Origin of the sequence: Burkholderia sp. AU38729 (genome assembly GCF_020419725.1) — a bacterium.
Taxonomy (GTDB): Bacteria; Pseudomonadota; Gammaproteobacteria; order Burkholderiales; family Burkholderiaceae; genus Burkholderia.
This window is the reverse complement of record NZ_JAIZQO010000002.1, coordinates 803998-860990: the sequence shown is the minus strand read 5'-3', so window position 1 is coordinate 860990 and position 56993 is coordinate 803998. Positions and strand designations below refer to the sequence as shown.

At 68.3% G+C, this 56993-nt stretch carries 51 protein-coding genes, 1 pseudogene and 1 riboswitch; of the genes and pseudogenes, 38 read left to right on the top strand and 14 right to left on the bottom strand.

Going from position 1 to position 56993, the window contains the following annotated elements; all coding sequences use genetic code 11:
* Positions 1-119: 119 nt before the first annotated feature.
* The 8 genes from LGM56_RS08830 (at position 120) to LGM56_RS08795 (ending at position 9970) form a co-directional block, all read left to right on the top strand.
* Positions 120-1796, top strand: a complete 1677-nt coding sequence (locus LGM56_RS08830; protein WP_089497463.1) for a methyl-accepting chemotaxis protein — start codon at positions 120-122, stop codon at positions 1794-1796.
* Between the two features lie 41 nt (positions 1797-1837).
* Positions 1838-2305 carry a chemotaxis protein CheW gene (locus tag LGM56_RS08825; protein WP_264170849.1) on the top strand — a complete coding sequence of 156 codons (468 nt, stop codon included), beginning with the start codon at positions 1838-1840 and terminating at the stop codon, positions 2303-2305.
* Entirely contained in the window at positions 2302-3711 is a 1410-nt protein-coding gene (locus tag LGM56_RS08820) for a CheR family methyltransferase (RefSeq protein ID WP_226204179.1), read from the top strand. The genes LGM56_RS08825 and LGM56_RS08820 overlap by 4 nt, the downstream gene beginning before the upstream one ends.
* 45 nt (positions 3712-3756) lie before the next feature.
* Positions 3757-4464 (top strand): chemotaxis protein CheW, encoded by a 708-nt coding sequence (locus LGM56_RS08815; RefSeq protein WP_226204177.1) that lies wholly within the window; start codon positions 3757-3759, stop codon positions 4462-4464.
* Positions 4461-6770, top strand: a complete 2310-nt coding sequence (locus LGM56_RS08810) for a hybrid sensor histidine kinase/response regulator (protein WP_089497459.1) — start codon at positions 4461-4463, stop codon at positions 6768-6770. Before LGM56_RS08815 ends, LGM56_RS08810 begins: the two co-directional genes overlap by 4 nt.
* Positions 6767-7786 (top strand): chemotaxis response regulator protein-glutamate methylesterase, encoded by a 1020-nt coding sequence (locus tag LGM56_RS08805; RefSeq protein WP_089497458.1) that lies wholly within the window; start codon positions 6767-6769, stop codon positions 7784-7786. The genes LGM56_RS08810 and LGM56_RS08805 overlap by 4 nt, the downstream gene beginning before the upstream one ends.
* Before the next feature lie 74 nt (positions 7787-7860).
* Positions 7861-7967, top strand: a riboswitch (Fluoride riboswitch).
* A 79-nt stretch (positions 7968-8046) separates the two neighbouring features.
* On the top strand, positions 8047-9288 hold the full coding sequence (locus LGM56_RS08800; protein ID WP_226204175.1) for a voltage-gated chloride channel family protein: 1242 nt from the start codon (positions 8047-8049) through the stop codon (positions 9286-9288).
* A 49-nt stretch (positions 9289-9337) separates the two neighbouring features.
* The gene (locus LGM56_RS08795; RefSeq protein WP_226204173.1) at positions 9338-9970 is read left to right on the top strand and encodes a shikimate kinase; all 633 of its coding nucleotides are present in this window, start codon (positions 9338-9340) and stop codon (positions 9968-9970) included.
* A 13-nt stretch (positions 9971-9983) separates the two neighbouring features.
* On the opposite strand, the gene LGM56_RS08790 is transcribed toward LGM56_RS08795, so the two are convergent.
* Positions 9984-10697, bottom strand: a complete 714-nt coding sequence (locus tag LGM56_RS08790) for a riboflavin synthase subunit alpha (RefSeq protein ID WP_089497455.1) — start codon at positions 10695-10697, stop codon at positions 9984-9986.
* Positions 10698-10884: 187 nt separating this feature from the next.
* Here LGM56_RS08790 and LGM56_RS08785 point away from each other — a divergent pair, with 187 nt between their 5' ends.
* Positions 10885-11856: a phosphatase PAP2 family protein gene (locus LGM56_RS08785; protein ID WP_226204171.1), complete on the top strand. Its 972-nt coding sequence runs from the start codon at positions 10885-10887 to the stop codon at positions 11854-11856.
* Between the two features lie 80 nt (positions 11857-11936).
* Here LGM56_RS08785 and LGM56_RS08780 read toward each other — a convergent pair whose 3' ends face one another.
* Positions 11937-13799 (bottom strand): ABC transporter ATP-binding protein, encoded by a 1863-nt coding sequence (locus LGM56_RS08780; RefSeq protein WP_089497453.1) that lies wholly within the window; start codon positions 13797-13799, stop codon positions 11937-11939.
* Positions 13800-14281: 482 nt separating this feature from the next.
* Here LGM56_RS08780 and LGM56_RS08775 point away from each other — a divergent pair, with 482 nt between their 5' ends.
* Positions 14282-15163: a Dyp-type peroxidase gene (locus LGM56_RS08775; RefSeq protein WP_226204169.1), complete on the top strand. Its 882-nt coding sequence runs from the start codon at positions 14282-14284 to the stop codon at positions 15161-15163.
* Positions 15164-15293: 130 nt separating this feature from the next.
* Here LGM56_RS08775 and LGM56_RS08770 read toward each other — a convergent pair whose 3' ends face one another.
* Together LGM56_RS08770 and LGM56_RS08765 are read right to left on the bottom strand one after the other, a co-directional pair.
* A complete protein-coding gene (locus LGM56_RS08770; RefSeq protein WP_011355890.1) occupies positions 15294-15695 on the bottom strand; it encodes an OsmC family protein in 402 nt (133 codons plus the stop codon).
* 104 nt (positions 15696-15799) lie between these two features.
* The gene (locus LGM56_RS08765; RefSeq protein ID WP_226204167.1) at positions 15800-16723 is read right to left on the bottom strand and encodes a LysR family transcriptional regulator; all 924 of its coding nucleotides are present in this window, start codon (positions 16721-16723) and stop codon (positions 15800-15802) included.
* A 497-nt stretch (positions 16724-17220) separates the two neighbouring features.
* Here LGM56_RS08765 and LGM56_RS08760 point away from each other — a divergent pair, with 497 nt between their 5' ends.
* The 7 genes and pseudogenes from LGM56_RS08760 to LGM56_RS08735 all read left to right on the top strand — a co-directional run bounded on the left by LGM56_RS08760 (position 17221) and on the right by LGM56_RS08735 (position 23242).
* Positions 17221-18150: a helix-turn-helix domain-containing protein gene (locus tag LGM56_RS08760; RefSeq protein WP_413226765.1), complete on the top strand. Its 930-nt coding sequence runs from the start codon at positions 17221-17223 to the stop codon at positions 18148-18150.
* 12 nt (positions 18151-18162) lie between these two features.
* Positions 18163-18270: pseudogene (locus tag LGM56_RS37010) on the top strand (AraC family transcriptional regulator); the annotation flags it as partial.
* Entirely contained in the window at positions 18222-19538 is a 1317-nt protein-coding gene (locus LGM56_RS08755; RefSeq protein ID WP_226204165.1) for an Nramp family divalent metal transporter, read from the top strand. The pseudogene LGM56_RS37010 and the gene LGM56_RS08755, both read left to right, overlap by 49 nt.
* A gap of 81 nt (positions 19539-19619) precedes the next feature.
* On the top strand, positions 19620-20210 hold the full coding sequence (locus LGM56_RS08750) for a phosphatase PAP2 family protein (protein ID WP_089497447.1): 591 nt from the start codon (positions 19620-19622) through the stop codon (positions 20208-20210).
* 467 nt (positions 20211-20677) lie between these two features.
* A complete protein-coding gene (locus LGM56_RS08745) occupies positions 20678-21466 on the top strand; it encodes an SDR family oxidoreductase (RefSeq protein ID WP_059521513.1) in 789 nt (262 codons plus the stop codon).
* A gap of 37 nt (positions 21467-21503) precedes the next feature.
* Positions 21504-22520 (top strand): NADP-dependent oxidoreductase, encoded by a 1017-nt coding sequence (locus tag LGM56_RS08740; protein ID WP_089432337.1) that lies wholly within the window; start codon positions 21504-21506, stop codon positions 22518-22520.
* A 206-nt stretch (positions 22521-22726) separates the two neighbouring features.
* Positions 22727-23242 carry a thioesterase gene (locus LGM56_RS08735; RefSeq protein WP_226204163.1) on the top strand — a complete coding sequence of 172 codons (516 nt, stop codon included), beginning with the start codon at positions 22727-22729 and terminating at the stop codon, positions 23240-23242.
* A 43-nt stretch (positions 23243-23285) separates the two neighbouring features.
* On the opposite strand, the gene LGM56_RS08730 is transcribed toward LGM56_RS08735, so the two are convergent.
* The 5 genes from LGM56_RS08730 to LGM56_RS08710 form a co-directional block, all read right to left on the bottom strand.
* A complete protein-coding gene (locus LGM56_RS08730) occupies positions 23286-24338 on the bottom strand; it encodes an AI-2E family transporter (protein ID WP_226204161.1) in 1053 nt (350 codons plus the stop codon).
* A 236-nt stretch (positions 24339-24574) separates the two neighbouring features.
* Complete coding sequence (locus LGM56_RS08725) at positions 24575-25159, bottom strand: YSC84-related protein (protein WP_089497445.1); 585 nt, start codon at positions 25157-25159, stop codon at positions 24575-24577.
* A gap of 64 nt (positions 25160-25223) precedes the next feature.
* On the bottom strand, positions 25224-25610 hold the full coding sequence (locus LGM56_RS08720) for a DUF883 family protein (protein ID WP_089428053.1): 387 nt from the start codon (positions 25608-25610) through the stop codon (positions 25224-25226).
* On the bottom strand, positions 25597-25890 hold the full coding sequence (locus LGM56_RS08715; protein ID WP_144023118.1) for a hypothetical protein: 294 nt from the start codon (positions 25888-25890) through the stop codon (positions 25597-25599). The genes LGM56_RS08720 and LGM56_RS08715 overlap by 14 nt, the downstream gene beginning before the upstream one ends.
* 5 nt (positions 25891-25895) lie before the next feature.
* Positions 25896-27752: an ExeM/NucH family extracellular endonuclease gene (locus LGM56_RS08710; protein WP_089497444.1), complete on the bottom strand. Its 1857-nt coding sequence runs from the start codon at positions 27750-27752 to the stop codon at positions 25896-25898.
* A 204-nt stretch (positions 27753-27956) separates the two neighbouring features.
* Here LGM56_RS08710 and LGM56_RS08705 point away from each other — a divergent pair, with 204 nt between their 5' ends.
* The 8 genes from LGM56_RS08705 (at position 27957) to LGM56_RS08670 (ending at position 35046) form a co-directional block, all read left to right on the top strand.
* Positions 27957-28310, top strand: coding sequence for a YciI family protein (locus tag LGM56_RS08705; protein ID WP_226204158.1), 354 nt, complete (start codon positions 27957-27959; stop codon positions 28308-28310).
* Positions 28311-28435: 125 nt separating this feature from the next.
* Complete coding sequence (locus LGM56_RS08700; protein WP_089497442.1) at positions 28436-28855, top strand: YciI family protein; 420 nt, start codon at positions 28436-28438, stop codon at positions 28853-28855.
* Positions 28856-28897: 42 nt separating this feature from the next.
* On the top strand, positions 28898-29314 hold the full coding sequence (locus tag LGM56_RS08695; RefSeq protein WP_089428049.1) for a VOC family protein: 417 nt from the start codon (positions 28898-28900) through the stop codon (positions 29312-29314).
* Positions 29311-30579, top strand: a complete 1269-nt coding sequence (locus LGM56_RS08690) for an RNA polymerase sigma factor (RefSeq protein ID WP_226204155.1) — start codon at positions 29311-29313, stop codon at positions 30577-30579. The genes LGM56_RS08695 and LGM56_RS08690 overlap by 4 nt, the downstream gene beginning before the upstream one ends.
* 294 nt (positions 30580-30873) lie before the next feature.
* Positions 30874-31296, top strand: coding sequence for a rubrerythrin family protein (locus LGM56_RS08685; RefSeq protein ID WP_089428047.1), 423 nt, complete (start codon positions 30874-30876; stop codon positions 31294-31296).
* A 123-nt stretch (positions 31297-31419) separates the two neighbouring features.
* Entirely contained in the window at positions 31420-32757 is a 1338-nt protein-coding gene (locus LGM56_RS08680) for a heterodisulfide reductase-related iron-sulfur binding cluster (RefSeq protein ID WP_226204153.1), read from the top strand.
* 31 nt (positions 32758-32788) lie between these two features.
* Positions 32789-33370 (top strand): DUF3501 family protein, encoded by a 582-nt coding sequence (locus tag LGM56_RS08675; protein WP_226204149.1) that lies wholly within the window; start codon positions 32789-32791, stop codon positions 33368-33370.
* A 734-nt stretch (positions 33371-34104) separates the two neighbouring features.
* A complete protein-coding gene (locus LGM56_RS08670) occupies positions 34105-35046 on the top strand; it encodes a transposase (RefSeq protein WP_089497438.1) in 942 nt (313 codons plus the stop codon).
* 123 nt (positions 35047-35169) lie between these two features.
* Here LGM56_RS08670 and LGM56_RS08665 read toward each other — a convergent pair whose 3' ends face one another.
* The gene (locus LGM56_RS08665; RefSeq protein ID WP_089497437.1) at positions 35170-36696 is read right to left on the bottom strand and encodes a mannose-1-phosphate guanylyltransferase/mannose-6-phosphate isomerase; all 1527 of its coding nucleotides are present in this window, start codon (positions 36694-36696) and stop codon (positions 35170-35172) included.
* Positions 36697-37124: 428 nt separating this feature from the next.
* Between LGM56_RS08665 and LGM56_RS08660 the strand changes: the two genes are divergently transcribed.
* The 10 genes from LGM56_RS08660 (at position 37125) to LGM56_RS08615 (ending at position 49946) form a co-directional block, all read left to right on the top strand.
* Complete coding sequence (locus LGM56_RS08660; RefSeq protein ID WP_089498168.1) at positions 37125-38498, top strand: undecaprenyl-phosphate glucose phosphotransferase; 1374 nt, start codon at positions 37125-37127, stop codon at positions 38496-38498.
* A 73-nt stretch (positions 38499-38571) separates the two neighbouring features.
* Positions 38572-39984 (top strand): UDP-glucose dehydrogenase family protein, encoded by a 1413-nt coding sequence (locus LGM56_RS08655; protein WP_226204147.1) that lies wholly within the window; start codon positions 38572-38574, stop codon positions 39982-39984.
* Positions 39985-40014: 30 nt separating this feature from the next.
* Complete coding sequence (locus LGM56_RS08650) at positions 40015-40458, top strand: low molecular weight protein-tyrosine-phosphatase (protein ID WP_089428042.1); 444 nt, start codon at positions 40015-40017, stop codon at positions 40456-40458.
* Complete coding sequence (locus tag LGM56_RS08645; protein ID WP_069251045.1) at positions 40452-41630, top strand: polysaccharide biosynthesis/export family protein; 1179 nt, start codon at positions 40452-40454, stop codon at positions 41628-41630. The genes LGM56_RS08650 and LGM56_RS08645 overlap by 7 nt, the downstream gene beginning before the upstream one ends.
* A 50-nt stretch (positions 41631-41680) precedes the next feature.
* A complete protein-coding gene (locus LGM56_RS08640; RefSeq protein ID WP_089497435.1) occupies positions 41681-43906 on the top strand; it encodes a polysaccharide biosynthesis tyrosine autokinase in 2226 nt (741 codons plus the stop codon).
* Between the two features lie 64 nt (positions 43907-43970).
* Positions 43971-44930: a glycosyltransferase family 2 protein gene (locus LGM56_RS08635; protein ID WP_089497434.1), complete on the top strand. Its 960-nt coding sequence runs from the start codon at positions 43971-43973 to the stop codon at positions 44928-44930.
* 43 nt (positions 44931-44973) lie between these two features.
* A complete protein-coding gene (locus LGM56_RS08630) occupies positions 44974-46122 on the top strand; it encodes a glycosyltransferase family 4 protein (protein WP_089497433.1) in 1149 nt (382 codons plus the stop codon).
* 10 nt (positions 46123-46132) lie between these two features.
* Complete coding sequence (locus LGM56_RS08625) at positions 46133-47599, top strand: glucose-6-phosphate isomerase (RefSeq protein WP_089486255.1); 1467 nt, start codon at positions 46133-46135, stop codon at positions 47597-47599.
* On the top strand, positions 47596-48780 hold the full coding sequence (locus LGM56_RS08620) for a glycosyltransferase family 4 protein (protein ID WP_226204144.1): 1185 nt from the start codon (positions 47596-47598) through the stop codon (positions 48778-48780). Before LGM56_RS08625 ends, LGM56_RS08620 begins: the two co-directional genes overlap by 4 nt.
* A complete protein-coding gene (locus tag LGM56_RS08615; RefSeq protein ID WP_226204141.1) occupies positions 48780-49946 on the top strand; it encodes a glycosyltransferase family 4 protein in 1167 nt (388 codons plus the stop codon). The genes LGM56_RS08620 and LGM56_RS08615 overlap by 1 nt, the downstream gene beginning before the upstream one ends.
* Before the next feature lie 131 nt (positions 49947-50077).
* Here LGM56_RS08615 and LGM56_RS08610 read toward each other — a convergent pair whose 3' ends face one another.
* A complete protein-coding gene (locus LGM56_RS08610) occupies positions 50078-51313 on the bottom strand; it encodes an MFS transporter (protein WP_226204138.1) in 1236 nt (411 codons plus the stop codon).
* Positions 51314-51467: 154 nt separating this feature from the next.
* On the opposite strand from LGM56_RS08610, the gene LGM56_RS08605 reads away from it, so the two are divergent.
* On the top strand, positions 51468-51920 hold the full coding sequence (locus LGM56_RS08605; RefSeq protein WP_179254914.1) for a winged helix-turn-helix transcriptional regulator: 453 nt from the start codon (positions 51468-51470) through the stop codon (positions 51918-51920).
* A 27-nt stretch (positions 51921-51947) separates the two neighbouring features.
* On the opposite strand, the gene LGM56_RS08600 is transcribed toward LGM56_RS08605, so the two are convergent.
* Positions 51948-53387, bottom strand: coding sequence for an MFS transporter (locus tag LGM56_RS08600; RefSeq protein WP_226204135.1), 1440 nt, complete (start codon positions 53385-53387; stop codon positions 51948-51950).
* A gap of 160 nt (positions 53388-53547) precedes the next feature.
* Here LGM56_RS08600 and LGM56_RS08595 point away from each other — a divergent pair, with 160 nt between their 5' ends.
* On the top strand, positions 53548-53973 hold the full coding sequence (locus tag LGM56_RS08595) for a GNAT family N-acetyltransferase (protein WP_226204132.1): 426 nt from the start codon (positions 53548-53550) through the stop codon (positions 53971-53973).
* Between the two features lie 61 nt (positions 53974-54034).
* On the opposite strand, the gene LGM56_RS08590 is transcribed toward LGM56_RS08595, so the two are convergent.
* The gene (locus LGM56_RS08590; RefSeq protein WP_226204129.1) at positions 54035-54808 is read right to left on the bottom strand and encodes an AraC family transcriptional regulator; all 774 of its coding nucleotides are present in this window, start codon (positions 54806-54808) and stop codon (positions 54035-54037) included.
* 34 nt (positions 54809-54842) lie between these two features.
* Positions 54843-55184 (bottom strand): FKBP-type peptidyl-prolyl cis-trans isomerase, encoded by a 342-nt coding sequence (locus tag LGM56_RS08585; protein ID WP_011355854.1) that lies wholly within the window; start codon positions 55182-55184, stop codon positions 54843-54845.
* A 581-nt stretch (positions 55185-55765) separates the two neighbouring features.
* Between LGM56_RS08585 and LGM56_RS08580 the strand changes: the two genes are divergently transcribed.
* Entirely contained in the window at positions 55766-56683 is a 918-nt protein-coding gene (locus LGM56_RS08580; protein ID WP_226204126.1) for a metal-dependent hydrolase, read from the top strand.
* Positions 56684-56993: the final 310 nt, after the last annotated feature.

The window sequence follows — 56993 nt, the reverse complement described above, 5'->3', positions numbered from 1 at the left end:
CGGCGCGGCCTGCCGGCGCCGTGCTGCCCGAGAGACCCTGATGTGCTCGTGGTGCGCCGTCCGGCGCGCCGGCGGGCGTGGATTTTTTCAACGCTGATTTTATAAAGCCCATAACGAACATGGCCACCGTGACGCCCCGCGCGACCAATGAAAGCCTGCATCCGACGATCGGCGCTGCCCGGCTGACGCTCGGCAATCGCATCCTGCTCAGCTTCGGCGTGCTGTTCGTGCTGATGCTGGTGACAGCCGGCGTGTCCTACGAGCGACTGCGCGCGATCAACAGCGAAGCCGTCAGCATCGAGCGCGACTCGCTGCCCGGCGTCTACCTTGCATCGTCGCTGCGCGGTTCGGTCAACGAATCGTTCATGCTGCTGCAGCAGGCGACGTTCGTCGAAACCGATCCCGACAGCGTGCATCGCGATCTAGCGAAAATCGCCGATGCGCTGAAGGAAGTCGAGGCGTTGTCGGTCGACTATCAGAGCACGACGTTCCGCGACGACGACCGGCAGCGCTTCGCGGCGTTCCGCGGCGCGTTCGACCACTACGTGCCGCTGCTGAACGACGCCGTGCAGAAGAGCCGCGTGTCGCGCGAGGAGGCCGTCGCCGCGTACGGGAAAGTGCTGCCCGCGTGGACCGAGGTCGTGCGCAACGCGAACGTGCTGGTGCAGGAAAACCGCAAGTTCGCCGAGCAGTCCGCGAAGCTGATCCGCGAATCCGTGCAGGACACCGAGGTCGTGCTCGTCGGCGCGCTGACGATCATGCTGCTGTCCGCGCTCGGGCTCGGCTACCTGCTGTACCGGTCGGTGACCGTCCCGATGGCGCGGCTCGTCGAGGTGCACGACGTGATGCGCACCGGCAACCTGACGCGCCGCCTCGACCTGCGCCGCCGCGACGAATTCGGCACGCTCGAGACGGGCTTCAACCGGATGGCCGACGAGCTGACCGAGCTCGTCGCCCGCGCGCAGCAATCGTCGCTGCAGGTGACGACGTCGGTGGCCGAGATCGCGGCGACGTCGCGCGAGCAGCAGGCGACCGCGAACGAAACCGCGGCGACGACGACCGAGATCGGCGCGACCTCGCGCGAGATCTTCGCGACGTCGCGCGACCTGCTGCGCACGATGAACGAGGTGGCCGGCGTGGCCGAGCAGTCGGCGACGCTCGCGGGCGTGAGCCAGAGCGGGCTCACGCGGATGGGCGAGACGATGCGCAGCGTGATGGACGCGGCCGGTTCGGTGAACGCGAAGCTCGCGATCCTCAACGAGAAGGCGCTGAACATCAACCAGGTGGTCGCGACGATCACCAAGGTGGCCGACCAGACCAACCTGCTGTCGCTGAACGCGGCGATCGAGGCCGAGAAGGCCGGCGAATACGGCCGCGGCTTCGCGGTCGTCGCGACCGAGATCCGCCGCCTCGCCGACCAGACGGCGGTGGCGACCTACGACATCGAGCAGACGGTGAAGGAAATCCAGTCGGCGGTGTCGGCGGGCGTGATGGGGATGGACAAGTTCTCCGAGGAAGTGCGCCGCGGGATGCTCGACGTGCAGCAGGTCGGCGGGCAGCTGTCGCAGATCATCGCCGAGGTGCAGACGCTCGCGCCGCGCTTCCAGATGGTCAACGAAGGGATGCAGACGCAGGCGAACGGCGCCGAGCAGATCACGCAGGCGCTGTCGCAGCTGTCGGAGGCCGCGCAGCAGACGGCCGAGTCGCTGCGCCAGTCGTCGCAGGCGATCGACGACCTGACGCTCGTCGCGAACCAGTTGCGCACCAGCGTGTCGCGCTTCAAGGTCGACGCGTGACGCGCGCCGACCCGCAGAACGGCGTCCACGCGCTGTTCCTGATGTTCGAGCTCGATGGCGGGCGCTATGCGCTCGACGCAGCCGGCATCGACGAGGTGCTGCCGCTCGCGGTCACGAAGGCCGTGCCCGGCGCACCCGACTGGATCGCCGGGCTGCTGATGCGCGGCGGCCAGCCGGTGCCGGTGATCGACGTGCCGATGCTGGCGCTCGGGCGCCGCGCCCATGCGCTGCGCTCGACGCGGCTCGTGTTGGTCCGCTATCGAGCGGACGAAGCGGGCGGCGAGCGCACGATCGGGCTGATCGTCGAGCGCGCGACGCAGACGATGCGGATCGACCGCGCGGCGTTCCGCTCGAGCGGCATCTCGACCGCACGCACGCGCTGGCTCGGGCCCGTCGCGAATACGCCCGATGGCGTCGTGCAGCAGGTATCGGTGTCCGACCTGATCGACGACGTCGCGCGCCTGTATCTGTTCGACGGCCTGCCGGGCCACGGGGGAGAGTCCGCATGAAAGAGTCCGAATCGCGATTTCGCGGCTGGCTGCTGCGCGAGACCGGCATCGACCCCGATTCGCTCGGCAACGATTTCCTGACCCGCGCGCTGACGGAACGCGTGCACGCGCTGCAGGCGGACGGCGAGCGTCTGCCGTCGGCGGCGCGGCCGCCCGTCACGCAGGACGCGCTCGACGCTTACTGGCAGCAGCTCAATGCGTCGGCCGACGAGCGGCGTGCGCTGATCGAGCTGTTCGTCGTGCCCGAGACCTGGTTCTTCCGCGACCGCGAGGCCTTTGCGACGCTCGCGCGGCTCGCGACGGAGCGGCTCGCCGCGCTGCCGGGCCGGGTGATCCGCGTGCTGAGCGCGCCGTGCTCGACGGGCGAGGAGCCGTATTCGGCGGCGATGGCGCTGCTCGACGCGGGGCTCGACCCGGCCAGCTTCACGATCGACGCGATCGACCTCAGCACGCGCGCGATCGAGCAGGCGCGGCTCGGCTGCTACGGGCGCAATGCGTTCCGCGGCACCGCGACGGAGTTTCGCGCGCGGCACTTCACGCCGACCCGCGACGGCTGGCTGCTCGACGAGCGCGTGCGCGCGTGCGTGCAGTTCAGTCAGTCGAATCTCGTCGAACCGGCCGTGGATACCGGCATTCGCTACGATTTCGTGTTCTGCCGCAACGTGCTGATCTACTTCGATCGCGACGCGCAGGATCGCGTGATCCGCTCGCTCGACGCGCGTCTGGCCGACGACGGCATGCTGTTCGTCGGTCCCGCCGAAACGGGCGTCGCGATGCGGCACGGGATGCGCTCGGCGCGCGTGCCGCTGGCGTTCGCGTTTCATCGCGAGCCCGCCGCGGCGGCGGGCGATGTATTCGCGGCCCGGCCGGCGGCGCCGCTGGCGGCGGCCGCGCCGTATCGGCGCGCGGAGCGTTTCACGGTCGCGCCGCTCGCGGCGACGCGCTCGGTGCTGGCGGTCGCGCCGCCGGCGTGGCTCGGCGACACGCGTCAGCCGTTCGCGGCGGCGCCGCCCGCCATGCACGCGGCCGCGTTCGACGCACGGGGCGACCTGCCGGTGACGGCGGCCGAACCGGCCGCGTCGAACGCACCGGTTGCGGAGCGCGCCGCGCCGACGCTGGAAGACGCGCAGGCGCTGGCGAATGCCGGCGCGTTCGACGAGGCCGAGCGCGTGCTCGCGCAGTTTTCGGCGCGCGTCGGTCCGCATGCCGATGCGTTCTACCTGAACGGGCTGATCGCGGACGCGCGCGGACGCGCCGCCGAAGCCGGCGACTTCTACCGGAAGGCGCTGTACCTGCGGCCCACGCACCACGAAGCGCTGACCCATCTCGCGACGCTGCTCGACGTCGGCGGCGATCGTGCGGGCGCGCAATGGCTGCTCGAGCGCGCACGGCGCTCGGCCGGCTGACAAGACGATGGGTTGGGAACGATACCGCGATGACCAGAGGAATCCATGAACCGCGCCGCCGCTGCCATTGACGAGACGACGATCGACGTCGACGATTGCTGGAACCGGATCGGCACGCGCGGCGACCGCACGTGCGAGCGGCTGAACGACTGCCTGCGCTGCCTGAACTGCCCGGTGTACGCGTATCACGCGGCGAAGCTGCTCGAGCGCCCGCTCGACAGTGCCGAGATGGCCGACACCACGCGCCGGATGAGCGCACCCGGCGCGCCGCACGTGCACGGCGCCGATGCCGATACGCACCACGCGGCGCTGGCGTTCCGCGTGGCCGACGAATGGCTCGCGCTGCCGATCGGCGTGCTGCGCGAGATCGCCGGCACGCGCCCGATTCATTCGCTGCCGCATCGCCGCCATTCGGCCGTGCGCGGCGTGGTCAATATCCGCGGCACGCTGCGCATCGCGATCTCGATCGGCGCGCTGCTCGGCCTCGATGCCGGCAAGGGCGGCAGCGACGGTGACGACGGCCGCTTCACGCGGCTGCTGGTGGCGGCGCACCAGGGCGAGCCGGTCGTGTTTCCGGTCGACGAAGTCGAGGGCGTGCTGCGCTTCGGCGCCGCCGACTGGGTGCCGGTGCCGGCGACGGTCGGGCGCGCGAGCGCCGGCCTGTCGCGCGGCGTGCTGTCGTGGCGCGGCAAGTCGGTGGGCCTGCTCGACGACGACCGCCTGTTCGACGCAGTCACACGGAGCATGCGATGAGCGGCGATGACGACCTGAGCCACCTGTCGCTGCTCGAGCTGTATCGCGAGGAGACGCGCACGCAGACCCAGGCGCTGTCCGAGCGGCTGCTCGCGCTCGAATCGGGCGAACCCGATTCCGTCGCGCTCGAGGCATGCATGCGCGCCGCGCATTCGCTGAAGGGCGCCGCGCGCATCGTCGGCGTGCCGCTCGGCGTCGATATCGCGGGGCGGATGGAAGAGTGCTTCGTCGCCGCGCAGGCCGGCACGATCGCGCTGACGGCCACGCACGTCGACGTGCTGCTGGCGGGCGTCGATCTGCTGGTGCGCGTCGGCGATCCGCAAGGGCAGCCCGTCACGCAGACGGAGATCGACGTGTTCGCGGCGGCGCTGACCGGCGCCGACGGCGCGCAGGCGATGCAGGCGGCGGTCGCGGCCCCGCCGCCGGTGCCGCCGTCGGTCGTGCCGTTTCGGGAGCACGACGGCGCCGCGAACGAACCCGTCGGGGCCAGCGCCGCGGTGCCGCCGCTTGCGGTATCGGGCGGCGTGCCCGATCCGGCCCAGGCCGGCCGCGTGGCCGGCGCCGGCGCGATGCGCCGCGTGCGTGCGGATACGCTGAACCGGCTGCTGAGCCTGTCCGGCGAATCGCTGGTCGAATCGCGCTGGCTCAAGCCGTTCGCCGAATCGATGCTGCGCGTGAAGCGCGCCCAGCGCGACGCGGCCCGGTCGCTCGATTTGATGTACGAACAATTCGCCGACGATCTCGACGCGGGCATGCTCGCGTCGATGAACGAAGTGCGGCACATGCTCAACGACCTGCAGCGTTCGCTTGCCGAGCGCATGGACGAATTCGACCGTTTCGAGCGGCGCAGCACGCATATCGCCGAGCAGCTGTACGACGAAGCGCTGCAGTGCCGGATGCGGCCGTTCGGCGACGCGACACGTGCGTACCCGCGCATCGTCCGCGATCTCGCCCGCTCGCTCGGCAAGCAGGTGCGTTTCTCGATCGTCGGCGAGGGCACGCAGGTCGACCGCGACATCCTCGACCTGCTCGACGCGCCGCTCGGCCACCTGCTGCGCAACGCGATCGACCACGGTGTCGATTCGCCGGACGCACGGCGTGCGCGCGGCAAGCCGGCCGAGGCGAGCGTGACGCTGGAGGCGCGCCACAGCGCCGGCTCGCTGCTGGTCAGCGTGATCGACGACGGGCCCGGTGTCGACATGGACGCGCTGCGCGCGGCCGTCGTGCGCCAGCGCCTGACCGACGACGAGACGGCCGCGCGGCTGTCCGATCCGGAACTGCTCGAATTCCTGCTGCTGCCGGGCTTCTCGATGCGCGATGCGGTGACCGACGTGTCGGGCCGCGGCGTCGGGCTCGACGCGGTGCAGGAGATGGTGCGCGGCGTGCGCGGCGCGGTGAGGATCTTCAACGAGCCGGGCGCGGGCATGCGCTTCGTGCTGCAGTTGCCGCTCACGCTGTCGGTGATCCGCAGCCTGCTCGTCGAAGTGGGCGGCGAGCCGTATGCGTTTCCGCTCGCGCACGTGCGCCGCACGCTCGAACTCGCGCACGACGACATCGACGTGCTCGAAGGGCAGCCGCATTTCCCGTTCGACGGCCGGCGCGCGGGCCTCGTCGCTGCGCACCAGTTGCTGGACGCGGGCGAGCCCGACGTCGCGCGCACGAGCACGGCGGTCGTGGTAGTCGGCGGGGAGCCCGAGTTGTACGGCGTCGCGGTCGACCGCTTCCTCGGCGAGCGGATGCTCGTCGTGCAGCCGCTCGACAGCCGCCTGAACAAGATCCAGAACATCGCGGCCGGCGCGCTGCTCGAGAACGGCGACCCGGTGCTGATCGTCGACGTCGAGGATCTGATCCGCTCGGTCGACAAGCTCGTGCGCGGCGGGCAGCTCGCGCGGCTCACGCGTGATCCGCAACTCGCGCTCGCCGACCGGCGCCGCCGCGTGCTCGTCGTCGACGATTCGCTGACGGTGCGCGAGCTCGAACGCAAGCTGCTGGAAAAGCGCGGCTACGACGTGACGGTCGCGGTCGACGGGATGGAAGGCTGGAACGCGGTGCGCAGCGATGGGTTCGATCTCGTCGTCACGGACGTCGACATGCCGCGCATGGACGGCATCGAGCTCGTCACGCTGATCAAGGGCGATCCGATGCTCAAGCGGTTGCCGGTGATGATCGTGTCGTACAAGGATCGCGACGAGGATCGCCGTCGCGGGCTCGATGCGGGCGCCGACTACTACCTCGCGAAGAGCAGCTTCCACGACGAGGCGTTGCTCGACGCCGTGCATGACCTGATCGGGGACGCGCGAGGATGAACATCGGCATCGTCAACGACCTGCCGCTGGCCGTGGAGGCGCTGCGCCGCGTGATCGCGCTGCGCGCGGACCACCGCGTGCTGTGGGTCGCGACCGACGGCGACGAGGCGGTGGATTTCTGCGTCGCGCATCCGCCCGATGTCGTGCTGATGGACCTCGTGATGCCGAAGGTCGACGGCGTGGCCGCGACGCGCCGAATCATGGCGCGTGCGCCGTGCGCGATCCTGATCGTGACGGCGAGCGTCAGCGCGAATACATCGTCGGTGTACGAAGCGATGGGCGCCGGCGCGCTCGATGCGGTCGATACGCCGACGCTCGCGCTCGGTCTGTCGACCGATGCGTCGCCGCAGGCTCTGCTCGCGAAGATCGACCAGATCGGCCGGCTGCTCGAAAGCCGCACCGCGGCGCTCGTGCCGCCGGGGCCGGCGCCCGAGCGCGGCCAGCCGACGCTCGTTGCGATCGGCGCGTCCGCGGGCGGCCCGACCGCGCTGACCGCGCTGCTGCGGGCGCTGCCGGCCGATTTTCCGGCGGCGATCGTGATTGTCCAGCACGTCGACCAGGCGTTCGCGCTCGGGATGGCCGAGTGGCTCGACGGCTATACGCGGCTGCCGGTGCGCGTCGCGCGGCAGGGTAGCATGCCACAGGCCGGCGAGGTGCTGCTCGCGGCGACCAACGATCACCTGACCCTGTCGCCGCGCGGCGTGCTCGGCTATACGCGGCATCCGGTCGAGACGCCGTACCGGCCGTCGATCGACGTGTTCTTCAACAGCGTCGCCGACGGCTGGCAGGGCGAGGCGTTCGGCGTGCTGCTGACGGGCATGGGGCGCGACGGCGCGCTCGGCCTGAAGGCGATGCGCGCGAAGGGCTGCTACACGATCGCGCAGGACGAGGCGACCAGCGCCGTCTACGGGATGCCGAAGGCGGCTGCGGCGATCGGCGCGGCGTCGGCGATCCTGCCGCTCGAGCGGATCGCGCCCCAGTTGATCTCGCGCATCGCGCGTCCGCTGCGCGACTGACGGCGCCGAGGGGCGGGCGGCGCCGTCCCGTGCCGTGGTCGCATTGCGGGCGGCGCAGGGCGTCGCGTACAATGGCGGCCAGCGGAGATGGCATGCCTCCCTGCGGTCGTATCCGGCGCGTTGTTGCGCACGGTGCGGCCCTCAACCGCCGGTTCGCCCGGCTGATGATGCCTGCGTGTTCCTGGGTCGTCAGGAGGTCGCAGGCCGTCCATGCGGGTTTCTGCCGCCCAGGTTTTGATGTTCCGTCGAATCTGGAAATCATGTTTTTCACGACTTCTGCCGATCTTCTCGCGACCGTGCGCTATGTGTGCCGCTGGCTCGCACTCTCGGCCCTGCTCGGCACGCTGGCCGGCACGGCTTCCGCCCTGTTCCTGATCGCGCTCGACTGGGCGACCGGCACGCGCGTCGCGCATCCGTGGCTGCTGTGGGGGCTGCCGGCCGCCGGTTTCGCGACCGGCTGGATCTACCATCGCTTCGGCCAGTCCGTCGCGCGCGGCAACAACCTGCTGATCGACGAGATTCACGACCCGAAGGCGCTGGTGCCGAAGCGGATGGCGCCGCTCGTGCTCGTCGCGACCGTCGTCACGCACCTGTTCGGCGGCTCGGCCGGCCGCGAGGGCACGGCCGTGCAGATGGGCGGCGCGCTCGCCGATCGCGTCACGCAGGTGTTTCGCCTCGATCGCGAACATCGCCGCGTGCTGCTGATGGGCGGCATCGCGGCCGGTTTCGCCTCGGTGTTCGGCACGCCGCTCGCGGGCGCCGTGTTCGGGCTCGAGGTGCTCGCGATCGGACGCGTGCGGTACGACGCGCTGCTGACCTGCGTTGCATCGGCGATCGTCGCGGACGTCGTCTGTCGCGCGTGGGGCGTGCATCACACGGCCTATGCGATTCCATTCGTGCCGGCCGTGTCGGCGACGGGGCTGGCCGTGACGGTCGTCGCGGGCATCGCGTTCGGCGTGGTCGGGCGGCTGTTCGCGTTTGCGACGCATGCGCTGACGGCGGGGTTCAGGCGCGTGGTTCGCTATGCGCCGCTGCAGCCGGTGCTCGGCGGCCTGCTGGTGGCCGCGGCCGCCACCGCGCTGAACGTGCCGCAGTATCTCGGCCTCGGCATCCCGACGATCGAGGCCGCGTTCCACGGCCCGCTGCCGCTCTACGATTTCGCGGGCAAGTTCGCGTTTACCGTCGTCACGCTCGCGTCGGGGTTCAAGGGCGGCGAAGTGACGCCGCTGTTCTACATCGGCGCGACGCTCGGCAACGCGCTCGGCCAGGTGCTGGCATTGCCGGTGCCCGTGCTCGCGGGGCTCGGCTTCGTCGCGGTGTTCGCCGGCGCGGCCAATACGCCGATCGCGTCGACGATCATGGCGATCGAACTGTTCGGCGCGGATATCGGCGTGTATGCGATCGTCGCGTGCGTCGTCGCTTATCTGTTTTCCGGGCACGCGGGGATTTACCGGTCGCAGCGGGTGGCGGTGGGGAAGGGGGCGCGGGTGGAGGTAGAGTGATGCGTGCGCGGAAGGCGGATTTGTCGCGGCTCCTCCGGGCGCGCGATGCATGCGATGTCGGAGGGAGGGCGTGTCGTTGCTGGTACATCTGATCGGGCCGGGCGGCGCCGGCAAGACCACGGTCGGGGCGATCGTCGCGGCGCGCCTGAATTGGCGGTTCGTCGACGTGGATCAATGCTTCCTGGCCGCGCACGGGAACATCGCCGATTTCATCCGGGACCGCGGCTATGCCGCGTACGCGTCGCACAACGTTCGGCTGTACGAGCAACTCAAGCGCAGTACTTCGGTGCCCACGATCTGCGCGGTTTCGTCCGGTTTCATGCTGTATCCGGACGATGTCGCGCCGGCCTATCCCGCGCTTCGCCATTGCATCGAGGCGGACCGGTTCACCGCGCTCCTGTTGCCTTCGTTCGATCTCGAACGCTGCGCGAAACTGATCGTGGGCCGGCAAATGTCTCGGCCGTATCTGAATGCGAATGACGCCGACGAGATGCGCAAGATCCGCGATCGGTTCCCCGCGTTCATGCGCCTGAACTGCAGGCGGTTTGCGAGCGACGGCCCACCCGAACACGTGGCGGCCGACATCGAACGCTATATCGTGGCGTCGATGCCGTCGAGTGAAGGCCGTCCGGATCCGGTCGCGAGCGGGCGGCTGATCCCGGTGCTTCGGCGACGGACCTGAAACTCCCGCTCCGTCACGCCTTCGGCAGCTTCGCGACGTTCCGCGCGAGCAGTTCCTCGATATCGATGCCCTTCTCCGCCAGCAGCGCGGTGACGACACCGTTCAGTTCGCCGAGCGTCTCCTTGACCGCTTCCCGGATCGTATCGACGACCACCTGCGTGCTGCGCTCGATCTCGATGTTGACCGTGTCGTTGACGCCTTTCGCATCGAAGGTCGTCGCGCGCCGCGTTTCGGGAATCAGCCAGACATCGAACCAGCCTTCGTCGCGGTTGACGTCGGACACCGTCAGGCTGCAGCCGTTGATCGCGATATAGCCCTTCGCGAACACATACCGCTTGAACGCTTCCGGCACGCCGATGCGCACCATACGGTTGTGTTCGGACACCGCGATGTGCCGGATGGTCCCGGTGAAATCGACGTGGCCGGACAGCGGATGCCCGCCGATCTCCGCGCCGTCCTTCGCGGCCCGCTCCACGTTGATGTGCGCGCCCGTCGTGAGATCGGCCAGCGTCGTGATCCGCAGGCTCGGCAGCATCACGTCGAAGTCGATCAGCTCCGGCGAATGGATGGTCGTCACCGTCAGGCAGACGCCGTCGACCGACACGCTGGCGCCGATCTCGATGTCGTCGGTAAAGCGCTCCGGGAATTCGATGCTGAAGGTTCTCAGTTCCCCGTGATCCTTGATGGCCTTGATGACGCCAACACCCTGAACAATGCCTGTAAACATGATCTGCCTTTCGTCGCAAATTGCCTAGCCGGTATGATAAGTGATCCGGAGAGGGGGCGTCGGGGGCCGGATGGGGCGGCGTCGCCTGACGGACGGCGGCGTGTCATTCTCTAGCGCTCGCTGGAATACGGCACGAAGCCGCGGCGAGCGATTGCGAGGGTCGGCAGAAAAGAACGAGAAAAGGGGTATGTCGAACAATATGCGGAAAATCTACGTGACCGCGTGGCTGGTGACCATCATCCTGATAATCGTCGACGTGATCTGGGCATGCCGCGTCGATTTCCGGATTGCGAACGGCAGTCTGGTGCAAAGCGCCCAAGTGCTGTCCGCTGTCCTCGCCGTCGCCGTCGCGTCCGTGCTCGCATCGCGCCCATCATACAAAGTGCCGGCCAGAAAGGCGTTCTACGAGAATGTCGCGCAATCGATCCAGTGGATCGCGTTGATGTCGGTATTCATGCATGCCGGCGCGCTCCTTCAGTATCTGGCTGTAGCAACCGATCTGCCGCTCGTGAGTGATGCGCTGGTATCGATCGATGCCGCGCTCGGATTTCACTGGCTGCAAACGTATGGATGGGTGATGGCAAATCCGGGTTGGCATGCCGTGCTCCAATTCGCGTATGCATCCGGCAGTGTCCAGCTTCTTGCGATCCCGATCATCCTTACGCTGACGTCGAACTCGGAAGACTACGCCGAGTTTGCGGTGCAATTTATCGTCGCAGTCATCGTGTCGATCCTGATTGCTGCCTGGCTGCCGGCCGAGAGTGCGTTTCTCCACTTCGACGTTCGCGATCCCGGAACGATTTCCACCGTATCGGACTTCGCGCCGTTGCGAAGCGGAGTCGTCCGGGAGCTGGCATTCGCGTCGTCCCAGGGGCTCATTTCCTTTCCGTCGCTTCACACGATCCTTGCGTTGTGCTTCGCGTATTCGCTGCGGCATGTGCGCTTCGTCTTCCCGGTCGGCATCGTGCTGAACGGCATGATGATCGTGTCGACGCCGACGCAGGGCGGCCATTACCTGTGCGATGTGTTGTCGGGGATCGTGATCGGCGTACTGCTGATTTATCTCGTTCGCAAGTGGTTTGCCAGCCAGCGTACGGTGGAACGCGTGGCGCCCCGCAACGAAGCCGATGACGGACGCACTGGACTGGTGAATTCCTGACGATCGCATCGATGTCCCGTGCAGCGCATCCGGGCGCGCGGTGGCGGTGTGCCGCGCGCCCGGATGCGATGGGGTTTCCGTCAAGCCTCCGCCGGCTCCCCCAGCGGGCCGGCGTCACCGTTCACCATGCGTCGCGGCGTCTCGATCAGGCCCTTCGCCAGTTCCAGCGCCTGCCGCTCGAACAACCGGCGATAGATGCCGCCTTCGATCCGGATCAGCGCGTCGTGGCTGCCTTCCTCGATCACCTTGCCGCGATCGAGCACCAGCAGCCGGTCGAGCGCGCGCACGGTCGACAGCCGGTGCGCGACCACGAGCGTCGTGCGGCCGACCATCAGCCGCTCCATCGCCTGCTGGATCAGCAGCTCGCTTTCGCTGTCGAGGCTCGACGTGGCTTCGTCGAGGATCAGGATCGGCGCATCGGCGAGGAACGCGCGTGCGATCGCGACCCGCTGGCGTTCGCCGCCCGACAGCTTGATCCCGCGTTCGCCGACGAGCGTGTCATAGCCGTCCGGCAGCGTGGCGATGAAGTCGTGCGCGCTGGCGAGCCGCGCGGCGCGCTCGATGTCGGCCCGGCTTGCATCGGGGCGCGCATACGCGATGTTCTCGGCCAGCGTGCGGTGGAACAGCACGGGCTCCTGCTGGACGATCGCGATCTGGCTGCGCAGCGAATCCTGCCTGACCTGCGCGATGTCCTGGCCGTCGATCGTGATGCGGCCGCCCGACACGTCGTACAGGCGCTGGATCAGCTTGATGAACGTCGTCTTGCCCGATCCCGAGTGGCCGACGAGGCCCACGCGCTCGCCCGGCGCGATGCGCATCGAGAAGTCGTCGTACAGCGGCACCGGATGGTTGCCGTAGCGGAACGTCACGTGCTCGAAGCGGATCTCGCCTTGCCCGATCCGGATCGCCGGCGCGCCGGGACGATCGTCGATGCCGAGCGGCTGGCGTTCGAGCGCGACGAGTTCCTCCATGTCGTTCACCGAGCGCTGCAGGTTGCGGATGTGCATGCCGACGTCGCGCAGGTAGCCCTGCAGCATGAAGAACATCGTCAGCGCGAACGCGATGTCGCCGACGCTCGCTTCATCGTTCACCCACAGCCGCAGCGCGACGCCGATCATCGCGGCCTGCATCGCGACGAGCATCGCGCCCTGCAACCCGCCGTTGAGCGTGCCGCGCACCCACGTGCGGCGCGTGCGTTGCCGCCACTTGCCGATCACGCGCGCGAGCCGCGCTTCCTCGCGGGTTTCCGCGCCGAACGCCTTCACGACCGCGTTGCAGCTCACGGCATCGGCGAGTGCGCCGCCCATGCGCGTGTCCCACAGGTTGCCGAGCCGCGCGGCCGGCGCGACGATGCCGAGCGATACCGCCACCGTCACCGTAATGTACAGCAGCGAACCCGCGCCGACGACGAGCCCCATCACGGGCCAGTGCGTGCCGAGCAGCACGGTGGCGCCGACCAGCATCGTGACCGACGGCAGCAACGCGATCAGCACGGTGTCGTTCAGCAGGTCGAGCGCCCAGATGCCGCGCGTGATCTTGCGCACGGTCGAGCCCGCGAAGCTGTTCGCGTGCCAGTCGGTCGAGAAGCGCTGCACGCGATGGAACGACGCGGCCGCGATCTCGCTCATCATCTTCAACGTGAGCGTGATGATGTTCAGGTAGACGCCTTGCCGCAGCACCGTCGCGCCGAGCCCGAGCGCCGCGAGCGTGCCGAACGCGACGAGGGCCGCATGCCACGCGGCGGCGCGGTCGGTCAGGCCGGTCGACAGCGCGTCGACGAGGCGGCCCGCGAACAGCGGCGTGAGCACGTCGGCGAGCGCGGCGAGCAGGGCCAGGCTCGCGACCGTGGCGGTGCGCGCCGGCTGCTTGCGCCAGTAGCGGAAGGTAAAGCCGAAGACGGCCTGGAATGCCTGGCCGCCCAGATGGGAGGTTTTTCTGGTCATTTATCGTTGCCCGGCGCATCGCGCGACGGGACTTTCCGGTTCGGAGAACATCGAAAACGCAACAGCCGGACCGCGCGAACATCGCGGGCGGAAAAACGAAACGGGCTGTCGGGAAACGGCGGCTGACGGGTTAGCGGAAAACTCGGGAGCCGGCGCGAACGGCGGGCTGGATCAGCCGCGCCGTGGGACCACGTTCGGGAAGGTGGCTGGCATTCGGAACATCTGCACCTCCCCTGAAGTGAACGGTTGAAAGGACGCCGAAAAGACGTGAAAAGATTCTATCAGCAGTGAAGGGCGCGCCGCAACGTCTGACGAATGCGGCGTGGCAGCGTCGATACGGTTAATATTCCGGGTTTCGGCCCTTCTTTTGCGGCCTTTCCGCAGTGCGGCAGCCGGCACGCGCGTCGATTGCAACTTCGGCGTCTGCGGCGCGCGCCGCCGCGGCCCTCGCAGATTCACCACGATACATTCCTGAGGAAACGATGAGCGACGTTCAGCAAGGCATCCTGACCCCGATCGATTCGGCGGCCCGATACCTCACTTTCACGATGTCGAATGACGGCAATGTGGCGGCGGCGCTGGCCGCGCTGCGCGAGATCGTCGACGGACGCGACACGGTGGTCGGGTTCGGGCATGCGCTGGCGGCGTACCTTGGGCGCCCGGTGCCGGGCCTGACCGAATTCCCGGCGTTCGCGGTGAAGGACCGCACGCTGCCGGCGACGCCGGCCGACGTGTGGGTCTGGCTGCGCGGCGACGATCGCGGCGAGCTCGTGCTGCGCGCACGGGCGATCGAACGCGCGCTGGCGCCGGCGTTTGCGTTGCAGGATGCGGTCGACGGCTTCCGCTATTCGAACGATCGCGACCTGTCCGGCTACGAGGACGGCACGGAGAACCCGGAGGGCGACGACGCGGTGGCCGCGGCGATCGTGACGGGGCAGGGTGCCGGGCTCGACGGGGCGAGCTTCGTCGCGGTCCAGCAATGGCTGCACGACTTCGACCAGATGGAACGCATTCCGTCGGGCGACATGGACAACATCGTCGGGCGCCGCCGCTCGGACAACGAGGAACTCGACGACGCGCCCGAATTCGCGCACGTGAAGCGCACCGCGCAGGAAAGCTTCGAGCCCGAGGCGTTCATGCTGCGCCGTTCGTCGCCGTGGTCGGACGCGCGTCGCGCGGGCCTCTACTTCGTCGCGTTCGGCTGCTCGTTCCGCGCGTTCGACGTGCAGATGCGCCGGATGAGCGGCGCGGATGACGGGATCGTCGACGGCCTGTTTCGCTTCACGCGGCCGCTGACGGGCGCGTATTTCTGGTGCCCGCCGCTGAAGGACGGCAAGCTCGACCTGTCCGCGCTCGGACTGTAAGCGCCTGACGGGGTCGACGAAACGGGGGGCCGCGCATCGTGCGCGGCCTCCCGTTTCCTTTTGCGCGGCGATCGTGTCCCGTTTCCTTTTGCGCGGCGATCGTGTGCCGTGTGCTTTCGTGCGTGGTGTGTCAGTTCAACGTCGTGTCGATCCGCGTGCCGCGCTTGATGAACTGCGTGACCGGCGTTTTCTCGCAGATTTCGGCGAGGCGCTGGCGTTGCGCTTCATCGAGCGGGCCGTCGAGCGTCACGACGCGGCGCACGTATTGCGTGCCGTCGCGATCGGCATGCAGCTCGGTGCGCACGTCGATGCGCGTGGCCGGCCACGTCTTGCGCTGCATGTACATCCGCAGCGTCGCGGCCGTGCATTGCGCGAGGCCGGCCAGCACGAACTCGTACGGCGCCGGCCCGCGATCCTGGCCGCCTTCGCGGGGCGCTTCGTCGCCGGTCAACGCGTGCGTGCCGGCCTGCAGCTGGACGACGTAGTCGGGTGCATCGGCGTCGAGGACGGCGGCGGCATGGATGAGCGACATGGCAAGTCTCCGGTCAGCGGAAAGAGGGAAAGGGAAGCGGGTGCCGCGTGGCGGCGCGCAGCCGTCAGCATACCGCCCCGATCGGGACGGCGTGCGCCGCGCGGCTAGGCGTCGGTGACGCCGGCGCTGCTGCGCACGAGCGCGGCGATACGTTCGCGCACCCACTGGTGCGCGCGATCGGCGTCGCGCGATTCGTGCCAGTACGCGAGGAGCGGGAACGGCTTGAGCCGCAACGGCAGCGGCCGCACGACGATCGGCAGCAGCGCGGCCATCCGCAACGCATAGGTGTGCGGCAGCGTGACCAGCAGGTTGCCGGTCGCGGCGATCTGGCAGGCGGCGAAATAGTGCTGGCAGGTGAGCCGGATATCGCGGAAACGGCCGTCGTTGCCGAGCAGCACGTCGAGCGATTGCGGCTCGCCGAGCGACGACACCGAGACATGCCGCGCCGCGAAATAGTCGCCGCGCCGCAGCGGTTCGTGCGCAAGCGGATGATCGTAGCGCAGCGCGACGACGAGCGAATCGTCGAGCAGGTGTTCGGTGGCGATGCGCGGGCCGGTCGGCACGCGGCGATCGACGGCGAGATCGAGATTGCCCGATGCGAGTTCGCGCTCGATGTCGGCCACCGCGATGCGGCGGCTCACGAGCCGCAGGCCCGGCGCTTCGTCGGCGAACGCGGCGACGATCCGCGGCAGCGCGATCGATTCGAGGACGTCGCGAATGCCGACCGCGATGCTCAGGTCGAGCGTCGCGGGATCGAATGCCGACGGTGCGCGCGCGGTGCCTTGCAGGCCCTTCAGGTGCAACTGCACGTCCGCGATGATCGTGCGCGTGCGCTCGGTTGCGACGACGCGGTTGCCCTGCCGCACGAACAGCGGATCGTCGAAATGCGCGCGCAGCCGGTTGAGCGCATGCGTGACGGCCGGCTGCGTGAGGTGCAGCGCGCGGGCGGCCGCGCCGATGCCGCCATGCACGTAGACGGCGTCGAGCACGCGAAACAGGTTCAGGTCGAGACGGTGATCGGCGGGCACGGGGCGCGGGTGGCGTGGTGAAGGGTGGACCGATTCTAAAGGATGCGCAGGCAACGGATACGGCGAGCTTCCTGCGTGGCGATCGATGGCACGGGATACGAATCGATATCGTTTGAGCCGATATTCGGTTGTGCATTTATCCGGATATCCGACGCAATAAGTCGCAATGAAAATGCGCGGATTGCGCTGCATGCAATCGTAATAATGAGCAATATCGGCCCGGGCAATTCCACACGGGGCCGCCGGCAAACCGTGACAGCCTGTAGTAATCCGCCATCATGCTGTCCACGTCGGCCATTTCGCGCCAAAGGCGCGACCCGTTCGGCTAAGATGCCGTCGCTTCATATTTCGGGATAGCCGTCCTGTCGCACGCATTCAAACCAAATATAAGCCTGACAGTTCGACGGTATTAGAAGAAGTCGAACAAGTCGGGGGCTTGGCCAGTGAATGCAGCAGATCAGAGATGGGTCGTTATCTATTTGAGTACGGGATTTTCGTTGGCCCAGGCCGCGCGTCTTGGCGAGGCTTTCAACCTGGCGAATCGCCTGCACGCATACAGTGCTGACTACCAGTTGAAGTACGTATCCGAAAGCGGGGGACTGGTGCAGTCGTCCTCCGGCGTGAGCATCGCGGCCGATCCGCTCGGTGACGAGCACGGCCGCCGCGCGCTCGCGTTCTTTCATCTTCACGGTGCCCGCGCGGTCGTCAACTGGGACGACGCATTGCAGCGTCGCCTCGCCGACATTCGCCGTCATGCGCGTTGGATCGTCGACGGGATGGACCTGCCCACGCTCGCGGCCATGCAGCGTCCGTCGGCGGCGCTCGACGGGCGGCCCGGCCGGGGCGGGCGACGGGTCGCCGCGACGGTCGAGCTGCAGGCCGGCGAAACCGACGTGTTCGCCGCCGTGCTCGACCTGTTCCGCGTCGAGCTCGGCGACATTGCCGCGCAGGAGATCGCCAGCAACCTGCTGCGGCCGGTCGAGCAGCGCTATGCACAGTCGATGTGGGCCTTTCGCGAGCTGAGCGCGAGCCCGTCGATCCGGATGTCGGCGCAGCGGCTGCGCGCGCAGAGCGTGAACCGCATCTCGATCGCGAACGCGGCCCAGGCCGCCGCGATGAGCGAGCGCAACTTCCTGCGGCGCTTCAAGAAGGAAATCGGCGTGACGCCGACCGAATTCGTCCAGCACGTGCGGCTCGAGCGCGCTTGCCACATGCTGGTCCACACGACGCTGCCGGCCGACAAGGTCGCGCGCCGCACCGGGTTCGGCAGCGGCGAGCGGCTCGCGAAGCTGTTTCGCCAGCGCATGTTGATGTCGCCGACCGAATTTCGCGTCTCCGAGCGCGAAAGGATCCTCACCCGTGGCGCGAGGCCGGCCGATGCGGGCGAGGGCGCCGGCGACGGCACCGAGGGGCATCGCGCCGCGTGACAGGCCATGCGGGAGAAAATCGGGCGGATACCCGTAGAATCGTCCTGTCCCGATCTCGAGCCCCGGTTTCCATGTCCTTCCTCCCCACCACCGCCACCGCCCCGTTCTGCCCGTCGGAAGTCAAGGGCAGCATCACGATCGATGCCGGCGCGCCGCGCTGGCAGAAGCTCAAGCGCTTCTTCGGCCCCGGCCTGCTGGTCGCGATCGGCTACATGGATCCCGGCAACTGGGCGACCGACATCCAGGCCGGCTCGCAGTTCGGCTATTCGCTGCTGTGGGTCGTCGCGTTCTCGAGCCTCGCGGCGATCTTCCTGCAGATGCTCGCGGCGCGGCTCGGCCTCGTCGCCGGCAGGGATCTCGCGCAGGCCAGCTACGACCGCTATGGCCGGTTCGGCCGCATCGTGCAGTGGGCGACCGCCGAAGTGTCGATCATCGCGTGCGACATCGCGGAAGTCCTCGGCTGCGCGCTCGCGTTCAAGCTGCTGCTCGGCGTGCCGCTCGCGTGGGGGATCGTGCTGACCGCGCTCGACACGGTGATCGTGCTCGGCCTGCAGGGCAAGGGGTTCCGGCAGATCGAGGCGATCGTGCTCGCGCTGATCGCGACGATGGCGTTCTGCTTCGTCGCGCAGGTCGCGATCACGCCGCCCGACTGGCACGCGGTGGTCGGCGGGCTGGTGCCGGGCGATCCGGGCCACGACCGCAAGGACGCGATCGTGCTCGCGCTCGGCATCGTCGGCGCGACGATCATGCCGCACAACCTGTACCTGCATTCGTCGGTCGTGCAGACGCGGCACGTGGTCGGCGGCGCGCGCGGGATGATCCGCGACACGCTCGCGCTGGTGCGCATCGATACCTGCGTGTCGCTGTTCGTCGCGATGCTCGTCAACGCGGCGATCCTGATCGTCGCGGGCGCGGCCTTCCATGCGACGGGCCAGCACAACGTGACCGACATCGAGCAGGCCTACAATCTGATTACGCCGATCGCCGGCGGCGCGGCGGCACTGCTGTTCGGCATCGCGCTGCTCGCGTCGGGGCAGAGCTCGACGCTGACCGGCACGATCGCCGGCCAGGTGATCATGGACGGCTTCCTGCATACGAAGATCCCGTGCTACCAGCGCCGGCTGATCACGCGCGGGCTCGCGCTCGTGCCGGCGCTGATCGGTGTGCTGTGGCTTGGCGACAGCTCGGTGGGGCAGTTGCTCGTATGGAGCCAGGTGCTGCTGAGCCTGCAGCTGCCGTTCGCGATGTGGCCGCTGATCCGCTCGGTCAGCGATCGCAACACGATGGGCGAGCACACGATCGGGCGCGGGATGCAGATTGCCGCGTGGGCGCTGTTCGCCGTCATCACCGGCACGAACCTGCTGCTGATTACCGGTGTCGCGGGCTGATACAGCCTGACACAGGCTGACACAGCCGCGCGGCGCGCATGCGGTAAACTGCGGCCTTTCGATCGTCGTCCGAAGTCCGTTATGTGGAGTGAAATCAGCAACATCGGCGATGCCGCGCTGACCTTGCCGATCGCGCTGACCTGCGCGGCATGGTTCGCGCTCACCGACTGGCGCCTCGCCGTCCGGTGGGGCGTGCTGCTCGCCGCCGGCATGGGCCTCGTCGGCGCCACCAAGATCCTGTATGCCGGGTGCGGCATCGAGCTGCCGCAATTCGATTTCCGCGTGATCAGCGGCCATACGATGCTGTCGACGTCCGTGTGGACCGTCGCGCTGTCGATGCTCTGGCAGGCGTTCCGGCCGGGCAAGGCGCCCGGCATCGCGGCCGGGCTGGCCGTCGGCGCGATCACGGCCGTCGCGCGCGTGTTCGATCATTCGCATACCGTGCCGGAGGTAATTGTCGGCTGGATGCTCGGCGCGCTGGTCGCGCTGGTGTTCCTGCGCGGCTACGACAGCGCGCGTCAGCGTGCCTTCTCGCCGCGCGTCGCGGCCGCCTGCCTGCTGCTCGTGTCGGGCATCGCGTACGGGCACCGTGCGCCGTTCCAGCAGATGATCGACACCCATTCGCCGCAACTCTGCGCGTTCGTGCGCGCGCCGTCGGGCGACGGATTCTGACGCTAGCCGGTCGCGGCGCCCCGGCGCCGCCTTCTTGCCGCCGGCATTCGCCCGGCGGTTGCACGATTTCACACCGCTCATCTTCCCGAGTGCTTTCGCGTCCGCGCGGAACGCCGCGCTTCGTCATTGCCTGAATCAACGATCCGCCCGGTCTGCATGATCCGCGCGTGCCACCGGCCCGCGCCTGTGCGCCGACACGCTAAGGTCATGAACAAAGTCTATGACCGGGCATAACGATTATTCATTTCATCGATTGGCGGCATTCGCGTACGCTGGCTGTCGTTCAACCGGGGCAGGCTGCCCGGCGCGTCCGGCACGCGTCAGGTTCATGTCGATATACTCGCGGAAACCGTGCGGCGCCTCGTGATGTCGAGGTACGGTCGACCGGCCCGCGTCGGCCGGAACAGGCACGGCCCACCCGTCGCGGCAGCGTTCCGCGACGACGATTCACGATAGGAGCAGGTCACATGACAGTCGTTTCTTCGCGCCTTGCCGGCAAGTGCGCATACATCACGGGCGCCGCGGGCGGCCTCGGCCGCGCGATCGCGCGCCGGATGGTCGAGCAGGGCGCGCGCGTGTTCGTGACCGACATCGCCGACGCGGCGGTGCTCGACGCGTTCGCGCAGGAACTCAACGCGGGCCATGCGACGCCGGTCGCGTTCGCCGCGACGCAGGACGTACGCGACGAAGCGCGCTGGCAGGCGCTGCTCGCGCAGGCGGTCGACGCGATGGGCGGGCTGTCGGTGCTCGTCAACAACGCGGGCGTCGGCTCGATCGGCTCGCCCGCGCAGATCGAGCTGGACGAATGGCGGCGCGTGATGGCGATCAACGTCGAGAGCATCGTGCTCGGCTGCAAGCACGCGCTGTCGTATCTGGCCGAGAGCCATCCCGCGTCGATCATCAACATCTCGTCGGTCGCCGCGTTCAAGGTCGAGCCGGATTTCACCGCGTACAACGCGTCGAAGGCGGCGGTCGCGTCGCTGACGAAGTCGGTCGCGATCGACTGCGCGCGCCGCGAGATCGACGTGCGCTGCAACTCGATTCACCCGGCGTTCATCCGCACGGGGATCGTCGAGCCGCTGTTCCAGTCGCTCGGCGAACGCGACGCGACGCGCAAGCTCGCGCGCGGCATTCCGCTGCGCCGGCTCGGCGAGCCCGACGACGTCGCGCACGCGGCCGTCTATCTCGCGTCCGACGAGAGCCGCTTCGTGACGGCCGCCGAACTCGTGATCGACGGCGGCATGTGCGCGGTCTGACGCGCATCCCGAACTACTACGACCGGAGGAGAACATCGTGTCCACACCCGTGAACCGCCAACTGCTGCTGAAGACGCGCCCGGAAGGGCGGGTCGGCCGCGAACACTTTTCGCTCGTCGAGACGCCGGTGCCGGCGCTCGCGGACGGCGAGGTGCTCGTGCGCGTGCTGTATCTGTCGATGGACCCGACCAACCGCGTGTGGATGAGCGACGTGCCGCAGTACCTGCCGCCCGTCGCGATCGGCGAGGTGATGCGCGCGCTCGGCATCGGGCGCGTGGTGGCGTCGCGCAACGCGGGGTTCGCGGAAGGCGATCTCGTGCAGGGGCTCGTCGGCTGGCAGGATTACGCGGTCGTGCCGGCCGACCAGGCCGCGCAGCTCGTGAAGCTTCCCGCGGCGTCGGGCCTGCCGCTGCCGACGCTGCTCGGCGCGTGCGGGATGAGCGGGCTGACCGCGTACTACGGGCTGACGGATATCGCGCCGGTGCAGCCGGGCGAGACGCTCGTGGTATCGGCGGCGGCCGGCTCGGTCGGCTCGATCGCCGGGCAGATCGGCAAGATCCACGGCGCACGCGTGGTCGGCATCGCGGGCGGCGCGGACAAGTGCCGCTACCTGACCGAGACGCTCGGCTTCGACGCGGCCGTCGACTACAAGGCCGACGATTTCCGTCAGCAACTGAAGGCGGCGACACCGGACGGCGTGCACGTGAACTTCGAAAATGTCGGCGGCGAGGTGATGCGCGCGGTGCTGTCGCGAATGGTGATCGGCGGCCGCGTCGCGCTGTGCGGCGTGATCTCGAACTACAACAGCGGGCGCGCGGCAGACGACGTCGGCGTGCTGATCTCGAAGCGGCTGACGATGCGCGGCTTCCTGATCCTCGACTATCGCAAGAGCCGTGAAGCCGTGCAGACGCTCGCGGGCTGGCTGCGCGACGGCCGGCTCAAGGCCGAGGAGACGGTTGCGGACGGTCTCGAGAATGCGCCCGACGTGCTGAATCGCCTGTTCGACGGCGACCATCGCGGCAAGCTCGTGCTGCGCGTCGATCCCGGCGCGTGACCGGCCCACCGCGCAGCGTGCGATGCCGTTCGTACGCTGCCGCGAGCGGGTGCCGAACGCGGTGCGTTCGAACGACCGAGCTTTAGTTTCGGACTAGTCCCATATCTTGTCCGGACGTCTCTCCCTAAAGTGATTGCCAGCAGACAGGCGGCGTGACCGACGCGTCACGCCGCCTTTTTTTCTGGTCACGGCAGAGGAGAGGGAGCATGCGAAACGACGCGAAGCGGGCGGCATCGGTGGCGATGCACAATCGAACGGTGCGGTGTGCCGGTGCCGTACGGCAGATCGCAATCGGGCTTGGCGTGGCGTTCGCGATGTCGAATGCGGTGGCGGCCGGGCATGCCGCGTCGGACGGCATCGTACGGTTCACGGGGGCGCTCGTCGATCTCTACGACGTGACGCTCGACGCACCGTCGGGCGAGGTGGTCGAAGGACGAGCGGTGGCGAACGGCGGGGCGGCGGCAACACTGCGATTCGATGCCCATGGCCGGCGTTTGCCGGGCGCCCAGGTGGCGCTGATCGGGCCCGACGGTGCGCCGTTCTCGCCCGATGTCGCTTCGCGCGTGCGTGCAACGTGGCGCGATGCGCACGACGATCGAAGCGTGCCGCTGGTATCGGGCCGCACGTATCGCGTGGGTCAGTATGGCGGCGTGATGTTGCTGGCGGCGGATGAAGCAACGGGCGCCGAGGCGCCCGTCGTGATCCGCATTCGCCATCCGTGACGGCGCGTGCCGGCAGGTGCGTGGCACGCGGCCACGCGATGCGTCATTCGCCCTGTTCGGATCGTGCGTAGATGTCCCAGCTCGCCATGAACAGCGCGGCGACGAGCGGCCCGATCACGAAGCCGTTGATGCCGAACAGCGCCATCCCGCCGAGCGTCGAGATCAGCACGACCCAGTCGGGCATCTTCGTGTCCTTGCCGACGAGGATCGGGCGCAGCAGGTTGTCGACGAGGCCGATCACGCCCACGCAGAATGCGACGAGGATCACGCACTTCCAGACCGCGCCGATCATCACGAAGTAAAGCGCGGCCGGCACCCAGACGAGGCTCGCGCCGATCGCGGGCAGCAGCGACAGGAACGCCATCAGCGCGCCCCACAGCACCACGCCCTCGATCCCGAGGATCCAGAAGATCAGGCCGCCGAGCGCGCCCTGCACGAGCGCGACCGCGATGTTGCCCTTCACCGTTGCGCGCACGACGGTCGTGAACTTCGCGAGCAGCAGGTTCTTGTGCTCCTCGTCGAGCGGCAGCGCGCGGCGCACGCGGCGGCCGATCTCGCCGCCGTCGCGCAGCAGGAAGAACACCATGTACAGCATCACGCCGAAGCTCACGACGAACTGGAACGTGTTCTGGCCGATGCTGAGCGCCTGGGTGGCCGCGAACTGGCTGATTTGCGCGGCGCCGTCGGTCAGCTTCTTCTGGATGCCCGGGATGTTGGTCAGCCCGTATTTCTGCAGCAGGTTCTGGATCGACGTCGGCAGCGCGTGAATGATGTCGTGGAAATACTGCGAATAGTTCGGCTGGGCGTCCTTGAGCTCCTGGTACACGTACGCGATTTCCTGCACGAGCGTCGCGGCGACGAACACGAGCGGCAGGATCACGATCAGGACGATCAGCGACAGCGTCACGAGCGCGGCCAGGTTGCGCCGCTTGCCGAAGCGTGCGGCGAGCCAGCGCTGCACGGGCTGGAACAGGATCGCGAGAATGGTGCCCCAGAACACGGCTCCGGAAAACGGCGCGAGGATCCAGCAGAGCCCGACGGTGACCGCGGCCAGCAGGAAATAGAAGAATTTTTGGTGGTCGTGTCCGCTTTCCATGGATGACGTTCGCGCAGATTGATGCGTGGTTTGATTGAATCTCGTTGCCCCGCGCGCGATCGGTTCTCGATCGTCACGGGTTCGCGGCGAAATGCGACGCAGGGCGGCCCGAAGCGGAGTATGCCCGCAAAGGCGCCGCCATCATAGCCGCTGCGCGCGGCCCATGCGAAAACGCCGCGGCCGGGGCCGCGGCGCTGCCGGGAAGCAAACGCGGCGCGATGCCGCGTGCCGCATCGTCAGATGTTGAGCTTCGTGACCTTGGTGCCGTTCACCGACAGGTCGCCCATCAGGCCCGCGTTGGTCAGGATCAGTACCTCGACCGGGGCGGTGGCGGTGTTGGAGTCGACCGCGCCGTTCGCGCCGACCTTCACGACCGCGACCGACGCGTCGGCGCCCGCGGCCCAGCCTTCGGACTTGCGGAACGAGTCGAGCGCATCCTGCGTCATGAACAGGAACACGATCGCCTTCGACTGCGCGCCGGCCTGCAGGCCGACCGACAGCGACGACGTGTTGTAGTAGCCAACCGTGCTGCCGCCGACGCGCAGCGCGCCGTTGCCCGACTGGCCGCCGACGATGAAGCCGGCCTGCAGCACGTTCGGGAACACGAGCACGCCGCGCGATTTCGCGACGAGTTCACGCGAACCCGGCACCGTCGAATAGAGGCGCGACAGCGTCGCGTTGACGCTGGCGTCGATCGACTGGCGCTTCGACGCGCTGGCCGCGGCGCCTTCCGGTTTGTCCGGGGTGGTCGTGCAACCGGCGAGCGCGAGGCTGCCGAGCAGGACGGCGGCGGCGGCTTTCATGGCAAAGGTCTTCTGCATGGCGTTTCTCCTTCGTTTGTCTGATTGAGGACGGACGGGGCGGGCGCGTGGCGGCCGGCTCCGCTCAACGGCGGGCAAGGAGCAGGCCCGCAACGAACGCGAGGCCGGCGACGACGCCGGCGGTTTGCCACGGGTTGTCTTGCACGACCTGCGACACGCGTTCGGCCGAATCGCGCAGCCGGGCGGCCGCGCTGCCCGACGCATGGTCGAGTGCGCCGCGCGCTTCATCCAGCTTGGATTGCACGCGCTTGCGCAGCGCGGCGATATCGCCGTCGCCGTCGTTTTTCAGCAGATCTTCCAGTTCGTCGACCAGCCCGCGCAGATCGTCGGTGACGTCGTCATGCAGGTCGCGGGCGGCCGAGCGCGTCGTGCGTCCCACGCGCCGGCCCGTGCGACGAATGTCGGACAGGCCGCGGTCCAGCTTGTGTTCGATCGAGTCAGTGAGCGCCATGGTGTTTATCCTCCTTCGATTCAAGGCAAATTTGAAGATAAGACGAATCCCAGCAACCTGTGTGATTCACTTGGCCCGATTTTGTTTCGAGACAAATTTTCAATTCGTCGGCAGGATTGCCGCGAAGCCCCGCCGCACGGGGCTGCGCGGCGATTGAAAAAAATTCGCATTCCGGGCGAAGCGGCGTATCGGGCTGCGGTACGCGGTGAAGGCCCGGTAAATATCGCGTCACCGGGGCCATCAGGTAAATAGTGCCGTTGCAGGCCTTGTGCTGATGCAAATGCACTAATCAACCGTTGGTCGAGAAGCATGGTTCGTGCCCGGGGTGGCTGACGTGCGGCCATCGCCAAGCGCGACGTCGATCACGACGGGATCGTGATCCGATGACCGGTACGCGTCGGGTGCGTAATAAATCGACCGTTGCGCGGCCGTTTTGTAATCAGGCAACGGTTGCAGGGCGACCGGCTCGTCGGCGTTGATGTGCCAGACGTGCACGGCCCTCACGCGCGCGGCGAGCGCCGGCGTGGCCAGCGCGTGGTCGAGGCTGCCCGCTTCGCCGCGAAATACGTAGCTGTACGCAGCATCGCCGACGAAGCGGGCCACCAGGTTCGCGTAGCCGCGCGACTCGAGCGCGCGCACCGGATCTTCCTTCGCGTAGCTGTTCAGGTCGCCGATCAGCAGGACGCCATCGGCCGTGGCACCGGTCGGCGACGCGGCGAGCCAGTCGGCGATGCGCGCGGCGGCCCGCGTGCGCGCCGCATTCCAGCAGCCCTGGCCGTCCGACTGGTCACGATCGGCGCCGGTCGCGTTCGGGCAGTTCTTCGATTTCAGGTGATTGACCGCGACCGTGAAGGCGCGCGTGCCGCCGGCGCGCCGGAATGTCTGCGCGAGCGGCGGGCGGTGCCGGCCGCCGAGTGAGACGGTCGCGGCGCGCCCGGCCGGCTCGACCGTGCGGCTGTCGTACAGCAGCGCGACTGCGATCGCATCGCGGCCGAGACGCGCGGTGCCGGGCTCGACCGCACGCCAGCCGTCGCCAAGTTGCGCGGCGAGACGGCGTACGGCGCTTGTTTCACCGTGGCCGTTGTTCGCGATTTCCATCAGCCCGATCACGTCGGCACGCAGCGCGCGCAACGCCGCGACGATCTTCGCCTCCTGTCGCGCGAACGCGGCAGGCGTTTTCGCACCGCGGTTGGCCGGGGCATCGAAACCGCCGCCACGCCCGTCGCCGTTGAAATAGTTGAATACGTTGAACGACACGATGCGCACGTCGGCATCGGGGTGCCGGGGCGGCGCCTCGGTGCGCGGGTTCGCGGCGGCATCGAACACCGGCGCCGCGCCGGCGACCGGTTGGAGCCGCCACGCGCCGTAGCGCAGTTCGAGCACGCCTTCGACGCCGCGTACCGTGTAGCCCGCGCGCAGCGTGTTCGCGGCGCTCAGCGCGGGCGGCGGATAGCGCACGGTCGCGGGATCGCGGCGGGTCGAGCCGTCGTCGAGCACGATGCGGTTGCGTGCGTTGGCGGTCGCGATCGCGGCGGCCTCGGCCGGCGGAGCGACGTGGGTCGGGATGCGCAGCCGGCCGTGGCTGAGGACGACGCTGCCGTAGCGGCCGAGTTCGCGGGTATCGCTGACCGTCAGCGTTTGCGGCAGGCGCACCCGCATGCCTTCAAGCGCGGCCAGCACCGCCGGGGTGGCGACGGGCAGCGTGAGCGTGGCAGGCGTGACCTGTTGCCCGCGGGCGCAGACGGTCACGCCGCCCGACAGCGTGAATTGCGTCCGACCGTAGCGCTCGTCGACGCGGCCCGTGAGATGCACGCGATCGCCGGCCTGCGCTCGCGCGCTCGGCGCGTACACGAACACGCCTTCGGGGACGCCCGGCCGGTGCCGTCGCTGCGCGTCGGCCTGCTGGACGAAGAAGCCGCCGAGGCCGTCGGCGCCGCCGAATGCCGCGGTGACGACCGCTTCGATCGAGGTCGTTTGCCCCGCCAGCGGCGACGGGCCGCTGGCGCCGCGAAGGTCGGCAATCGGCGTGGTTGCGCCGCCGCAGCCGGCGCTGACGGGCGGCGCGGCCGAGGCCGACCGGGCAGGGAGGGCGGCGAGCGTGATGAACGGTGCAACGGCAAGCGGCACAAGCAGGCGTGACATGGGGCGGTCCACAGGAAGAAAATCCGACGGTTCGGGAAGGCATCTTGACGGCAAAATGTCAGGAAGCGGCCGAAATGGCCGTCCGGCCAGTTGCCGATCGGCCGACGATGCAAGCCGCACGGCGGCTGCTACGCTTTTGCATCGGCCGGCGCATCCCGATCGCGCAGCGAACGCTGCCGCGCCCCGTTCCTACAGGAGTCATCCATGTCTTACATGCTGTTGATCGTCGAGCCGACCGAGCAGCGCGCCGAACGCACCCTCGACGAAGGTCAGGCGCTGTACGCGCGGATGGTCGATTTCGCCGAGACGCTGAAGGCGCGCGGCGTGCTGCGCGGCGTCGAGTCGCTGGAGCGCGCCGAGCGCGCGACGCGCGTGCAGGTGCGCGACGGCGAGACGCGGCTGCTCGACGGCCCGTTCGCGGAAGCGAAGGAGATGGTCGGCGGCTTCTTCCTCGTCGACGTCGACACGCGCGAGGAAGCGATCGAGATCGCGCGCCAGTGCCCGGCCGCGCAATGGTGCACGGTCGAGGTGCGGGCGGTCGGTCCGTGCTTCCTGTGAAGGTCGCGACTCGGTGTTTACCCTGGCATGTCGCGGAATATGTCGATCCGGCCGTCTTCCGGCCGTCGTCCGGATAAGGCGCCGATGAACGGGCGCTGCCTTCCACCGACGACAAGGAGTGAACGATGCGATTCATGATCATGATCCGGGCGAACGCCGTCAGCGAATCCGACGCGTTGCCGGACAACCGGCTGGTCGAGGCCATGACCGTCTATCACGAGGAACTGGCCAGGGCCGGCGTGCTGCTCGACGCGAACGGGCTGCGGCCGAGCGCGCGTGGCTGGCGCGTGCGCTACACGGGCGGCAAGGGCACCGTGGTCGACGGCCCGTTCGCCGAAACGAAGGAACTGATTGCCGGCTATACGCTGATCCAGGTGCGTTCGCGCGATGAAGCGCTCGAATGGACGCGCCGGTTCCCCGCGCCGTTCGGCGCCGAGATGGATTGCGAGATCGAGGTGCGGCCGCTGTTCGAGCTCGACGACCTCACGCCGAGCGATGCGGTCGAGCGGTTCCGCGAACTCCACGTCGGCCGCACCGTCGCCTGATTGATTGCCCACCTGAATCCACCCTCACCGGGAGTACCCGACATGCACAAGATGGTCTTCATCAACCTGCCGGTGGCCGACCTGCCGCGCTCGAAGGCGTTCTACCAGGCGCTCGGCTACGAGGTCGTACCGGCCTATACCAACGACCAGGCCGCCTGCATCAAGATCAGCGACACGATCTTCGCGATGCTGCTTGTGCGGCCGTTCTTCCAGACGTTCACCGGCAAAACCATCATCGATCCGGCGACGCAGGTGCAGGTCCTGTCGTGCCTGTCGTGCGACAGCCGCGCCGAGGTCGACGCGATCGTCGCGAAGGCGCTGGCGGCGGGCGGGTCCGCGCCTCAGGCACCGCGCGAGTACCCGAACATGTATGGCCACGGGTTCGACGATCCGGACGGCCATGCATGGGAGCTGATGGCCATGCCGCTGGACGCGTCCGCCGAGGGGCAGGCGTCGTGACGCGTGAGGCGACTCACCGTGCGATCGAAGCGGTCTGGCGGATCGAGGCGCCCAAGATCATCGCGCGCGCGGCGCGCGTGGTGCGCGACGTCGGCGTGGCCGAGGAGCTGGCGCAGGACACGCTCGTCGCGGCGCTCGAGCACTGGCCCGTCGACGGCGTGCCCGACAATCCGGCCGCATGGCTGATGACGGCCGTGAAGCGTCGCGCACTCGATCGGGTCCGGCAGGAGTCGCTCCACGCGGCGAAGCGCGACCAGCTCGGCCACGAGATGGACGCGCTCGAAGCGCATGTCGTCCCCGACATCGCGGAGGCGCTTGCCGACGCGAGCGGCGACGACATCGGCGACGACCTCCTGCGGCTGATCTTCACGTCGTGCCATCCGGTGCTGTCGACCGATGCGCGCGTGGCACTCACGCTGCGGCTGCTCGGCGGGCTGACGACGGGCGAGATCGCGCGCGCGTTCCTGACGCCCGAGCCGACGATCGCGCAGCGGATCGTGCGCGCCAAGCGCACGCTCGCGGCGGCGCACGTGCCGTTCGAGGTGCCGGCGGCCGACGCGCGGCCCGCGCGGCTCGCGTCGGTGCTCGAAGTGATCTATCTCGTGTTCAACGAAGGCCATGCGGCGACCTCGGGCGACGACTGGACGCGCCCGGCGCTGTGCGACGAGGCGTTGCGGCTCGGCCGCGTGCTGGCCGGGCTGGCGCCGGACGAGAGCGAGGTGCTCGGGCTCGTCGCGTTGATGGAGCTGCAGGCGTCGCGCATGCATGCGCGCACCGATGCGCAGGGTCGGCCCGTGCTGTTGCTCGACCAGGATCGCAGCCGCTGGGATCCGCTGTTGATCCGGCGCGGCCTCGCGGCGCTCGAACGCGCGACGAAGCTCGGCGGCGTACGCGGGCCGTATGCGCTGCAGGCCGCGCTGGCAGCCTGCCATGCGCGTGCGCGGCACGCGTCGGATACGGACTGGGCGCAGATCGTCGCGCTGTATGACGCGCTCGCCGAAGTCGCGCCGTCGCCCGTCGTCGAGCTGAATCGTGCGGTGGCCGTCGGGATGGCGTTCGGGCCTGCCGCGGCGCTCGAACTCGTCGACGCGCTGCGCGACGATCCCGCGCTCGCGCGCTATCACTGGCTGCCGAGCGTGCGCGGCGACCTGCTGGCGAAGCTGGGCCGCGCCGACGAGGCGAAGGCCGAATTCCGCCGCGCGGCGGAACTGACGCGCAACGAGCGCGAGCGCGAGTTGCTGCTCAGGCGCGCGACGGACGCGTGACGCACGCGGCACGCGCGAATGCCGAGCACTGCGCACCGAGCGCCGAGCACAGAGCACCCGAACACCCGAACACCCGAACACCCGAACACCCGAACACCCGAACACCCGATCACATCCCCCAGCGCGCCGCCCCCCAAGCACTATCGCCCGGATTGAAAAAGCCTATTGGGGGATGCGAACGCGAGCGCCTAGATTGAAGAGCACGACGCGCGCGCCCCGGCAAGCGCATCGTTCCCCACATACTTGATCGGCCCGGCTCCGCACGCGGCCGCGCCGACTCGAACGGAGGCGCAAATGGCTCAACTCAAGGGCAGCAAAACCGAAGAGAACCTGAAAGCCGCATTCGCGGGCGAATCGCAGGCGAACCGGCGTTATCTGTATTTCGCTTCGAAGGCTGACGTCGAAGGCCAGAACGACGTCGCCGCGCTGTTCCGCTCGACCGCCGAAGGCGAAACCGGCCATGCGCACGGCCATCTCGAATACCTGGAGGCCGTCGGCGATCCGGCAACGGGTTTGCCGTTCGGTTCGTCGCGGCAGAATCTCGAATCGGCGATCGCCGGCGAAACGCACGAATACACCGACATGTATCCGGGCATGGCGAAGGCGGCGCGCGAGGAAGGCTTCGACGAAATCGCGAACTGGTTCGAGACGCTCGCGAAGGCTGAACGCAGCCACGCGAACCGCTATACGAAGGCGCTGGACAGTCTCGTCGACTGACGGGCCGCCGCGGGCCGCACGGCAGGCCGTGCGACCGGCAAGCGGCCGGCTGTTCGTTCATCGCTGCCCGCATCGCGCGGGCGGCGCTGGCGCGCATGCGCGCCACGCTGGATGGAGCGCTCCATGCCCCACAAGGAAGGCAGTCTCGAAGCCCCGACCCGGCATCCGCTCGACTGGCAGTCCGATGCGTTCTACGACCAGGCCGCGATCGATGCGGAAATGACGCGCGTATTCGACATCTGCGCCGGATGCCGGCGCTGCGTGTCGTTGTGCGGCGCGTTTCCGACGCTCTTCGATCTGGTCGACGACACGCCGATGGGCGATCTCGAGGAAGTGCCGAAGGCCGCGTTCGGCAAGGTCGTCGACCAGTGCTACCTGTGCGACCTCTGCTACATGACGAAATGCCCGTACGTGCCGCCGCATGCATGGAACGTCGACTTTCCGCACCTGATGCTGCGCGGCAAGGCCGCGCGCTACAAGCGCGGCGAAGCGACGCTGCGCGACAAGGTGCTGTCGAACACCGACGCGCTGGGCCACTTCGCCGGCATTCCGATCGTCACGCAGGCGGTGAACGCGGTGAACCGCACGCCGCCCGCGCGCCATGCGCTCGAGGCGACGCTCGGCGTCGATCGTCACGCGTGGCTGCCGGAATTCGCGCCGCGCAAGTTCCGGCGCACGGCGAGGCCGTCGGACGGCTTGCCCGTGCGCGACGGCGAACGCACGCCCGGCAAGGTCGCGATCTATGCAACCTGCTACGTGAATTTCAACGAGCCCGGCATCGGCCACGACCTGCTCGCGATCCTCGCGCACAACGACATCCCGTACGAACTCGTCACGCGCGAAGCCTGCTGCGGGATGCCGCTGCTCGAGCAGGGCAATCTCGCCGGCGTGGCCGCGAAGAAGGACGTGAACCTGCCCGTGCTCGAACGCTACGCGCGCGAAGGCTATGCGCTGATCGGTGCGATCCCGAGCTGCGTGCTGATGTACAAGAGCGAGCTGCCGCTGATGTTCCCCGGCGACGAAGCGGTGCGCGCGGTGGCCGACGCATTCTGGGATCCGTTCGAATACGTGATCGCGCGGCATCGCGACGGACTGCTGAAGACCGATTTCAAGACCGGCCTCGGCACCGTGTCGTATCACGTGCCGTGCCATGCGCGCGTGCAGAACATCGGCCGCAAGACGGCCGACGCGCTGTCGCTCGTGCCCGATACGCGGGTGAACGTCGTCGAGCGCTGCTCGGGCCATGCGGGCACGTTCGGCGTGAAGAAGGCATTTCACGCGGACGCGATGCGGATCGGCGGGCCCGTGTTCAAGGCGATGGCCGAGCCGCAGCCGGATGTCGTGTCGTCGGACTGCGCGCTGGCCGGCCATCACATCGTGCAGGGGATCGACGAGAAGGGGCTGCCGTCCGCGCCGCTCGCGCATCCGCTTACGCTGCTGCGCCGCGCGTACGGCATCTGAGCCGCCGCCGGCCGACTCACGAGGACCTCCCATGACGTTGACCCGCGACTCCCTGCTGACGCTCGAAGCGTACGCGAAGATCCGCAAGGCCGAACACGCGCGGCTGGTCGCATACAAGCGCCGCCGCGCGGTGGCGCTCGGCAACCACCTGCGCTTCCTGTTCGAGGACGAGACGACGATCCGCTACCAGATCCAGGAGATGCTGCACATCGAGAAGATCTTCGACCAGGCCGGCATCGAAGGGGAGCTGGACGCGTATCTGCCGCTCGTGCCCGACGGCACGAACCTGAAGGCGACGATGCAGATCGAGTACGAGCACGAGATCGAACGGCGCGCGGCGCTCGCGCGGCTGATCGGGGTCGAGGATCGCGTGTACCTGCAGGTCGACGGGCACGCGCGCGTCTACGCGATCGCCGACGAGGATCTCGACCGCGATACCGCCGAGAAGACGTCGGCCGTGCACTTCGTGCGCTTCGAGCTCGACGCGCCGATGCGCGCGGCGCTCAAGGGCGGGGCGGCGCTGTCGATCGGTTGCGATCACCCGGCGTACACGATGCCGCCGCAGCGCGTGGACGCGGACGTGACCGCGTCGCTGGCCGTCGATCTGCGCTGACGCGTCCGCTGCAACGTCCGGCACGGCCTGCCACCGGTTTCCCTTTTTCCGTTCCGACCCGAAATGGAATCCCCGCGCCCCGATGCGGCGCGATCGCCCGCCCGCCGCCCCGAAGATGTAACAGACGTCACGAGTTTGCGCGTGGCGAAAAATGTGCATCGCACGTCACCGTGCTTTCATCACTCGCAGAGAAACAATAAAAAGATTGTGCACGGAGATAATTAAAATCGGCCGAATTTGAATGATTTACCGATTCGTGAATATCTTGTTACGCTTTTTTCCCTGATTTACCGATATCGGGAAGCAATGCGCGGGATTGTTGCCGGCCGGGGTCGGGGCAGCCCGAAAATCCCCATCAAAAGGCATTCTTCATACGCTGCAGAGCCCCGCCAGACGGGCCTTTGCAGCGACGGGCATAAAGATCCCGCAAAAAAATTCAAGCGTAAATACATTACGCACCCATGGCAGGTTGTTTCAGTGCGTAACATTAAGTCATTGTCATATTGAGATAAACCCTAGGGATGGTATGCTTCGTGCACAAAAATTCCCACATTGGAGTGAGACCGTGATTTGTGCGTCATTGCCGGGAATCTCGGCACCGTGAAAGTGCGGTGCCGCACCGGCATGCACAACAGCGGATAACCATAATGTGCAACCTGGCCGCCCCGCGACGCGATGTGTCGCGACGGCGCCGCCAATCGCAGCCCCGGCCTGGCTGCGTGGAGAGATCTACTATGTTCTTCGATGAGCTTACCGATGAAGAGTGGTTTCGTCTTTCAACGCTGATCGCCGATGAACCCATCCGGCTGAACCGCCGTGGGCGTCCACGAGCCGAACCGCGCGTCGTTGCCAACGCGGTGCTCTGGATCCTGACGACCGGTGAAGCCTGGTCGAAGCTGCCCGGTCGTTATCCGTCCGGGCCGACGTGCCGTCGCCGCTACGAGGAGTGGCTTGCGTCCGGCACGCTGCTGCAGATGATCGACGTGCTGACCCAGTTCAGCGGGCGCACGTTCGCGTATATCCCGCCGCCGCCGGTGCCGGTCGTGCCCGCGCGCCGTGCCGAGCCCGTGCCCGACAACGATCGCTTGCGCGGCGTGTTCTGGCAGAACCCCGAGTCGTGGCAATTGCCGGTCGCTCAGGCAAACGTTTGGGAGGGCGAGGGCGCGTCGATGAGCGCGCGGCCGGTCGACGAAGTCGTCGATCCGTCGGCCGTGTCGTTCGCGGTGCCCGGTGCGTCGTCGACGACGCTGCGCCATGCGCATGCGTCGTCGGCGAGCTTCGCCGCGGCCGAACCGCAAGTCGACCGATATCGCGGCTATACGATCTGCGGCATTGCGCAGCCGGTGCAGAACCTGATGTATCGCGCGTGGGCCGAGATTATGCAGGACGACCGGCGCGTCGAACGCTCGGGCCTGATCGGCCCGCGCTTCACCGATGCCGAGGAAGCCGAGCAGTTCGCGCTCGACTGGGCACGCCAGTGGATCGATCGCCATGGCGCGAGCGACGAACCGGCGCGCGAGCCGCAAGGCGAGGTGCTGGCCGGCTTGTCCGCGCTCGCGCGTGCCGAGTCGGACATCCAGCGCTTCATCGCCGAGCGCCATGCGGGCGCGCTGTCCGAAAGCCGCAACGATCCGGTGCAGCCGGAGCGCCGCGAGTACGTGTACCGCGTCGGCTGATCGCCGACCTGGTGAAACGCGCGGGCCGTCGTGTGCCACGACGCCCGCGCGGAAGTCCCGTCGTTCCATGCCTGTCTTGCCCGAGGCGCCGCTGTCGAAGCGGCGCCTCGCTATGCACGTGCGTTACTGCCGGCCGTAGGTATCGTCGAAGCGGACGATGTCGTCCTCGCCGAGATACGCGCCCGACTGCACTTCGATCAACTCGAGCGGCATCTTGCCCGGGTTCTCCAGGCGGTGCGACACGCCGAGCGGGATGTACGTCGATTCGTTTTCGGACAGCAGGAACGTTTCATCGCCGCGCGTGATGCGCGCGGTGCCGCAGACGACGATCCAGTGTTCGGCGCGATGGTGGTGCATCTGCAGCGACAGTTGCGCGCCCGGCTTCACGACGATGCGTTTCACCTGGAAGCGCTCGCCCATGTCGACCGAGTCGTAGTGGCCCCACGGGCGATGCACCTTGCGGTGATCGGTCGCTTCCGCGCCGCGTTGCGCCTTGATGCGCCCGACGATTTTCTTCACGTCCTGCACGCGCGACTTGTCCGCGACGAGCACGGCGTCCGGCGTTTCGACGACGACGAGGTTCTGCGTGCCGACGCAGGCGACGAGCCGGCTTTCCGAATGTGCGAACGTCGACTCCGCGCCTTCGAACAGCACGTGGCCGCGGCCGACGTTCTCGGCCTCATCCTTCGGCGAGATCTGCCAGATCGCGTCCCACGAGCCGACGTCCGACCAGCCCGCGTCGAGCGGCACGACGACGCTCTCGCACAATTGCGGCAGGCTCGCGAGCGGCTCCATCACCGCGTAGTCGATCGAGTTCGACGGCGACGCGGCGAACGCTTCGCGATCGATGCGGAAGAAATCGCCATCGGCCTTGCCCTGGGCGACGGCCTGTTCGCAGGCCGCGTAGATCGCCGGTTCGAGCTGGCGGATCGCTTTCAGCCAGACCGACGCGCGAACGATGAAGATGCCGCTGTTCCACCAGTATTCGCCCGATGCGACGTACTGCTGAGCGAGTTCGAGATGCGGTTTCTCGACGAAGCGGTCGAGGCGGCGCACGTCGAGTGAGCCCGTGGCGGCGTCGCCGAGCGCCGCGCCGACACGGATGTAGCCGTAGCCGGTTTCCGCGTGCTGCGGCACGATGCCCATCGTCGCGATCTTGCCTTGCATCGCGCAGTGCACGCCGGCCGCGACGGCCGCATGGAAGCGCGGCAGGTCGGCGACCGCATGGTCGGCCGGCATCACGGTCATCACCGCATCGTTGCCGCCGGCGACCAGCCGAAACGCGGCGAGCGTCAGCGCGGGCGCGGTGTCGCGGCCGATCGGCTCGAGCATGATCGACGCGGATTTGCCGGTCAGGCGCAGCTGTTCGGCGGTGGTGAAGCGGTGATCCTCGCCGCATACGATCAGCACGTCGTCGTTCAGCGGATGGTCGGCCGCCAGGCCGTCGAGGCGCAGCGCGGTCGACTGCAGCAGCGAATGTTCGCCGAGCAGGCCGATCAGCTGTTTCGGAAAACGTTCGCGCGACATCGGCCACAGGCGCGTGCCGGACCCACCGGCGAGAATCACCGGCTGCACGGCGACGCGCGTGCCGGCGGCGGGCGCGGTGGAAGAAGAATGGCGCGTTTCGGCAGCCACGGCCGGAGCATTCATGAGGACACTCTCCACGGTTGAAGTCAATGCCTGTCGTTGTAGCATGAAGTAAATCGACAATAAAACCGGATCCATTGCCGGATATTCGCCACGCATTCATCGGGAAGAATTTTCCGCGCCGGCATCCGATGCAAATAAAAAAATAAGAAATAAATCGGTGAATCGGCTGGTATTGACCGTCCGCAAAGGGTGAGCGGAAATCGTAAAGCTTCTGAAAAATTCCCGATTCCCGGGAATTTCGGGAAAACGTGCCGAATTAATTCAAAAACATCTCGGCAAGAATTTCCGATTATTTTTCGAAATACTTGTACGCTTGAGGCGACAATTTCTTACCGCTTCAATAGCGTCATGCAACGTTTGAATCGAATGTGCGGCACGGGTCGCACAAGGAGCTGTTCGGCAAACGCCTGTTCAAAGAGGAAGCAGACATGTTGAGCGTGCTGGCGAGAGTCATCGATATCGCGATGGTCGTGACGGGGGCGCTGATCGCCGCCGCGCTGCACGGTGGCGGCATCTGGCTCAACGACCTGCAGCGCACGATGATGCTGTTCGATTGCCTGCTCGTCGTCGTGTGCTTTCCCGCGTTCGGCATCTACCAGTCGTGGCGCGGCAAGCGTCTCGTCGGGCTGGTGGGGCGGGTCGCGTTCGCGTGGCTGGTGGTCGAGCTCGCGGGCATCCTGTTGAGCTTCAGCTTTCACCAGTCGGGCGACCTGTCGCGGCTGTGGTTAGGGTACTGGGCGCTCGTGACGATGGCGCTGCTCGCCGGCTCGAAGGCCTGCGTGCACGTCGTGCTGCGGCAACTGCGCCGCGGCGGCTACAACCTGAAGGCGGTCGCGATCGTCGGCGGGACGCCGGCGGCGCGGCGGCTGATCGCCCAGATGCGGGCGCGGCCGGAAGCCGGCTTCAACCCGGTGTGCGTGTACGACGAAAACGAAGCGCCGGGCGAAGTCGCGCTCGACGACGTGCGCATCGAGCGGCAGTTCGAATCGCTGGTGTGGCTGGTGCGCAGCCGCGCGATCAGCGAGCTGTGGCTCACGCTGCCGATCACGGAGGAGCGCCGGATTCACCAGATCGTGACGGTGTTCCGCCACGACTTCGTGAATATCCGCTTCATCCCGGACGTGCGCACGCTGTCGTTCTTCAACCAGGAAGTGGTCGAGGTGCTCGGCGTGCCGGCGATCAACCTCGCGGCGTCGCCGATCACCGACGTGCGGATCCTGCCGAAGTTCGTGTTCGACCGGGCGTTCGCGCTGGTGGCGCTCACGGGCCTCGCGCCGGTGATGCTGCTGATCGCGTGCCTGATCAAGCTGACGTCGCGCGGGCCGGTGTTCTTTCGCCAGAAGCGCAAGGGCATCGACGGGCACGAGTTCGAGATCTACAAGTTCCGCTCGATGAAGGTGCACCAGGAAGTGGCGGGGCAGGTCACGCAGGCGAAGAAGAACGATTCGCGCGTGACGCCGGTCGGCCGGTTCCTGCGCCGCACGAGCCTCGACGAGCTGCCGCAGTTCATCAACGTGCTGAAGGGCGAGATGTCGGTCGTCGGCCCGCGCCCGCATGCGCTCGCGCACGACGACATCTACAAGGATCTGGTCAAGGGCTACATGTTCCGCTACCGGATCAAGCCGGGCATCACCGGGTGGGCGCAGATCAACGGCTTTCGCGGCGAGACCGACCAGATCGAGAAGATGATGGGACGCGTGAAGCTCGATCTGTACTACATGCAGAACTGGTCGTTCTGGCTCGACATCAAGATCGTCGTGCTGACGCTCTGGAAAGGCTTCACCGGCAGCAACGCGTACTGAGCACCGAGATCGCGCCGCGCAGGCATTCCGGTTTTACGAATTTCGAATCATTGGTCAAGAGGTCCGACACATCATGAATCTGACTATCATCGGCAGCGGTTACGTAGGGCTGGTCACCGGCGCATGTCTGGCCGACATCGGGCACGACGTGTTCTGTCTCGACGTCGACCAGGCAAAGATCGACATCCTGAACAACGGCGGCGTGCCGATCCACGAGCCGGGCCTCAAGGAAGTGATCGCGCGCAACCGCTCGGCCGGCCGCCTGCGCTTTTCGACCGATATCGAGGCCGCGGTCGCGCACGGCGACGTGCAGTTCATCGCGGTCGGCACGCCGCCCGACGAAGACGGGTCGGCCGACCTGCAATATGTACTTGCGGCCGCACGCAACATCGGCCGCTACATGACCGGCTTCAAGGTGATCGTCGACAAGTCGACGGTGCCGGTCGGCACGGCCGAGCGCGTGCGCGCGGCGGTGGCGGAAGAACTCGCGAAGCGCGGCGGCGACCAGATGTTCTCGGTCGTGTCGAATCCGGAATTCCTGAAGGAAGGCGCGGCGGTGGACGATTTCACGCGGCCTGACCGCATCGTGATCGGTTGCGACGACGACGTGCCGGGCGAGCGCGCCCGCGAGCTGATGAAGAAGCTCTACGCGCCGTTCAACCGCAACCACGAGCGCACGCTGTACATGGACGTGCGCTCGGCCGAGTTCACGAAATACGCGGCGAACGCGATGCTCGCGACCCGCATCTCGTTCATGAACGAGCTGGCGAACCTCGCCGACCGCTTCGGCGCGGACATCGAGGCCGTGCGCCGCGGGATCGGCTCCGATCCGCGCATCGGCTATCACTTCCTGTACGCCGGCTGCGGCTACGGCGGCTCGTGCTTCCCGAAGGACGTCGAGGCGCTGATCCGCACCGCCGACGAGCACGGGCAGGCACTGCAGATCCTGAAGGCGGTGTCGTCGGTCAACGCCACGCAAAAGCGCGTGCTCGCCGAGAAGATCGTCGCGCGCTTCGGCGAGGACCTGAGCGGCCGCACGTTCGCCCTCTGGGGCCTCGCGTTCAAGCCGAACACCGACGACATGCGCGAAGCGCCGAGCCGCGAGCTGATCGCCGAGCTGCTGTCGCGCGGGGCGCGCATCGCCGCGTACGACCCGGTCGCGCAGGAGGAAGCGCGTCGCGTGATCGCGCTCGATCTCGCCGATCACCCGAGCTGGCTCGAGCGCCTCTCCTTCGTCGACGACGAGGCGCAGGCCGCGCGCGATGCCGACGCGCTCGTGATCGTCACCGAATGGAAGATCTTCAAGAGCCCCGACTTCGTCGCGCTCGGCCGCCTGTGGAAAGCGCCGGTGATCTTCGACGGCCGCAACCTGTACGAGCCGGAGACGATGAGCGAGCAGGGCATCGAATACCACCCGATCGGCCGGCCGGGCTCGCGCCAGGCCGTCGCCGCCCGTGTGCCGGGCACCGCGCCCGCGAGCGCGTAACCCGTTTCCCGTCACTCGTTACGAGACGCCATGTTCCGGAACATCCTGATCGTCTGCCACGCGAACGTCTGCCGCAGCCCGGCAGCGGAACTGCTGTTCAAGTCGCACGCCGCGTCGCGCGGCGGCCCGCGCCCGACGTTCCACTCGGCGGGCGTGCATGCGAACGACGGCGACGGCATCGATCCGGTGATGCGTCAGCTGCTCGCCGAGCGGGGCGTCGATGCGACGACCCACCGCTCGCGGCGGCTGTCGCGCCGGATCGTGCGCGACGCCGACCTGATTCTCGTCAGCGAGCGCGGACAGATCAAGGCCGTCGAATCGGTCGATCCGTTCGCGCGCGGCAAGGTCCACCTGCTCGGCAAGTGGGAAGGGGCCGAGATTGCCGACCCGCACGGCGGCCCCGAGGCCGATTACCGCGAGAGCTACTCACTGATCGAACGTCTGGTTCAAGGATGGCTACAGAAACTATGCTGAAACGCCCGATGCGCCCGGTGGCGCTTGCCGTCGCGCTGACGACTTTCCTGTCAGCCTGTGCAACCGCGCCCGGCAACTACCTCGACTCGTCGAACCTGAAGGACGAAGGCCGGCAGCAAGCGGCCGAAACCTATCCGGTTCATTACATCGACGCCAAAGTGGTGATGGACCAGCTGCAGAAAGCGCAGGTGGACCATCCGCTGCCGCCCGGACGTTATACCGATCCGTCGGAGTACGTGTACCGCGTCGGCCCGCAGGACATCCTCGGCGTCACCGTGTGGGACCACCCCGAGCTGACGACGCCGCAGGGCCAGTCGTTCTCGAGCGGCGGCAACACGACGCAGTCGGTCGCGGGTGCATTGCAGCAGCCGTATACGACCGCGCTGCCGGGCCAGGCCGATCCGTACGGCCAGACGGTGGCCTCGGACGGCACGATCTTCTTCCCGTTCGTCGGCCGCATCAAGGTGGCCGGCAAGACGGTTGCGCAGATCCGCGAGCAGATGGCCACCACGCTGTCGCGCTACGTGAAGAATCCGCAGCTCGACGTGCGCGTGCTGTCGTTCCGCAGCCAGAAGGTGCAGGTGACGGGCGAGGTGAAGCAGCCGGGCCCGCTCGCGGTGAGCGACGTGCCGCTGACGCTCGTCGACGCGATCTCGCGCTCGGGCGGCTCGACCAACGAGGCCGACCTGCAGCGCGTGCGCCTGACGCGCGACGGCAAGCTCTACACGCTCGACGCGAACGGCGTGCTCGATCGCGGCGAGGTGAAGCAGAACGTGATGCTGCAGCCGGGCGACATCGTCAACGTGCCGGACCGCAGCGACAGCCGCGTGTTCATCATGGGCGAGGTCAAGACGCCGGTCACGGTGCCGATGCTCAAGGGCAAGTTGACCATCGCCGATGCGCTGACCGCGGGCGGCGGCATCCTCGACACCGACGCGAACCCGCGCAAGATCTACGTGATGCGCGGGATGCGCGACAACCCGACGAAGCCTGAAGTGTTCCGCCTCGACATGACGCAGCCGGATGCGCTGATGCTGTCGAGCCGCTTCCCGCTTCAACCGCTCGACGTCGTCTACGTCAGCACGGCCAGCTCGGTGCAGTTCAACCGTGTGCTGCAGCAGGTGCTGCCGACGATCCAGACGATCTTCTACATGCGGCAAATCACGCGCTGATAGCCCGCCGGGGCGGCGCCTGCCCCCCGGCACCACTCAAGCGGGAACGAATGGTGAACACGCAAGCGAAACACTCCTACGCGGATCTGTCCGCGAAAACCGAGGAAGAGGACGTCGTCCTCGGCCAGTTGCTCCAGGTGATCATGGACGACATCTGGCTGCTGCTCGGCATCGCGGTCACGGTCGTCGCGCTCGCCGGCCTCTACTGCTACATCGCGAAGCCGGTCTACCAGGCCGACGTGCACGTGCGGGTCGAGGGCAACGACAACACGTCGCAGGCGCTCACGCAGACGCAGACGGGCGCGATGATCAACAGCGGCCCGCAGCAGGCGCCGACCGACGCGGAAATCGAGATCATCAAGAGCCGCGGCGTGGTCGCGCCGGTGGTCGAGCAGTTCAAGCTGAACTTCTCGATCGTGCCGAAGACGCTGCCGGTGATCGGCAGCCTCGCCGCGCGCATCGCGACGCCGGGCGAGCCGGCGAAGCCGTGGCTCGGCCTGAAGTCGTACGCATGGGGCGGTGAAGTGGCCGACGTCGATTCGATCAACGTCGTGCCCGCGCTCGAAGGCAAGAAGCTGACGCTGACGGCCGGCCCGAACGGCACCTATTCGATCGTCGACCCGAACGGCATGCGGCTGCTGTCGGGCCATGTCGGCGAATCGGCGCAGGGCGGCGGCGTGACGCTGCTCGTGTCGAAGCTCGTCGCGCGCCCCGGCACGCAGTTCACCGTGGTCCGCTACAACGATCTCGACGCGATCAGCGGCTTCCAGACCGGCATCCAGGTGACCGAGCAGGGCAAGCAGACGGGCGTCGTGCAGATCTCGCTCGAAGGCAAGGACCCGGACCAGACCGCCGCGATCGCGAATGCGCTCGCGCAGTCGTACCTGAACCAGCACGTGGTCGCGAAGCAGGCCGAAGCGACCAAGATGCTCGACTTCCTGAAGGGCGAGGAGCCGCGCCTGAAGGCCGACCTCGAACGCGCGGAAGCCGCGCTGACGCAATACCAGCGCACGTCGGGCTCGATCAACGCGAGCGACGAGGCGAAGGTCTACCTCGAGGGCAGCGTGCAGTACGAGCAGCAGATCGCCGCGCAGCGCCTGCAGCTCGCGTCGCTCGCGCAGCGCTTCACCGATTCGCACCCGATGGTGATCGCCGCGAAGCAGCAGCTCGCGGAGCTGCAGGGCGAGAAGGACAAGTTCAGCAACCGCTTCCGCAGCCTGCCGGCCACCGAAGTGAAGGCCGTCCAGCTGCAGCGCGACGCGAAGGTGGCCGAGGACATCTACGTGCTGCTGCTGAACCGCGTGCAGGAGCTGTCGGTGCAGAAGGCCGGCACGGGCGGCAACATCCACCTCGTCGATTCGGCGCTGCGTCCGGGCGATCCGGTCAAGCCGAAGAAGGTGCTGATCCTGTCGGCTGCCGTGTTCCTCGGGCTGATCCTCGGCACGGGCGTCGTGTTCCTGCGCCGCAACATGTTCCAGGGTATCGAGGATCCCGACCGCATCGAGCGCGCGTTCAACCTGCCGCTGTACGGGCTGGTGCCGCAAAGCGCCGAGCAGGTGAAGCTCGACGCGCAGGCCGAGAAGAGCGGCAGCCGTACCCGGCCGATCCTCGCGAGCCTGCGTCCGAAGGATCTCAGCGTCGAGAGCCTGCGCAGCCTGCGCACCGCGATGCAGTTCGCGATGATGGATGCGAAGAACCGCGTGATCGTGCTGACGGGCCCGACGCCGGGCATCGGCAAGAGCTTCCTGACGGTCAACCTCGCGGTGCTCCTCGCCCATTCGGGCAAGCGCGTGCTGCTGATCGACGCCGACATGCGTCGCGGCCTGCTCGACCGCTACTTCGGCCTCACGTCGCAGCCGGGCCTGTCCGAGCTGCTGAGCGACCAGTCGGCGCTCGAGGACGCCGTGCGCGAGACGCCGGTGCAGGGCCTGTCGTTCATCTCGGCCGGCACGCGCCCGCCGAACCCGTCGGAGCTGCTGATGTCGACGCGCCTGCCGCAATACCTCGAAGGGCTCGGCAAGCGCTACGACGTCGTGCTGATCGACTCGCCGCCGGTGCTGGCGGTGACCGACGCGACCATCATCGGCCGCATGGCCGGCTCGACGTTCCTCGTGCTGCGCTCGGGCATGCATACCGAAGGCGAGATCGCCGACGCGATCAAGCGCCTGCGCACCGCGGGCGTCGACCTGGAAGGCGGGATCTTCAACGGCGTGCCGCCGAAGGCGCGCGGCTACGGCCGCGGCTATGCGGCCGTGCATGAATACCTGAGCGCCTGATCCGCATCGCACGTAACCGGGCGGGCAGCGCGTGTTGCCTGCCCGGCCGACAGGAGAATCAACGATGAAAATTTCCGTGCTCGTTCCGACCTATCGGCGGCCCGCCGACCTCGCGCGCTGCCTGCTGGCGCTGCAGCGCCAGCATCGGCTGCCCGACGAGGTGATCGTCGTCGCGCGCCCGGAGGATGACGCCACGCACGAACGGCTCGCCGATCCGGCGGTCGGCGGCACGCTGCCGCTGCGCATCGTGCCGGTCGAGGTGCCGGGCCAGGTCGCCGCGCTGAACAAGGGGCTCGACTCGGCCAACGGCGACATCGTCGCGATCACCGACGACGACGCGGCGCCGCACCCCGACTGGCTCGCGCGCGTCGAGTCGGTGTTCGAGGCCGATCCGCGCGTGGGCGCGGTTGGCGGGCGCGACTGGGTGCACGAGAAGGGCCGCGTGCTCGACGAATCGCGCGAACGCGTCGGCCAGCTCACGCTGTCCGGCAAGATCGTCGGCAACCATCATCTCGGCGTCGGCGGCCTGCGCGAAGTCGACATGCTGAAAGGCGCGAACATGAGCTACCGCCGCGCGGCGATCGAGCGGCTGCGCTTCGACACGCGGCTGCGCGGCGCCGGCGCGCAGATGCACAACGACATGGGTTTCAGCATGCACGTGCAGCGCGACGGCTGGAAGCTCGTCTACGACCCGGCGATCGCGGTCGATCATTTCCCGGCCGAGCGCTTCGACGACGACCGGCGCGATGCCGCGTCGCTGAATGCGATCAGCAACGGCGCGTACAACATGCACCTGATCCTGCGCGAGCATCTGCCGCCGGTCCGGCGCGAGATCGCGTGGTGGTGGTGGACGCTGGTCGGCACGCGCGTCTACCCGGGCCTCGCGCACGTGCTGCTGTCGCTGCATACGGCGCAGCGCGAGCGGATCCGCGAGCACTGGCGCGCGGTGCGCCGCGGCGCGCGCGATGCCCGCCGCGCGAACCTTGCCCCCCATCGTGCGGCGATGCCGCCGGTGACGTCTTGAACGGTCTGCGCGCCTCGCGCGCGACCCCCCACGGAGGGCTCGCATGACTGCAACGAAAGCTGCGACGAACGTCCACGTTCACCTGTTTTATGGCGCCGATCCGCGTACCTACCGGAAAGGCGAGAACATCGGCTGCCTGTACGGCTATCACCATGCAGAATCCGACGAATTCCGGCTGACCTATTCGCAGGACGGCGGCGAGAACCGCGTCGCCAGCCTAGCGCGCCGCGCGCTGAAGGCGGCGCTCGGCTTCGACGTCGTGCATGCGTGGCGCAACCGCGCCGCGCTGCTGAACACCGACGTGATCTGGACGCACACGGAACAGGAGCATCTGGCCGCTGCGCTGATCCTGAAGCTGGCCGGCGCGCAGGGCAAGCGCCCGCTGCTGCTCGCGCAGAGCGTATGGCTGTTCGACAAGTGGAACAGCTTCGGCGGCCCGCGCCGCTGGCTGTACCGCAAGCTGATCTCGCGCGCCGACGCGCTGACCACGCTGGCCCGCGCCAACGCCGACCTGTGCCGCCGCTATCTCGGCCGCGACGCCGAGTTCGTCTACTACGGGCTGAACACGCAGGATTTCCCGATCGCCGAGCCGCGGCAATGGCAACCGAACCGGCCGCTGCGGATCGCGGCGATCGGCAACGATCGCGACCGTGACTGGCGCACGTTCCTCGCCGCGTTCGGCGGCGACGAGCGCTACGACGTGCGGCTCGCGACGCGCCGCCGCGTGCCGCGCGAGTGGCATGCGCCGAACGTGAAGATCGGCTCGGCATCGGGGCTCGCGAAGCAGCACGAGCTGTACGCGTGGGCCGACGTGATCGTCGTGCCGCTGCGGCCGAACTTCCATGCGTCGGGCATCACGGTGATGCTCGAGGCCGCCGCCGTCGGCAAGCCGATGATCGTGTCGGATGTCGGCGGGCTCAGCGACTACTTCCCGCACGATACGGCCGCCTATGTGCCGGCGTTCGACGCGCAGGCGATGCGCCAGGCCGCCGATCGCTTCGTGGCCGACCCGGTCGCGGCGCTCGCCTGCGCGCAGGCCGCCGCCGCGTGCCTGCGCGACCGCGACCTGACCACGCAGGCGTTCGCCGAGCAGCACGTGCGGATCACGCGCGACATGCTGCGCCGGCGCCGCACGCCGTCCGCCGCGGGCCTCGCGATGCCGCTCGCGGATTCGCGCCCGTCGTCGCGCTGAGAGCGGATCGATGAGTACGATTGCCGCCGAACGCGCACCGTCGCGCAAACGCAACTGGCTTCCCGAGCCGAAGCACTGGGTCGGGCAGGCCGGGCTGTGGACGTTCACGGCCGCGCTGATCGCCATTCACCAGGGCAAGGTGCTGACGCTCGCGTTCCCGGTGCTGGCCATCGCGGTCGGCCTCTGGCTGTATTTCAAGAGTCCGGCGCGCTACGTCGGCTTCATGTGGTGGGTGTGGTTCCTGAGCCCGGAAGTGCGGCGTCTCGCCGACTGGTCGAAGGGCGCGTTCACGCCGACGAGCCTGATCCAGGTCGCGCCGCTCGCGGTGACGATGATCGCCGGCCTCGGGCTGATCCGGCATTACCGCGTGCTCGCGCAGCGGCGCGGGATTCCGATCCTGCTGATGCTGTTCGGGCTCGCGTACGCATACCTCGTCGGGATCGTGTCGAGCGGCGTGATGGCCGCGACCTACGACCTCGCGAACTGGGTGTACCCGGTGCTGATCGGCTTTCACATCATGGTCAACGCGCGCGACTACCCCGAGTACCGCGACGTGCTGCTGTCCACGTTCATGTGGGGCATGCTCGTGATGGGCCTGTACGGCGTCGTCCAGTATTTCGTGATGCCGCAGTGGGACGTGCTGTGGATGATCGGCTCCGACATGGGCTCGCAGGGCGAGCCGGTGCCGTACGGCGTGCGCGTGTTCAGCACGATGAACTCGTCGGGGCCGTTCGCGTTCGCGATCATGGGCGCGCTGGTGTTCGTGTTCGCCGCGCCGCAGAAGATCCGCTGGTTCGCGGGGGCGGCCGGCTTCGTGTCGTTCGCCCTGTGTCTCGTGCGCTCGACGTGGGGCGGCTGGGTGATCGCGCTCGCGATCCAGCTCGCGCAGTCGAACAACCGCGTGCGGATGCGGATCCTGATCAGCGGCGTCGTGCTGGTCGGCCTGTGCGTGCCGCTGCTGACCGTCGGGCCGGTGGCCGACCGTCTCGGCGCGCGCCTGCAGTCGATCACGAACCTGAAGGACGACCGCAGCTACGACGACCGCAACAAGTTCTACGCCACCTTCGCGCAGACGGCGTTCACCGACGTCGCCGGCGAAGGGATGGGCGCGACGGGTGCATCCACGAAGCTGTCGAGCGACAGCGGCGAGCTCGGCAAGTACGGCAGCTTCGACAGCGGCGTGATGAACGTGCCGTTCGTGCTCGGCTGGCCCGGCACGCTGCTGTACCTCTCGGGCGTCGTGATGCTGTTCGGCCGGACGCTGCGCGCGGCGTTCAAGTTGCGCAAGGACAAGTTCGTCGGCGCGTGCCTGAGCCTGTGCCTGTCGACCTTCGCGATGCTCGTGTTCACGAACTCGCTGATCGGCACGGGCGGCCTGCTGATGTTCACAGCCATTTTTTCGATTCTTTCCGCGGCGCACTGGCAAAAGGCGCAACGCCTGCTGGCCGCCGCGCGTTTACGGGGGGGCGACCATTGAGAATCGCGATCGTCACGCACGTCGTGCGACATAACGACGGGCAGGGCCGCGTCAATTACGAAATCGCGCGCGCGGCGCTGGCCGAGAACTACGAGGTCACGCTGGTCGCGTCGCATGTCGCGCCCGAGCTGCTGGCCGACCCGCGCGTGCGCTGGGTGCCCGTGAAGGTCGGCGGCTTCTGGCCGTCGAATCTCGTCAAGCAGCAGGTGTTCGCGCTGAAGAGCGCGGCCTGGCTGCGATCGCACCGCAGCGAGTACGACGTGTTGCACGTGAACGGCTTCATTTCGTGGATCAAGGCCGACGTGAATACCGCGCACTTCGTGCACGGCGGCTGGTTCAAGAGTCCGTACTATCCGTTCGGGCCGACGAAGGGGCTGTGGTCGGCCTACCAGTACGTCTATACGCGCGTGAACACCACGCTCGAGCGCTGGGCGTACCGGCGTTCGCGCGCGATCACGGCCGTGTCGCAGAAGGTGGCCGACGAGATCGCCGGGCTCGGCATCGACAGCCGCAAGATCAGCGTGATCTACAACGGTGTCGACGCCAGCGCGTTCGCGGGGGCGCAGGCCGACCGCGCGGCATTCAAGCTGCCGGACGACGCGTTCCTGCTGCTGTTCGTCGGCGACCTGCGCACGCCGCGCAAGAACCTCGGCACCGTGCTGAAGGCGCTGACGAAGCTGCCGGCGAACGTGCACCTGGCGGTGGCAGGCTACCTGCCCGGCAGCCCGTATCCGGAGGAGGCGCGCGCGCTCGGCATCGATTCGCGCGTGCATTTCCTCGGCCTCGTTAAAAACATGCCGACGCTGATGCGCTCGGTCGACGCGTACGTGTTCCCGTCGCGCTACGAAGCGATGAGCCTGTCGCTGCTCGAGGCGATGGCGGCCGGGCTGCCGGTCGTCACCGCGCGCACGGCGGGCGGCGCGGAAATCATCACGCGCGAATGCGGGATCGTGCTGGAGGACCCGGACGATCCGGCGGCGCTCGCGCAGGCGATCGGCTCGCTCGCGGCATCGCGCGACACCTGTCGCACGATGGGCGAAGCCGCCCGCGAACTGATGTCCCGTTTCGGCTGGGCGCACATGGGCGCCCAGTATGTCGCGCTTTACCGGCGCATCGGCCAACCCACGCAGCCGTCCGCATTCGAGCGGGCCGAGCATGCAGTCACGCAGGAGCAAACGTGATGTCCCACTCTTCCCGGCCGATCAAATCGTTGCAGATCGGCATGCACTGGTTCCCCGAACGCGCGGGCGGCCTCGACCGGATGTACTACTCGCTCGTCGGCGCGCTGCCGGGCGCGGGCGTCGAGGTGCGCGGGCTCGTTGCCGGCTCGCCGAAGGTCGCCGACGACACGGACGGCGCGATCCAGGGCTTCGGCCCCGCATCGGAGTCGCTTGCACGCCGGATGCTCGCCGCGCGGCGCGCGTTGCGCGAGGAGATCCGCAGCGAGCGGCCGGACGTGATCTCGTCGCACTTCGCGCTGTACACGTTCCCGGGCCTCGACGTCACGCGCGGGATTCCGCAGGTATCGCATTTCCAGGGGCCGTGGGCCGACGAAAGCCAGGTCGAGGGCGCCGCGTCGCTCGGCCAGCGCGCGAAGCGCTATCTCGAACAGGCCGTCTATACGCGTTCGTCGCGGCTGATCGTGCTGTCGCAGGCGTTCGGCCAGATCCTGACGAACCGTTACGGGATCGATCCGTCGCGCGTGCGCGTGATTCCCGGCTGCGTCGATACCGCGCAGTTCGATACGCCGCTCACGCCGGCCGAGGCGCGGCACAAGCTGCAGCTGCCGCAGGACCGGCCGATCGTGCTGGCCGTGCGCCGGCTCGTGCGGCGCATGGGGCTGGAGGACCTGATCGACGCGATCGGCCTCCTCAAGCACCGCCACCCGGACGTGCTGCTGCTGATCGCCGGCAAGGGCAAGATCGGCGAGGAACTGCAGCAGCGCATCGAAGCCGCCGGGCTGCAGGACAACGTGAAGCTGCTCGGCTTCGTGCCCGACAACCATCTCGCGGCGCTGTACCGCGCGGCGACGGTCAGCGTCGTGCCGACGGTCGCTCTCGAAGGCTTCGGGCTGATCACCGTCGAATCGCTCGCCTCCGGCACGCCCGTGCTGGTCACGCCGGTGGGCGGGCTGCCGGAGGCGGTGGCCGGGCTGTCCGACGATCTCGTGCTGCCGTCCACGGGCGCGGACGCGATCGCGGAAGGGCTCGGTGCCGCGTTGTCGGGTGCGATCACGCTGCCCGACGAAGCCGCGTGCAAGCGTTATGCACGTGACCATTTCGACAACGCGGTGATCGCGCGGCGCGTGGCCGGCGTGTACGAAGAGGCGATCCAGGCGGCAGGTTGAGTGTGCCGCGGCGCGCGACCTGCGCGCCGAACCGAAAGCCGAACCGGCGGCGCGTTCGCGGCCGGTTCGCAAGCCGGCGCCCGCGAAGGGCAGGCGGGCCTTCTCCCTCCGATATGTGGCGCCGGCACGTGTCACGCGCGCCTGAGCGTGGCGGCCCACACGCCAAGCGCCGCCACGCTCACGACCGCGCCGAGCACGCAGACGCCCATCCATCCGGCGCGCGCATACATCATCGTCGACGCAATCGCGCCGAGTCCGCTGCCAGCCGAATAGAACAGCATGTAGCAGCCGACGAGGCGCGCATGCGCATCGGGCCGCGTGCCGAGAATCATGCTCTGGTTGACGACGTGGACGGCCTGCCCGCCGACATCGAGCAGCACGATGCCGACGATCAGCCATCCAATCGACGTCGCGCCGAACGCGAGCGGCAGCCACGCGCACGCGAGCAGTGCGAGCGCGGCGCCGGTCGTTGCTTCGCCGCGCCCGCGATCCGCAAGCCGTCCCGCGCGGGCGGCCGCTGCCGCGCCCAGTGCGCCGACGAGGCCGAACGCGCCGATCTGCGTATGCGACATCGTGTGCGGCGGCGCGCTCAGCGGCAGCACCAGCGCGCTCCAGAAGATGCTGAAGGCCGCGAACATCAGCAGTGCGATCGCGCCACGCACGCGCAGCACGCGTTCATCGCGCAGCAGCGACGCCATCGATCGCAGCAGCGCCGCGTAGCCGATGCGCTCGCGCGGGCCGATCTCGTCCGGCAATAGCCGCGACAGCACGACGAGCATCGCGATCGCGAGCGCACCCGACACCAGATAGACGGCCCGCCAGCCCGCGATGTCGGTGACGACGCCCGCCAGCGAGCGCGCGGCCAGCAACCCGACCACGACGCCACCTTGCGCGGCGCCCACCACGCGCCCGCGTTCGCCGGCGCCCGCGAGCGCGGCCGAGCACGCGATCAGCCCTTGCGTCATCGCGGTGCCGAGCAGCCCGACCGCGACCATCCCGGCCAGCAGCGCGACGCGCGTCGACGAGGCGGCGACACCGATGCAGGCCGCCGTCAGCAGCAGTAGCTGCACGGTGACCAGGCGCTTGCGGTTCAGCAGGTCGCCGAGCGGCACGACGAACAGCAGCGCGAGCGCACAGCCGAGTTGCGTCGCGGTGATGATGCCGCTGACGGCCGCCTGCGACACGCCGAAATCCCGCGCGATCGAATCGAGCAGCGGCTGCGCATAGTAGACGTTCGCGACACTGGCCGCGCAGCAGACGGCCAGCAACGCGACGCGCGCCGCGGACAGGCGGGCGCCGTCGGGCGGATGCGCGGCATGTGTTGGCGCGGTCGACGCAACGGTGCCGGAATGACAGGAAGACGCCATGGGTTCCCTCGTGCAATGTAGTTGCAAATTGAAACTAGTGTGAAGTGTAGGAAAAGTAGTTTTAAAATGCAACCTGTTGTGCGGCTGGCGAAATGTCCGCGCACGGATGGCCGGCGTTGCCGCGGAGGCGGCCGGCAAGATTGCGGAGAGGAACATGGCCAGGCAGAAAAGTCTTGCGGATTCGCCGTGCCCGGTGGCGCGGGCGACCGATATCGTCGGCGATCGCTGGGCGTTGCTGATCGTGCGCGATGCGTTCGACGGCGTGCGCCGGTTCGGCGATTTCCGCGCGAGCCTCGGTGTCGCGAGCAACATCCTGTCCGACCGGCTGAAGATGCTGGTGGACGCCGGCGTGTTCGACGTCGTGCCGGCATCCGACGGCACCGCGTATCAGGAGTACGTGCTGACCAAGAAGGGCGAAGGGCTGTTTCCGGTGATCGTGATGCTGAGGCAGTGGGGGGAGGCGAACCTGTTCGCGCGCGGCGAGCCGCATTCGGTGCTGGTCGACCGCAGCACGGGGCGGGCGGTCCGCAAGCTCGCGCTGCGGCATGACGACGGCCGGCCTTTGAAGGCGGCCGAGACGGTCGTGAGGAAGATCGGCGACGCGTGACCGCACGCGTGGTTCAATCGGCCGCCGTCACGACCTGACGGCCTGACGCGCGGACGACGCGCCACGATCCGCATCGGGCCGCACCCGCGTCGCGAGCAGCGCGGCGGTGACGAGCAGCGCGACCGACACGGTCGTTTCGATCCGCAACCCGTCCACGACCTGCGCCGCGCCGCCACCGCCGGCGAGCGCGCCGAACGCAGCCACGCCGATCGCGCCGCCGGCCTGCCGCGCGGTATTCAGCACGGCCGACGCGATGCCGGCCCGTTCGGGCGCGACCGACGCGAGCACGGCGGTCGTCATCGCCGGCACCGCGAAGCCCATGCCGGTCGGAATCAGCAGGAACGGCACGAGCAGGACGGCCAGCGGCGTCGACGCGTCGATGACATGCAGCGACCCGTAGCCGAGCGCGGCGACGAGCGCGCCCGCCAGCATCGGCGCCCGCGGGCCGTGACGCGCCACGACACGGCCGCTGGCGAGGTTCGACAGGAGGAAGCCGCCCGTCAGCGGCAGGAACGCAAGGCCCGCCTGCAACGCCGTTTCGCCGCGTGCGCGCTGCAGGTACAGCGCGAGCACGAACACGGTGCCGTAGTACGTGAGGTTCACGCAGATCCCGAACAGCACGGCCGCGCTGAAGGTGCGATGGCGGAACAGCGAGAGCGGCAGCATCGGCGTGGCCGTGCGCGTTTCCACGGCGACGAACGCGAGCGCGGCGAGGGCGGCCAGCGCGAAGCCGCCGGCGACGACCGGATGCGTGAAGCCGAGCGGCCGCCATTCGATCACGGCGCCGGTCAGCGCGGTCAGCATCGCGATCGCGATGAACTGGCCGCGCAGGTCGAGTGCGCGGATGGAACGGGAGGGCGCGGCCGGCGCCGCCGCACGGCGCGCGGGGATCCATGCAAACGCAGCCGCCAGCCCGGCCGCGCACAGCGGCAGGTTCACGAGGAAGATGCCGCGCCAGCCCCATGCCGCGATCAGCACGCCGCCCACCACCGGGCCGGCGGCGATCGAAATCGAGCCGGCCGCCGTCCACCCGCCCACGGCTCGCGCCCGCAGGTGCGGGTCGTGCCGGCACGCGTCGTTGAGCAGCGCGAGCGAATTGGGCAGCATCGCCGCGGCGCCGACGCCCTGCAGCGCGCGCGCCGCGATCAGCATCGCGGGCGCGCTCGCGGCGCCGCACGCGAGCGACGCCAGCGCGAACAGCACGAGGCCAGCGATGTACAGGCGCCGCGCGCCGAAGCGGTCGCCGAGCGCGCCGCCCGACAGCATCAGTACCGCGAACGCGAGCGTGTATGCGTCGACGACCCACTGCAGGCCGGCGACCGGCAAGCGCAGGTCACCGGCGAGATGCGCGAGCGCGATGTTGACGATCGTCACGTCGAGCTGCGTCACGACGAAACCGGTGCTGACGGTCGCGACGACGCGGGCGAGCGCGGACGGGAAGGCGGGCGTGGGGGTGGTCGTATCCATGCGTCAATCGTAGGCGCGACGGACATGCAATGTTTCAGCGGAACGTGAAGCGTCGATACGTGCCCGTGCACGGCGATTAACATGGCACTGCGGTGGCTCATGCCTGCCACCGCACACATCGACTTTCGACAGGCCCATCCGGATGACTTCCTCGAACCTGATGACGCGCGACGCGCAGATCGCCGATCACGCCGACATCGCAAGACTGATGCACCAGCTTGGCTACGATGCGACCCCTGCGATGATCCGCGATAAGCTGGCAGCCCTGTTGCCGAGCGCGGTCGACCGCATCTTGGTCGCGACGGTCGCGGGCAGCGTGGTGGGCTGCATCAGCCTGCATGCGCTTGCGCTATTTCACGCACACGGCAATCTCGGGCGTATCACCAGTCTGGTCGTCGACGAAGGCTGTCGCGGGCAGGGTGTCGGCGGCGCACTGATCGCGGCGGCGCACATCTGGTTCGAGTCGACGGGGTGCGTGAAACTGGAGGTGACGAGCGGCGACCTTCGGCTCGATGCGCACCGCTTTTACGCGCGGCACGGCTTCATGCGGGACGGACAACGGTTGTCGAAGCTCGTCCGGCCGTAATGCCGCCGCGCGAGCGCGCGGCGTAGCCGCTGTCGCGGAAAAACCGGCGACGCGTGGCCGTTCAATGCCGCTCGCCGCGCCAGCGTCCGGGCGCCACGCCGAAGCGTTTCGTGAACGCATGGGTGAACGTGCTTTGATCCGCGAAGCCGACCCTCCCGGCGATATCGACGAGCGGATACCGGCCGTCCGCGAGCAGGATCACGGCCGCGTCGAGCCTGAGCCGCTGCAGGTAGCGATGCGGCGTTTCACCGAACGCGTCGACGAACAGTTGATGAAAGCGGCGCATCCCGTAGCCGCAGTGCGCGGCGAGATCGGCGATGCGCAGCGGCTCCTCGAGCCGTGCGCGCAGCCAGCGGTCGATGCGCGCGAAATCGAGGCCCGAGGCGGGCGCGGCGATCGCGCGTTCGTCGAGCAGCGCGCCGCACAGCCGTGCGGCGGCCTGCCACTGGAAACGATGCGCGGCCGCGTGCCGCGCGTCGTCGGCGGGGGCGTCGAGTTGCGCGGCGGCGGCCGCGATCTGCGCGACCAGCGACGTCAGTGCCGGATCGATCGCCACGGCGCGCGCGCTGTCGAACAGCCGCTGCGGCACCGCGAGCGACGCGAGGGGAAGATTGAGTACGAGCTGGCGGTTCTCGCCGAGGCCCGCGTAATCGTGGCGCGCGCCGGCCGGAACCAGCCACGCGCCGTGCCGGTCGAGCCGCTGGCTGACGCCGTCCACCGCCATCACCATCGCACCGTCGATGCCGAGCACGATCTGGTGAAAGTCGTGCACGTCCGACGCTTCGAGCATGTCGTAGCGTTGCAGTGCGATGGTGGGGGACGCAAGGTGTGCCATGGGGCAGGCGTCAGGCGGCGGCTCGCGTGCGTTGTCAGATGTCGAGCAGCTCGACTTCGAACACGAGCGTGGCATTCGGCGGAATCACGCCGCCTGCGCCGCGCGGGCCGTAGCCGAGTTGCGGCGGGATCGTCAGGCGACGCACGCCGCCGACTTTCATACCCTGCACGCCTTCGTCCCAGCCCTTGATGACCATGCCGCCGCCGAGCACGAACGCGAACGGGTCGTTGCGATCCTTGCTCGAATCGAATTTCTGACCGTCGGTCAGCCAGCCCGTGTAGTGGACGCTGACGGTCTGGCCGGCTTGCGCTACGTCGCCGGTGCCTTCGGTCAGGTCTTCGTATTTGAGGCCCGATTCGGTCGTGATGACAGACATGACTTCTCCTGAAAAAGGATGGGTAAAACCGCTATTGTAGGCGAGCGCGCAACGGGTCGGCGCTCGGGGCTGTCGGCCGCTCGCACGCGTGTCGCGGGCGGCACCGGGCCACCGTGGCCGCGATCGTCCGAAACGCAAATGGAACGCGCGTTTGAATTTTTCGCGCGCCTCGTGCCCGCGGTTGCACCGTGCGCGTGCGACGCGTGTATGAATCGGTGCTACCGGGGCGCGCCGCTGCGTGCCGCGTGGTGTCGCCGACTTCCGTGAAACGCCCGCCGCACGGGGCTTTCAGACTGTCGACGTGACGCGGCACGGCGCGGCGCGTAGCGCTCGCGAGCCACCGCGCGCGTTCGAATCCCGCCCCGTCGGGACGCTGTTCGAGCGCCGTCTTTTCCGCCTTTTCGACCGTGCCCTGTTTGGAAGCGCGCATCTACCGCGCGGCTTGCGTGCGCCGCCGCGGGCGGCCTATCTTTACAGCTGCCGATGTCAAGATTTTGGCGGTGCGCGATGCGCCGCCCGGGCCTGCGCCGGCTGCGTCGGACGACGCGCCGGGCCGCTCCGGAACCAGGAGAACGATCAACATGAAGTCAGCCGCTTCCGCCACCGCAGCCGGGATCATGCCGGTGCGCCGCGACCTGCGCTTCGACCTGCCGGTCGAACGCGCGAAGGACTGGCATGGCCTCGGGTCGCACGTGACCCATTTCTTCAACGCGCTGTCGCTGCTGTTTCCGGCCGGCGAGCGTTTCTTCATGGATTCGGTGCGCAACTACCGCGACCGGATCGACGATCCCGTGCTGAAGCAGCAGGTGCTCGGCTTCATCGGCCAGGAGGCGATGCACACGCGCGAGCACATCGAGTACAACGAGCTGATGCAGGCGAACCACCTGCCCGCGCGCAAGCTCGACAAGCGCGTGTGGACGGTGCTCGGCTACATGAAGCGCAAGCTGCCGCATTCGGTGCAGCTCGCGCATACGGTCGCGGCGGAGCACTACACGGCGATGCTCGCCGACTGGCTGCTGCGCGACCCGACGCGCCTCGACGGCTCGGTCGAGGGCTACCGCCAGATGTGGATCTGGCACGCGCTCGAGGAAACCGAGCACAAGGCCGTGTCGTTCGACGTATGGAACACCGCGATGGAGCCGGGCCTGCGCCGTTACCTGATCCGCATCGGCGTGTATCTGCTGACGACGCTGACGTTCTGGCCGACCGTATTCCTGATGCATGCGACGCTGCTGTGGCGCGATCGCGGCGCCGGCCATCACGTGCGCGGCATGCTGCGGATGATCGCGTTCCTGTACGGGCCGCGCCGGGGGCTGTTCCCGCGCATCGCCGGCGAATGGCTGAGCTTTTTCCGGCCGGGCTTCCATCCGTGGGATCACGACAATCACCACCATCTGGCGCGGGTCGATGCGCTCGCCGCCGCCTATGGCGAACAGGGCGACGCACCGGCCGGCCGCGGCCGCGCCAACGCGCCGGCGCCGCTCCCATCGGGCCGCTGAGATCGCCGCTGCGCCGGCATGCGCGGCATCGGGCCGCGCATGTTGCGTTCGTGCATCAGCCGGCTTCTTCTGACGATTGACCGAAATCAATTCGAACCGGCAGCACGGGCGCCCTGCGGGCCCGTCGACCGGTTGCGCACGCATGCGCGAGCGAGCCGATCCGGCGTGCGCGGCATCGCCCGGGAACGCCATGCGCCAGCACCGGCGCGGCTTTGCGCGCCGCGCAGCCATCCTTTCAGGGGGCCCGCCGCGTACGCCACCGGGATAACACCCATCTAGCCGCGCGCCGGCCGCATCGATATACCGTTCA

Coding starts and splice junctions, on each gene's coding strand:
- LGM56_RS08830 (WP_089497463.1), top strand. CDS start 120: ATGGCCACCGTGACGCCCCGCGCGACCAATGAAAGCCTGCATCCGACG.
- LGM56_RS08825 (WP_264170849.1), top strand. CDS start 1,838: ATGTTCGAGCTCGATGGCGGGCGCTATGCGCTCGACGCAGCCGGCATC.
- LGM56_RS08820 (WP_226204179.1), top strand. CDS start 2,302: ATGAAAGAGTCCGAATCGCGATTTCGCGGCTGGCTGCTGCGCGAGACC.
- LGM56_RS08815 (WP_226204177.1), top strand. CDS start 3,757: ATGAACCGCGCCGCCGCTGCCATTGACGAGACGACGATCGACGTCGAC.
- LGM56_RS08810 (WP_089497459.1), top strand. CDS start 4,461: ATGAGCGGCGATGACGACCTGAGCCACCTGTCGCTGCTCGAGCTGTAT.
- LGM56_RS08805 (WP_089497458.1), top strand. CDS start 6,767: ATGAACATCGGCATCGTCAACGACCTGCCGCTGGCCGTGGAGGCGCTG.
- LGM56_RS08800 (WP_226204175.1), top strand. CDS start 8,047: ATGTTTTTCACGACTTCTGCCGATCTTCTCGCGACCGTGCGCTATGTG.
- LGM56_RS08795 (WP_226204173.1), top strand. CDS start 9,338: ATGCGATGTCGGAGGGAGGGCGTGTCGTTGCTGGTACATCTGATCGGG.
- LGM56_RS08790 (WP_089497455.1), bottom strand. CDS start 10,697: ATGTTTACAGGCATTGTTCAGGGTGTTGGCGTCATCAAGGCCATCAAG.
- LGM56_RS08785 (WP_226204171.1), top strand. CDS start 10,885: ATGTCGAACAATATGCGGAAAATCTACGTGACCGCGTGGCTGGTGACC.
- LGM56_RS08780 (WP_089497453.1), bottom strand. CDS start 13,799: ATGACCAGAAAAACCTCCCATCTGGGCGGCCAGGCATTCCAGGCCGTC.
- LGM56_RS08775 (WP_226204169.1), top strand. CDS start 14,282: ATGAGCGACGTTCAGCAAGGCATCCTGACCCCGATCGATTCGGCGGCC.
- LGM56_RS08770 (WP_011355890.1), bottom strand. CDS start 15,695: ATGTCGCTCATCCATGCCGCCGCCGTCCTCGACGCCGATGCACCCGAC.
- LGM56_RS08755 (WP_226204165.1), top strand. CDS start 18,222: ATGTCCTTCCTCCCCACCACCGCCACCGCCCCGTTCTGCCCGTCGGAA.
- LGM56_RS08750 (WP_089497447.1), top strand. CDS start 19,620: ATGTGGAGTGAAATCAGCAACATCGGCGATGCCGCGCTGACCTTGCCG.
- LGM56_RS08745 (WP_059521513.1), top strand. CDS start 20,678: ATGACAGTCGTTTCTTCGCGCCTTGCCGGCAAGTGCGCATACATCACG.
- LGM56_RS08735 (WP_226204163.1), top strand. CDS start 22,727: ATGCGAAACGACGCGAAGCGGGCGGCATCGGTGGCGATGCACAATCGA.
- LGM56_RS08730 (WP_226204161.1), bottom strand. CDS start 24,338: ATGGAAAGCGGACACGACCACCAAAAATTCTTCTATTTCCTGCTGGCC.
- LGM56_RS08725 (WP_089497445.1), bottom strand. CDS start 25,159: ATGCAGAAGACCTTTGCCATGAAAGCCGCCGCCGCCGTCCTGCTCGGC.
- LGM56_RS08720 (WP_089428053.1), bottom strand. CDS start 25,610: ATGGCGCTCACTGACTCGATCGAACACAAGCTGGACCGCGGCCTGTCC.
- LGM56_RS08710 (WP_089497444.1), bottom strand. CDS start 27,752: ATGTCACGCCTGCTTGTGCCGCTTGCCGTTGCACCGTTCATCACGCTC.
- LGM56_RS08705 (WP_226204158.1), top strand. CDS start 27,957: ATGTCTTACATGCTGTTGATCGTCGAGCCGACCGAGCAGCGCGCCGAA.
- LGM56_RS08700 (WP_089497442.1), top strand. CDS start 28,436: ATGCGATTCATGATCATGATCCGGGCGAACGCCGTCAGCGAATCCGAC.
- LGM56_RS08695 (WP_089428049.1), top strand. CDS start 28,898: ATGCACAAGATGGTCTTCATCAACCTGCCGGTGGCCGACCTGCCGCGC.
- LGM56_RS08685 (WP_089428047.1), top strand. CDS start 30,874: ATGGCTCAACTCAAGGGCAGCAAAACCGAAGAGAACCTGAAAGCCGCA.
- LGM56_RS08680 (WP_226204153.1), top strand. CDS start 31,420: ATGCCCCACAAGGAAGGCAGTCTCGAAGCCCCGACCCGGCATCCGCTC.
- LGM56_RS08675 (WP_226204149.1), top strand. CDS start 32,789: ATGACGTTGACCCGCGACTCCCTGCTGACGCTCGAAGCGTACGCGAAG.
- LGM56_RS08670 (WP_089497438.1), top strand. CDS start 34,105: ATGTTCTTCGATGAGCTTACCGATGAAGAGTGGTTTCGTCTTTCAACG.
- LGM56_RS08665 (WP_089497437.1), bottom strand. CDS start 36,696: ATGAATGCTCCGGCCGTGGCTGCCGAAACGCGCCATTCTTCTTCCACC.
- LGM56_RS08660 (WP_089498168.1), top strand. CDS start 37,125: ATGTTGAGCGTGCTGGCGAGAGTCATCGATATCGCGATGGTCGTGACG.
- LGM56_RS08655 (WP_226204147.1), top strand. CDS start 38,572: ATGAATCTGACTATCATCGGCAGCGGTTACGTAGGGCTGGTCACCGGC.
- LGM56_RS08650 (WP_089428042.1), top strand. CDS start 40,015: ATGTTCCGGAACATCCTGATCGTCTGCCACGCGAACGTCTGCCGCAGC.
- LGM56_RS08645 (WP_069251045.1), top strand. CDS start 40,452: ATGCTGAAACGCCCGATGCGCCCGGTGGCGCTTGCCGTCGCGCTGACG.
- LGM56_RS08640 (WP_089497435.1), top strand. CDS start 41,681: ATGGTGAACACGCAAGCGAAACACTCCTACGCGGATCTGTCCGCGAAA.
- LGM56_RS08635 (WP_089497434.1), top strand. CDS start 43,971: ATGAAAATTTCCGTGCTCGTTCCGACCTATCGGCGGCCCGCCGACCTC.
- LGM56_RS08630 (WP_089497433.1), top strand. CDS start 44,974: ATGACTGCAACGAAAGCTGCGACGAACGTCCACGTTCACCTGTTTTAT.
- LGM56_RS08625 (WP_089486255.1), top strand. CDS start 46,133: ATGAGTACGATTGCCGCCGAACGCGCACCGTCGCGCAAACGCAACTGG.
- LGM56_RS08615 (WP_226204141.1), top strand. CDS start 48,780: ATGTCCCACTCTTCCCGGCCGATCAAATCGTTGCAGATCGGCATGCAC.
- LGM56_RS08610 (WP_226204138.1), bottom strand. CDS start 51,313: ATGGCGTCTTCCTGTCATTCCGGCACCGTTGCGTCGACCGCGCCAACA.
- LGM56_RS08605 (WP_179254914.1), top strand. CDS start 51,468: ATGGCCAGGCAGAAAAGTCTTGCGGATTCGCCGTGCCCGGTGGCGCGG.
- LGM56_RS08600 (WP_226204135.1), bottom strand. CDS start 53,387: ATGGATACGACCACCCCCACGCCCGCCTTCCCGTCCGCGCTCGCCCGC.
- LGM56_RS08595 (WP_226204132.1), top strand. CDS start 53,548: ATGACGCGCGACGCGCAGATCGCCGATCACGCCGACATCGCAAGACTG.
- LGM56_RS08590 (WP_226204129.1), bottom strand. CDS start 54,808: ATGGCACACCTTGCGTCCCCCACCATCGCACTGCAACGCTACGACATG.
- LGM56_RS08585 (WP_011355854.1), bottom strand. CDS start 55,184: ATGTCTGTCATCACGACCGAATCGGGCCTCAAATACGAAGACCTGACC.
- LGM56_RS08580 (WP_226204126.1), top strand. CDS start 55,766: ATGAAGTCAGCCGCTTCCGCCACCGCAGCCGGGATCATGCCGGTGCGC.